At 60.6% G+C, this 54,678-nt stretch carries 56 protein-coding genes (2 of these 56 running past the window's edge); 20 read left to right on the top strand and 36 right to left on the bottom strand.

Translation table 11 applies throughout. From position 1 onward, the window contains the following. Together NXC24_RS05560 and NXC24_RS05555 are read right to left on the bottom strand one after the other, a co-directional pair. A protein-coding gene (locus NXC24_RS05560; protein WP_104822397.1) for a metallophosphoesterase crosses the window boundary here: on the bottom strand, positions 1-268 show its 5' portion. The gene continues 578 nt to the left of window position 1, outside the view; 268 of the gene's 846 nt are visible here — the first part of the coding sequence; the start codon lies at positions 266-268; the stop codon falls past the left edge of the window. A 112-nt stretch (positions 269-380) separates the two neighbouring features. Next, positions 381-983: a superoxide dismutase gene (locus NXC24_RS05555; RefSeq protein WP_104822396.1), complete on the bottom strand. Its 603-nt coding sequence runs from the start codon at positions 981-983 to the stop codon at positions 381-383. Positions 984-1,239: 256 nt separating this feature from the next. On the opposite strand from NXC24_RS05555, the gene NXC24_RS05550 reads away from it, so the two are divergent. Continuing rightward, the gene (locus NXC24_RS05550) at positions 1,240-1,890 is read left to right on the top strand and encodes an aspartate/glutamate racemase family protein (RefSeq protein ID WP_104825024.1); all 651 of its coding nucleotides are present in this window, start codon (positions 1,240-1,242) and stop codon (positions 1,888-1,890) included. Between the two features lie 166 nt (positions 1,891-2,056). Further along, the gene (locus NXC24_RS05545) at positions 2,057-2,563 is read left to right on the top strand and encodes a hypothetical protein (RefSeq protein ID WP_104822395.1); all 507 of its coding nucleotides are present in this window, start codon (positions 2,057-2,059) and stop codon (positions 2,561-2,563) included. Between the two features lie 41 nt (positions 2,564-2,604). On the opposite strand, the gene NXC24_RS05540 is transcribed toward NXC24_RS05545, so the two are convergent. After that, positions 2,605-2,949, bottom strand: coding sequence for a nuclear transport factor 2 family protein (locus tag NXC24_RS05540; protein ID WP_104822394.1), 345 nt, complete (start codon positions 2,947-2,949; stop codon positions 2,605-2,607). Beyond that, positions 2,936-3,238 (bottom strand): hypothetical protein, encoded by a 303-nt coding sequence (locus NXC24_RS35030; RefSeq protein WP_158704426.1) that lies wholly within the window; start codon positions 3,236-3,238, stop codon positions 2,936-2,938. The genes NXC24_RS05540 and NXC24_RS35030 overlap by 14 nt, the downstream gene beginning before the upstream one ends. 56 nt (positions 3,239-3,294) lie before the next feature. Between NXC24_RS35030 and NXC24_RS05530 the strand changes: the two genes are divergently transcribed. Continuing rightward, the gene (locus NXC24_RS05530) at positions 3,295-4,536 is read left to right on the top strand and encodes an MFS transporter (protein ID WP_104822393.1); all 1,242 of its coding nucleotides are present in this window, start codon (positions 3,295-3,297) and stop codon (positions 4,534-4,536) included. Here NXC24_RS05530 and NXC24_RS05525 read toward each other — a convergent pair. The 3 genes from NXC24_RS05525 to NXC24_RS05520 all read right to left on the bottom strand — a co-directional run bounded on the left by NXC24_RS05525 (position 4,533) and on the right by NXC24_RS05520 (position 6,034). Next, on the bottom strand, positions 4,533-4,784 hold the full coding sequence (locus tag NXC24_RS05525) for a DUF1488 domain-containing protein (protein ID WP_104822392.1): 252 nt from the start codon (positions 4,782-4,784) through the stop codon (positions 4,533-4,535). The genes NXC24_RS05530 and NXC24_RS05525 overlap by 4 nt on opposite strands. 71 nt (positions 4,785-4,855) lie before the next feature. Next, the gene (locus NXC24_RS36160; RefSeq protein ID WP_260303411.1) at positions 4,856-4,978 is read right to left on the bottom strand and encodes a hypothetical protein; all 123 of its coding nucleotides are present in this window, start codon (positions 4,976-4,978) and stop codon (positions 4,856-4,858) included. Between the two features lie 168 nt (positions 4,979-5,146). Further along, positions 5,147-6,034 carry a branched-chain amino acid aminotransferase gene (locus NXC24_RS05520; protein ID WP_104825023.1) on the bottom strand — a complete coding sequence of 296 codons (888 nt, stop codon included), beginning with the start codon at positions 6,032-6,034 and terminating at the stop codon, positions 5,147-5,149. Between the two features lie 208 nt (positions 6,035-6,242). Here NXC24_RS05520 and NXC24_RS05515 point away from each other — a divergent pair, with 208 nt between their 5' ends. The 4 genes from NXC24_RS05515 to zwf all read left to right on the top strand — a co-directional run bounded on the left by NXC24_RS05515 (position 6,243) and on the right by zwf (position 11,094). After that, positions 6,243-7,283: a zinc-dependent alcohol dehydrogenase family protein gene (locus NXC24_RS05515; protein WP_104825022.1), complete on the top strand. Its 1,041-nt coding sequence runs from the start codon at positions 6,243-6,245 to the stop codon at positions 7,281-7,283. 106 nt (positions 7,284-7,389) lie between these two features. Continuing rightward, positions 7,390-8,454: a patatin-like phospholipase family protein gene (locus tag NXC24_RS05510; protein ID WP_104822391.1), complete on the top strand. Its 1,065-nt coding sequence runs from the start codon at positions 7,390-7,392 to the stop codon at positions 8,452-8,454. A 187-nt stretch (positions 8,455-8,641) separates the two neighbouring features. Beyond that, the gene (gene tam, locus NXC24_RS05505; protein ID WP_104822390.1) at positions 8,642-9,412 is read left to right on the top strand and encodes a trans-aconitate 2-methyltransferase; all 771 of its coding nucleotides are present in this window, start codon (positions 8,642-8,644) and stop codon (positions 9,410-9,412) included. A gap of 182 nt (positions 9,413-9,594) precedes the next feature. Continuing rightward, positions 9,595-11,094: a glucose-6-phosphate dehydrogenase gene (gene zwf / locus NXC24_RS05500; RefSeq protein ID WP_104822389.1), complete on the top strand. Its 1,500-nt coding sequence runs from the start codon at positions 9,595-9,597 to the stop codon at positions 11,092-11,094. 27 nt (positions 11,095-11,121) lie between these two features. Here zwf and NXC24_RS05495 read toward each other — a convergent pair whose 3' ends face one another. Together NXC24_RS05495 and NXC24_RS05490 are read right to left on the bottom strand one after the other, a co-directional pair. Continuing rightward, positions 11,122-12,480 carry a metallophosphoesterase gene (locus tag NXC24_RS05495; protein WP_104822388.1) on the bottom strand — a complete coding sequence of 453 codons (1,359 nt, stop codon included), beginning with the start codon at positions 12,478-12,480 and terminating at the stop codon, positions 11,122-11,124. A gap of 83 nt (positions 12,481-12,563) precedes the next feature. Further along, positions 12,564-12,956 carry a hypothetical protein gene (locus NXC24_RS05490; protein ID WP_104822387.1) on the bottom strand — a complete coding sequence of 131 codons (393 nt, stop codon included), beginning with the start codon at positions 12,954-12,956 and terminating at the stop codon, positions 12,564-12,566. Positions 12,957-13,199: 243 nt separating this feature from the next. Here NXC24_RS05490 and NXC24_RS05485 point away from each other — a divergent pair, with 243 nt between their 5' ends. Next, positions 13,200-14,729 carry a helicase HerA-like C-terminal domain-containing protein gene (locus NXC24_RS05485; RefSeq protein WP_104822386.1) on the top strand — a complete coding sequence of 510 codons (1,530 nt, stop codon included), beginning with the start codon at positions 13,200-13,202 and terminating at the stop codon, positions 14,727-14,729. A gap of 164 nt (positions 14,730-14,893) precedes the next feature. Here NXC24_RS05485 and NXC24_RS05480 read toward each other — a convergent pair whose 3' ends face one another. Both NXC24_RS05480 and NXC24_RS05475 read right to left on the bottom strand, forming a co-directional pair. Further along, positions 14,894-15,670 (bottom strand): VOC family protein, encoded by a 777-nt coding sequence (locus NXC24_RS05480; RefSeq protein WP_104822385.1) that lies wholly within the window; start codon positions 15,668-15,670, stop codon positions 14,894-14,896. A gap of 381 nt (positions 15,671-16,051) precedes the next feature. Further along, complete coding sequence (locus tag NXC24_RS05475) at positions 16,052-16,777, bottom strand: thioredoxin family protein (protein WP_104822384.1); 726 nt, start codon at positions 16,775-16,777, stop codon at positions 16,052-16,054. A gap of 71 nt (positions 16,778-16,848) precedes the next feature. Here NXC24_RS05475 and NXC24_RS05470 point away from each other — a divergent pair, with 71 nt between their 5' ends. Then, a complete protein-coding gene (locus NXC24_RS05470; RefSeq protein WP_104822383.1) occupies positions 16,849-17,295 on the top strand; it encodes a MarR family transcriptional regulator in 447 nt (148 codons plus the stop codon). On the opposite strand, the gene NXC24_RS05465 is transcribed toward NXC24_RS05470, so the two are convergent. From NXC24_RS05465 to NXC24_RS05455, 3 genes are all read right to left on the bottom strand, one after another. Beyond that, positions 17,292-18,050, bottom strand: a complete 759-nt coding sequence (locus NXC24_RS05465) for an RES family NAD+ phosphorylase (protein ID WP_104822382.1) — start codon at positions 18,048-18,050, stop codon at positions 17,292-17,294. The genes NXC24_RS05470 and NXC24_RS05465 overlap by 4 nt on opposite strands. After that, entirely contained in the window at positions 18,010-18,393 is a 384-nt protein-coding gene (locus NXC24_RS05460; protein ID WP_104822381.1) for an MbcA/ParS/Xre antitoxin family protein, read from the bottom strand. The genes NXC24_RS05465 and NXC24_RS05460 overlap by 41 nt, the downstream gene beginning before the upstream one ends. 132 nt (positions 18,394-18,525) lie before the next feature. Continuing rightward, positions 18,526-18,948 carry an organic hydroperoxide resistance protein gene (locus tag NXC24_RS05455; RefSeq protein ID WP_104822380.1) on the bottom strand — a complete coding sequence of 141 codons (423 nt, stop codon included), beginning with the start codon at positions 18,946-18,948 and terminating at the stop codon, positions 18,526-18,528. A gap of 132 nt (positions 18,949-19,080) precedes the next feature. On the opposite strand from NXC24_RS05455, the gene NXC24_RS05450 reads away from it, so the two are divergent. Then, a complete protein-coding gene (locus NXC24_RS05450; RefSeq protein WP_104822379.1) occupies positions 19,081-19,542 on the top strand; it encodes a MarR family transcriptional regulator in 462 nt (153 codons plus the stop codon). Positions 19,543-19,580: 38 nt separating this feature from the next. Here the strand turns inward: NXC24_RS05450 and NXC24_RS05445 are convergent, their stop codons facing one another. Further along, positions 19,581-20,318 carry a L,D-transpeptidase family protein gene (locus NXC24_RS05445; protein ID WP_104822378.1) on the bottom strand — a complete coding sequence of 246 codons (738 nt, stop codon included), beginning with the start codon at positions 20,316-20,318 and terminating at the stop codon, positions 19,581-19,583. Positions 20,319-20,476: 158 nt separating this feature from the next. Further along, the gene (locus NXC24_RS05440) at positions 20,477-21,280 is read right to left on the bottom strand and encodes a L,D-transpeptidase (protein ID WP_104825021.1); all 804 of its coding nucleotides are present in this window, start codon (positions 21,278-21,280) and stop codon (positions 20,477-20,479) included. A gap of 157 nt (positions 21,281-21,437) precedes the next feature. Here NXC24_RS05440 and NXC24_RS05435 point away from each other — a divergent pair, with 157 nt between their 5' ends. Next, entirely contained in the window at positions 21,438-22,790 is a 1,353-nt protein-coding gene (locus NXC24_RS05435; RefSeq protein ID WP_104822377.1) for a methylmalonyl-CoA mutase family protein, read from the top strand. 34 nt (positions 22,791-22,824) lie between these two features. Continuing rightward, positions 22,825-24,957 (top strand): methylmalonyl-CoA mutase, encoded by a 2,133-nt coding sequence (gene scpA, locus NXC24_RS05430; RefSeq protein ID WP_104825020.1) that lies wholly within the window; start codon positions 22,825-22,827, stop codon positions 24,955-24,957. Positions 24,958-24,961: 4 nt separating this feature from the next. Here the strand turns inward: scpA and NXC24_RS05425 are convergent, their stop codons facing one another. The 6 genes from NXC24_RS05425 to NXC24_RS05400 all read right to left on the bottom strand — a co-directional run bounded on the left by NXC24_RS05425 (position 24,962) and on the right by NXC24_RS05400 (position 32,529). Next, on the bottom strand, positions 24,962-25,957 hold the full coding sequence (locus tag NXC24_RS05425) for an alpha/beta fold hydrolase (RefSeq protein ID WP_104822376.1): 996 nt from the start codon (positions 25,955-25,957) through the stop codon (positions 24,962-24,964). Between the two features lie 90 nt (positions 25,958-26,047). Continuing rightward, the gene (locus NXC24_RS05420) at positions 26,048-27,685 is read right to left on the bottom strand and encodes a cisplatin damage response ATP-dependent DNA ligase (RefSeq protein WP_104822375.1); all 1,638 of its coding nucleotides are present in this window, start codon (positions 27,683-27,685) and stop codon (positions 26,048-26,050) included. Then, the gene (locus tag NXC24_RS05415; RefSeq protein WP_104822374.1) at positions 27,685-28,695 is read right to left on the bottom strand and encodes a ligase-associated DNA damage response exonuclease; all 1,011 of its coding nucleotides are present in this window, start codon (positions 28,693-28,695) and stop codon (positions 27,685-27,687) included. Before NXC24_RS05415 ends, NXC24_RS05420 begins: the two co-directional genes overlap by 1 nt. A gap of 28 nt (positions 28,696-28,723) precedes the next feature. Beyond that, positions 28,724-29,464 (bottom strand): carbon-nitrogen hydrolase family protein, encoded by a 741-nt coding sequence (locus tag NXC24_RS05410; RefSeq protein ID WP_245463936.1) that lies wholly within the window; start codon positions 29,462-29,464, stop codon positions 28,724-28,726. Positions 29,465-29,545: 81 nt separating this feature from the next. Beyond that, positions 29,546-30,118: a TMEM175 family protein gene (locus tag NXC24_RS05405; protein WP_104822372.1), complete on the bottom strand. Its 573-nt coding sequence runs from the start codon at positions 30,116-30,118 to the stop codon at positions 29,546-29,548. A 92-nt stretch (positions 30,119-30,210) separates the two neighbouring features. Further along, positions 30,211-32,529: an EAL domain-containing protein gene (locus NXC24_RS05400; RefSeq protein WP_104822371.1), complete on the bottom strand. Its 2,319-nt coding sequence runs from the start codon at positions 32,527-32,529 to the stop codon at positions 30,211-30,213. Between the two features lie 245 nt (positions 32,530-32,774). On the opposite strand from NXC24_RS05400, the gene NXC24_RS05395 reads away from it, so the two are divergent. Continuing rightward, positions 32,775-34,148 carry a TIGR03808 family TAT-translocated repetitive protein gene (locus NXC24_RS05395; protein ID WP_104822370.1) on the top strand — a complete coding sequence of 458 codons (1,374 nt, stop codon included), beginning with the start codon at positions 32,775-32,777 and terminating at the stop codon, positions 34,146-34,148. A gap of 5 nt (positions 34,149-34,153) precedes the next feature. Here NXC24_RS05395 and NXC24_RS05390 read toward each other — a convergent pair whose 3' ends face one another. The 7 genes from NXC24_RS05390 to NXC24_RS05360 all read right to left on the bottom strand — a co-directional run bounded on the left by NXC24_RS05390 (position 34,154) and on the right by NXC24_RS05360 (position 44,563). Beyond that, positions 34,154-34,936 carry a crotonase/enoyl-CoA hydratase family protein gene (locus tag NXC24_RS05390; protein ID WP_104822369.1) on the bottom strand — a complete coding sequence of 261 codons (783 nt, stop codon included), beginning with the start codon at positions 34,934-34,936 and terminating at the stop codon, positions 34,154-34,156. Continuing rightward, positions 34,933-35,802, bottom strand: coding sequence for a hydroxymethylglutaryl-CoA lyase (locus NXC24_RS05385; protein WP_104822368.1), 870 nt, complete (start codon positions 35,800-35,802; stop codon positions 34,933-34,935). The genes NXC24_RS05390 and NXC24_RS05385 overlap by 4 nt, the downstream gene beginning before the upstream one ends. Further along, positions 35,799-37,787: an acetyl/propionyl/methylcrotonyl-CoA carboxylase subunit alpha gene (locus NXC24_RS05380; RefSeq protein WP_104822367.1), complete on the bottom strand. Its 1,989-nt coding sequence runs from the start codon at positions 37,785-37,787 to the stop codon at positions 35,799-35,801. The genes NXC24_RS05385 and NXC24_RS05380 overlap by 4 nt, the downstream gene beginning before the upstream one ends. A 9-nt stretch (positions 37,788-37,796) precedes the next feature. After that, entirely contained in the window at positions 37,797-38,180 is a 384-nt protein-coding gene (locus tag NXC24_RS05375) for a RidA family protein (protein WP_104822366.1), read from the bottom strand. A gap of 10 nt (positions 38,181-38,190) precedes the next feature. Continuing rightward, the gene (locus NXC24_RS05370; RefSeq protein WP_104822365.1) at positions 38,191-39,798 is read right to left on the bottom strand and encodes a carboxyl transferase domain-containing protein; all 1,608 of its coding nucleotides are present in this window, start codon (positions 39,796-39,798) and stop codon (positions 38,191-38,193) included. A gap of 35 nt (positions 39,799-39,833) precedes the next feature. Beyond that, positions 39,834-40,997, bottom strand: coding sequence for an isovaleryl-CoA dehydrogenase (locus NXC24_RS05365; protein ID WP_104825019.1), 1,164 nt, complete (start codon positions 40,995-40,997; stop codon positions 39,834-39,836). A gap of 92 nt (positions 40,998-41,089) precedes the next feature. Then, a complete protein-coding gene (locus tag NXC24_RS05360) occupies positions 41,090-44,563 on the bottom strand; it encodes an indolepyruvate ferredoxin oxidoreductase family protein (protein ID WP_104822364.1) in 3,474 nt (1,157 codons plus the stop codon). 292 nt (positions 44,564-44,855) lie between these two features. Here NXC24_RS05360 and NXC24_RS05355 point away from each other — a divergent pair, with 292 nt between their 5' ends. Further along, positions 44,856-45,515, top strand: coding sequence for a glutathione S-transferase family protein (locus NXC24_RS05355; RefSeq protein ID WP_104822363.1), 660 nt, complete (start codon positions 44,856-44,858; stop codon positions 45,513-45,515). Between the two features lie 6 nt (positions 45,516-45,521). Here NXC24_RS05355 and NXC24_RS05350 read toward each other — a convergent pair whose 3' ends face one another. Continuing rightward, positions 45,522-46,418, bottom strand: coding sequence for a LysR substrate-binding domain-containing protein (locus NXC24_RS05350; RefSeq protein ID WP_104822362.1), 897 nt, complete (start codon positions 46,416-46,418; stop codon positions 45,522-45,524). A 147-nt stretch (positions 46,419-46,565) separates the two neighbouring features. Here NXC24_RS05350 and NXC24_RS05345 point away from each other — a divergent pair, with 147 nt between their 5' ends. Together NXC24_RS05345 and NXC24_RS05340 are read left to right on the top strand one after the other, a co-directional pair. Beyond that, positions 46,566-46,751 (top strand): hypothetical protein, encoded by a 186-nt coding sequence (locus tag NXC24_RS05345; RefSeq protein ID WP_104822361.1) that lies wholly within the window; start codon positions 46,566-46,568, stop codon positions 46,749-46,751. Between the two features lie 118 nt (positions 46,752-46,869). After that, positions 46,870-47,226 (top strand): MmcQ/YjbR family DNA-binding protein, encoded by a 357-nt coding sequence (locus NXC24_RS05340; RefSeq protein ID WP_104825018.1) that lies wholly within the window; start codon positions 46,870-46,872, stop codon positions 47,224-47,226. Here NXC24_RS05340 and NXC24_RS05335 read toward each other — a convergent pair whose 3' ends face one another. Together NXC24_RS05335 and NXC24_RS05330 are read right to left on the bottom strand one after the other, a co-directional pair. Further along, on the bottom strand, positions 47,227-47,847 hold the full coding sequence (locus tag NXC24_RS05335; protein WP_104822360.1) for a glutathione S-transferase N-terminal domain-containing protein: 621 nt from the start codon (positions 47,845-47,847) through the stop codon (positions 47,227-47,229). A gap of 139 nt (positions 47,848-47,986) precedes the next feature. Continuing rightward, complete coding sequence (locus NXC24_RS05330) at positions 47,987-48,343, bottom strand: DUF4406 domain-containing protein (RefSeq protein ID WP_104822359.1); 357 nt, start codon at positions 48,341-48,343, stop codon at positions 47,987-47,989. A gap of 122 nt (positions 48,344-48,465) precedes the next feature. Here NXC24_RS05330 and NXC24_RS05325 point away from each other — a divergent pair, with 122 nt between their 5' ends. After that, a complete protein-coding gene (locus tag NXC24_RS05325) occupies positions 48,466-49,227 on the top strand; it encodes a DeoR/GlpR family DNA-binding transcription regulator (RefSeq protein ID WP_104825017.1) in 762 nt (253 codons plus the stop codon). Positions 49,228-49,273: 46 nt separating this feature from the next. Here the strand turns inward: NXC24_RS05325 and NXC24_RS05320 are convergent, their stop codons facing one another. After that, entirely contained in the window at positions 49,274-50,281 is a 1,008-nt protein-coding gene (locus NXC24_RS05320) for an asparaginase (RefSeq protein WP_104822358.1), read from the bottom strand. A gap of 179 nt (positions 50,282-50,460) precedes the next feature. Here NXC24_RS05320 and NXC24_RS05315 point away from each other — a divergent pair, with 179 nt between their 5' ends. Then, positions 50,461-50,751, top strand: coding sequence for a type II toxin-antitoxin system RelE/ParE family toxin (locus NXC24_RS05315; RefSeq protein ID WP_104822357.1), 291 nt, complete (start codon positions 50,461-50,463; stop codon positions 50,749-50,751). A 2-nt stretch (positions 50,752-50,753) separates the two neighbouring features. Then, on the top strand, positions 50,754-51,038 hold the full coding sequence (locus tag NXC24_RS05310; RefSeq protein WP_104822356.1) for an addiction module antidote protein: 285 nt from the start codon (positions 50,754-50,756) through the stop codon (positions 51,036-51,038). A 10-nt stretch (positions 51,039-51,048) separates the two neighbouring features. On the opposite strand, the gene NXC24_RS05305 is transcribed toward NXC24_RS05310, so the two are convergent. After that, a complete protein-coding gene (locus NXC24_RS05305; protein WP_104822355.1) occupies positions 51,049-51,672 on the bottom strand; it encodes a MarR family transcriptional regulator in 624 nt (207 codons plus the stop codon). A gap of 101 nt (positions 51,673-51,773) precedes the next feature. Here NXC24_RS05305 and NXC24_RS05300 point away from each other — a divergent pair, with 101 nt between their 5' ends. Then, the gene (locus tag NXC24_RS05300) at positions 51,774-53,201 is read left to right on the top strand and encodes an MFS transporter (protein ID WP_104822354.1); all 1,428 of its coding nucleotides are present in this window, start codon (positions 51,774-51,776) and stop codon (positions 53,199-53,201) included. Here the strand turns inward: NXC24_RS05300 and NXC24_RS05295 are convergent. Together NXC24_RS05295 and NXC24_RS05290 are read right to left on the bottom strand one after the other, a co-directional pair. Further along, complete coding sequence (locus NXC24_RS05295; protein ID WP_104822353.1) at positions 53,182-54,180, bottom strand: NAD(P)H-quinone oxidoreductase; 999 nt, start codon at positions 54,178-54,180, stop codon at positions 53,182-53,184. The genes NXC24_RS05300 and NXC24_RS05295 overlap by 20 nt on opposite strands. Before the next feature lie 79 nt (positions 54,181-54,259). Beyond that, positions 54,260-54,678 carry the final stretch of an EAL domain-containing protein gene (locus tag NXC24_RS05290; protein ID WP_104822352.1) on the bottom strand. The gene runs 1,387 nt beyond the window's last position, so 419 of the gene's 1,806 nt are visible here — the last part of the coding sequence; the start codon falls outside the window, past its right edge; the stop codon is at positions 54,260-54,262.

Below are 54,678 nucleotides of genomic sequence, written 5' to 3'. Positions count from 1 at the left end.
CATGATTGCCGAGCAGAAAATGCCGCGCGTGCCGCAAGGTCTGGTAGACGGGCAAAACCGCGTCGAAACTCTCCCAGCGGCCGTCGATGATATCACCGAGAGTGACGACGAAGGCGAGATCGTGCCGGTTGAATTCCGCAATCGCCTCTTTCAGCTTGGCGAGGCTCTTCGCCGGGTAGCGATCAAGTGCAAGGTTGGGCTCTAAGGCGGCATATTGCGGATCGGCAACGACACCGAAACGAAAGAGTGGAGCGGTGGGAGACGGCATGCGGCCTCGCTGAGAAAGTAGCCGACAGTAACGAGACGCTTGTCAGCGGCAGATACGAAAACACCCGACGCTATGCAGCGCCGGGTGTGAAAGCAAGCCGAGACGGCAAAGCTTATTTCGTGGCGGCTTCGTAGCGTTCCAGGACGTAGTCCCAGTTGATCAGGCTATCGATGAAGGCCTCGAGGTATTTCGGACGCAGATTGCGGTAGTCGATGTAGTAGGAGTGTTCCCATACGTCGACGCCGAGGATCGGCGTGGCGCCATGAACGAGCGGGTTTTCGCCGTTCGGGGTCTTGGAGATTTCGAGCTTGCCGTTCTTGACGGAAACCCAGGCCCAGCCGGAGCCGAACTGGGTGGCGCCGGCAGCGGCGAAATCGGCCTTGAACTTGTCGTAGCCACCGAGATCGGAAGCGAAGGCTGCTTCGAGCTTGCCCGGAAGCTTGTTGCCGCCGCCGCCCTTCTTCATCCACTTCCAGAAATGGATGTGGTTGTAGTGCTGGGCAGCATTGTTGAAGAGACCGGCATTGGTGCCGAAGGACTTCTTCACGACCTCTTCGAGAGAGAGATCGGAAAGACCCGCTTCAGCCGCCAGCTTGTTGCCATTGTCGACATAGGCCTTGTGGTGTTTGTCGTGGTGAAACTCGAGGGTTTCACGCGACATGAAGGGGGAAAGCGCTTCGTAATCATAGGGAAGTTCAGGCAATTCGAAAGCCATGGTCTTATCTCCTCTTGGCAAAAAATTGCGTCGGCAGGTGATCGGGAACATAGGAGGGGACGGTGTGAAGGGCAACCGGCGACATGCCAAAAAATCATGAGGTCGAGGAAAATTTACCCTTGTTTGCGCTGCTATTTTTGCCGCTCCTGGCATGGCAACGCCGATGGCGAAAAAAGCGATCAAATCAAGCCATGGTGAAGCGCAAGCGGAGCCGTTAGGATTTCCCGTCATATCACTCGATTTTCAAAGATTGCCCATGCTCATCGCCTGCCTGCACACCGCCGAAAGCAACATCGCCATCTACGACGAGGCGGCAAAGGAACTTGGCCTACCGGCCGGCGCTCTTCGACACCATGTTCGCGCCGATCTTCTCTTTGCCGCCGAACGGGCGGGCGGACTGACGCCGGAGATCGAGGCGGAAACGGCTGCGGTCCTGCAGCAGCTTGCACAGGACGCTGATGCCGTCGTGCTCAACTGCTCTACCCTCGGCCCTGCGGCACTGCTAGCGGCAAACACGTCGACGGTGCCCATTGTCAGAGCCGATGGCGCGCTCGCGGAAAATGCGGTGAAATCCGGCGGCAAAGTCGCGGTCCTCTGCACCACCGAGACGACCATCGCTCCAACCACCCGCCTCTTCGAAGAGGCAGCGAGAACGACAGGCGCTGAGATTGATCTCCGCCTGATCAAGGGCGCATGGGCGCTATTCCGGGCCGGTGAACAGGACGCTTATCTGACAGGGATCGCCGATGCAGCGGCCGCGGCCTATCGTGAAGGGGCGAAGACGGTGGTCTTCGCGCAGGCATCTATGACCGGTGCGGCGGCACTGTTGGGTAACGAATATGCGCGGCCTATGACCGGTCCGACCGTAGCACTGGAGGCGGCTATGACGGGAATTGCCGTAAGCTAAACATGACAGCGTCCGAACTTGCGGTTCAACATCGGGTGAACAGCCATTGACAGCCTACCAACTAGTAGGTTAAGCATTCGGTCATCTGAGGGCGAAGCTTATAAAAGCGTCCGTAGCTTGCCTCTAAAAACTACCTACTAGTCGATATACAAAAAGGAAATCTACCATGTCCGCTCCTCTTTCCTTGCTCGGCGAACTTCATACCGTCATCAGCTTCGTACCGATCGTTGCAGGGCTCTACAGCTTTGCCAGGCATGGCGGCATCAAGCCTGAGATGCGGTCGGGACAGATCTATCTCGGTGGATTGGCGCTGTCGGTGGTGACCTCCTTCGGACTCTCATCCACAGGCGGGTTCAATCCGGGGCACGCGCTCGGCATCATGGCTCTGCTGGTGGCATCAGTAGCAATTTTGGTGGGAAGAGTGAGCTTTCTCGGTCGGCTGCGAGCTTATCTGAAGGCGTTCGGCCTGTCCTTCACCTATTTCCTGCTCTGGGTTCCCGGCATCAACGAAACACTCTCCCGGCTGCCGCCGTCGCATCCGATCGGCAACGGTCCGGATTCGCCGCCAGTGCAGATGGCTTTGCTCATCTGGCTGATCCTGTTTGCCGCCGGCAGCCTCCTGCAAGCCTGGACGATCCATCGCGGTCATGCGCTATCTCGGGCGAGAGCGTAAGCTGAGTGAAGGGCCGGCTTTTTGAGCTGGCCCGCTATTTCCTAGACATCGCGTCCAAAGTAGACGTTCACCTCTGCGATCCTGTCGCCGGTAAAGCGGATCATCTCCACATTGCGAAAGCTGCCTCCGTCCATCTTTTCGGCGCGATAACCGACGATCACCTCGTCGCGGTCCGGCACGAGATGTTCGATATGAATGGCGCGGAAGACCTTCTCCTTCGGCCAGCAATGTTTAAAATATTGGTCGCGGTCGATGTGATCGTCGCGCGGGCTGGAAAAGGTAAAATCGCTTGTCAGCATCGGGCGGACGACATCGGGATGTTGGGCGACATAGGCGGCATAGAGCCGCCGCACCGTGTCGCAACGGGCATTATCAAGAGTGCTCATGGCGCATCTCCTCTCTCTGGCGGCCGTTTCGGATATCGAGTTGGTCGCCAGCAATCCGATTGCAAAATGCAATCAGTTTTATATCATGAGATGACAGAACCGACAAGGCGCTTTGCGGACTTGGCATAGCCAGCGGCGTGGTCCAGACTATCGTCATAATCGACATCAACAGGAAGCCGTCGCCATGTCGGAGGCTCGTCAAATATTGGAAAAATTGCTCCGCCTTGCGGGGAAGTACCGGCTCGGTCGTTCCGATCTCTTCAGCCGCGGCGACCTGCTTGCCGGGCATATCCTCGCGGCCGGCCGCCGGGAATTATTTTATGCGTTGAATGCAAAGGCCAAGAAATGACTGCTGAGACACGATGGGAAGCGGCCGCGCCGGCCGAGCCGGAAACCGCTTATTGGATGCGGAATCTGATCATCTGCCTCATCGGCTCCTTTACCACCATCGTGGCGATGACACTGCTGCTTCCCTTCCTGCCGCTCTATGTCGAGGAGCTTGGCGTCACCGACAAGGCGGCGATCGTGCAATGGTCCGGCATCGCCTATGGCGCCACCTTCTTTGCCGCCGCCTTCGTCGCGCCTCTCTGGGGTCGGCTCGGCGATATCTATGGCCGCAAGCTGATGTTGGTGCGCGCGAGCCTCGGCATGACGGTGGCGATCTCTCTGATGGGAATGGCGGGCAGCGTCTGGCAGTTGGTGGCGCTGCGCCTGTTTACCGGGTTGGCTGGCGGCTACGCCTCCGGATCGATGGTGCTGGTGGCGACCCAGACGCCGAAAAATCGCTCGGCCTGGGCGCTCGGCGTATTGTCTTCCGGGATCATGGCCGGCAATCTGGTCGGACCGCTGATCGGCGGCGCCCTGCCACCCATCATCGGCATTCGCGGCACCTTCCTGCTGGCGGGCGGCGTGATCTTTTTCACCTTTCTCGCGACCACCTTCCTGATCCGGGAAGAGAAATCGCCAGCGCGAAAGAAGGCAGCGAAGGCAAGTGGCGGCTGGGCTTCCATATCAGACAAACGGCCAGCCATCGCCATGTTGTCGATCGGCCTGCTGCTGATGCTCGCCAATATGTCGATCGAGCCGATCATTACCGTCTATGTCGCCCAGTTCGTCGAGGGCGCTCACGTCACGATGATTTCGGGCGTGGTCATGGCTGCGGCCGCACTTGGCAGTATCCTGTCCGCCTCATGGCTCGGCAAGCTTGCAGATCGCATCGGCCATTGGACTGTGATCATGGCAGCTCTCGCGGTCGCGGCACTGCTGTTGATCCCGCAGGCTTTCGTGACCTCAGCCTGGCAATTGATTGCGCTGCGCTTTCTGATGGGCATCGCGCTTGGCGGGCTGCTGCCTTGCATCACCGCCGTCATCCGCCACAATGTTCCGGACGCGGCGGCCGGCAGCATTCTTGGCCTCTCGATCTCCTCGCAGTATGTCGGTCAGGTGGTCGGCCCTGTTTTGGGCGGCTTCGTCGGCGGCCATATCGGCATGCGCGCCGTGTTTCTCGGCACCTGCGTGCTGCTGGCGATCGGCGCGATCTATTGCTGGTGGGTCAGCCCGAAGAAAGAGCCGAAAGAAATTCGTTAGCGGAAATCATTCGCGGTCAGGATGTATAGGCGTCGGCTACCATAGCCATAGGCCCTTTTGGCGACCTTCTGGATCGCGTCGCGTTCGGCGTCGAAGGCGGCAAGGTAACCTGCTTCGGTATTGGCGTCCGGAAAGACATCCGCTTCGACGAGAAACGGAACCTCAAACATGCCGTCGTATCCGCTAAACCGGATACGACGCGCCGAGGCATCATAACTGCGGCTGCGGTTCGGAAAGCTCAGACTCATCGCCGACCTCCTCTGAAACAAAGCGTCCCCGACGGTCCCGTAGGAACCGGCGGCTTCAATCGCTCCTGACGTCACCAAGTGAACCCGAACAACATTGAATAGATGACGAACCCGGTGGCGGCGATAACACAGAGCTGCAAAAACAGCCTGTAATAGTCGAAGAGATAGACAGAAGGGGGAAGAGATATTTTCATGGCGGCCTCCTCAATAGCTTTGCCGGCCCACCTCATTTTACCACAAATGCTATCTTCACACCGCCCAATTTAACTATGTCCGACCGCAGATGAAATCGACTCCGGAGCGCGCGAGCGCTTCCAACGTTTCGCGCGGCACATTACCCTTCCCTATCTAAGAGAAGGGTTTCACTCTTCGCTGGCGCTGCGCCCGTAAGCCCAGTCCATGTAAAGTTCCAGCGCCTTGCGGGCGATCGGACCCTGCTGGAATTCGCGGTCGTCGAGACGGTTGACCGAAACCACCTTGGAATAGTTGCCGGTGGTAAAGATCTCGTCGGCTGCCATGAATTGCTCAACCGAGAGCGTCTCCTCCCGCACGTCAAACCCTGCCTGGCGCAACAGGCCCATGACACGGGCGCGGGTGATGCCAGCGAGGAAGGTGCGGTTGGCGACCGGCGTGTAGATGATGCCGTCCTTCACCATGAAAACGTTGGACGAGGCAGTCTCGACGACATTACCGTTCATGTCGCGCACCAGCGCATTGTCGAAGCCGCGCTTCTTCGCTTCCACGATCATGCGGCCGCTGTTCGGATAAAGCGAGCCGGCCTTGGCGTCGGTCATGGCGGTTTCCGGCGACGGGCGGCGGAAGGGCGAGACAGTCAACGTCACGCCGCCATGGCCGCCCAGCGGCGCTTCGAACAGGCAAAGCGCGAAACAGGTCGATTCTGCATCGACGGCGACGACACTTCCCGCCGAGCCGTGTTCACCCCAATACATCGGCTTGATGTAGATCGGCGTCTTGCCGTCGAACTTCTCCACGCCTTCCCAGGCGAGCGCTTCGATTTCCTCAGCGGACTTGAGCGGCTTCAGGCCCATGGCGAGCGCGGAGCGGTTGACGCGCTGGCAGTGGAGGTCGAGATCGGGCGCGATACCGTCGAACCAGCGGGCGCCGTCGAACACGGTCGAGCCCAGCCACATGGCGTGCGATGTCGGGCCGATCAGCGGCGGGTTACCGGTGAGCCATTCTCCATCGACATAGGTCCAGGTTGTGGTGCGGGGGGATGTATCGACGGCCATGATGATTTCCTCCTGAAAGCGGCAAGAAGGAAAAACCCGCACAACCTGGGGGTCAAGCGGAAACTTCCGCTTGAAATCCATTCGCAACAAAGCGCCGGAAGCCGCATTCCCCGCGCAATTTTCATGCGCCGAAACAATAGCTTGACGAATGGATGAATCAGGAAAAATGATGGACGATACCAACTGCGGCAGAATGCGTGAGAGTCCCATGAAAGCGATGTATTACGAGGCCTTCGAGGCCACACCCGATATTCGTACCCTTCCCGACCCCACGCCCAGCGAGGACGGCGTCGTGATCGCCATCGGCGCCACGGGGCTTTGCCGCAGCGATTGGCATGGCTGGATGGGCCATGATCCCGATATCAAGCTGCCGCATGTGCCCGGCCATGAACTTGCCGGCAAGGTGGTAGCGACCGGTCGGGGCGTCGTTCGCTTCAAGGTCGGCGACCGCGTCACCGTGCCCTTCGTTTCCGGCTGCGGCCATTGCGCCGAATGCCATTCCGGCAATCAGCAGGTCTGCCCAAACCAATTCCAGCCCGGCTTCACCCATTGGGGGTCCTTCGCCGAATATGCGGCGATTGATTATGCCGACACCAATCTCGTCCACCTACCGGAGACGATCGACGACGCGACGGCGGCGAGCCTCGGCTGCCGTTTCGCCACGTCTTTCCGCGCCGTCGCCGACCAAGCCAGGACGCGTCCGGGCGAATGGATCGCGGTGCATGGCTGCGGCGGCGTCGGCCTGTCCGCCATCATGATCGCAAGCGCGCTCGGCGCGAATGCCATTGCCATCGATATTTCCGACGAGAAGCTGGCTTTCGCCCGCGAATGCGGCGCGGTAGCGACGATCAATGCGGCTGGTGTGGCCGATGTCACGGAGGCTGTGCGGGAGATCACCAAGGGCGGCGCGCATGTGTCTATCGATGCGCTCGGCCATCCCGTCACCTGCTTCAATTCCATCAAGAATCTCCGCCGCCGCGGCCGGCATGTGCAGGTCGGCCTGATGCTGGGCGAACATGCGGCGCCGCAAATCCCGATGGCGCAGGTGATCGGCCATGAGCTGGAAATCTACGGCAGCCACGGCATGCAGGCCTGGCGTTACGACGCCATGCTGGACATGCTCGCCGCTGGCAAGATCGCCCCACAAAAGCTGATCGGCCGCAAAATCAGCCTGGAAGAGGCCGTGCCGGCGCTGATGGCGCTGGACAAGGCGGAAGGTACGGGCATCAGCGTGATTACACGTTTTTAGGCATTCTCTCCCCTCCACAAGAGGTAGGCGAGAACGCTCCGCTTTCATTGATCGATGCAATGCCGCTGCTATCTTTGCCGACGGGCAGATATAGGAGGGGAATTCCATGACAATGCGGTTCATCCTATCCATCGACGGCGGCGGTATTCGCGGGCTCATTCCGGCGCTCATCGTGGCCGAACTCGCGAAGCGGCTGAACGGCTTGCCGATGTACAAAGCCTTCGATCTGATCGCCGGCACGTCGACCGGCGGGATCATCGCAGCCGGGCTCACCTGCCCGCACCCTTCCGGCAACGGCGATGCCGCCTGCACGCCGGATGATCTCGTCAAGCTCTATGCCAAAGAGGGGCAGGATATTTTCGGCACGACACTGGTGTCGAAAATCATCAATCTCGGCGGACTGGCGGAGGAGCGTTACGATGCAGCGCCATTGGAAGCGAAGCTGCAGGTCCGGCTGGGAACCGCCGAGATTGCCGCCGGGCTGACCAAGGTGCTGATCACGGCTTACGACATCAAGGCACGCCAGGCGCTGATCATGTCCAATTCCGACGATGAAAACAGCCATTTCCGCTATTGGGAGGCTTGCCGCGCCACCTCCGCCGCGCCGAGCTATTTCGAGCCGGCGCTGATCGAAAATTTCGCCAAACCCGTCGATGATCCGAACCGCTCCGTCCCCTTGATCGACGGCGGCGTCTTCGCCAACGATCCTATCCTCGCCGCCTATGTCGAAGCCCGTAAGATGGGCTGGGAGAAAGGCGGCAACTCTGTCGTGGTTCTGTCGCTCGGCACCGGCCAGCAGAACCGTCCTATTCCCTATCAACAGGCAAAAAGCTGGGGCGCACTCGGCTGGATCAACCCCGCCAACGGTACGCCGCTGATTTCAATCCTGATGCAAGGCCAGGTATCGACAGCCTCCTACGAGGCCAATTCGCTGCTCAACCCTGCCAAGACGAAGATGGTTGACGGGTCGACGCAGGTCACACCGGCCAATGTGGGCAAGCTTGCCTATTTTCGCATCGACGGCGCGCTCGTCGGCGCCAACGACGAACTGGATGATGCCTCTGACGGCAACATCGACGCGCTGACGAACGTCGCGCAACAACTCATCGCCCGCAATACGGCAGCGCTGGATGAGGTGGCAAAGCGCATCCTGGCGGTGAAGGGAAAATAGAAGGCGTCGCACAATAGCTCTCGGCACCTATCCCCGATCAGCGATCTCCTGGGCCATTTGCCGCACGAGGGTCGAAATTTCACCCCTGGCGATCTCGCCCATGAAATGATCAAACTCCACAGGCCCAATATCGACAAGGTCCGGGTCCACTCGTATCGGGCATACAAGCTGATGAAGAGGATAAGTCATGGCATGGTCTGCCGGCCAATATGTGAAGTTCGAGGATGAACGCACGCGCCCGGCGCGTGACCTACTCGCGCAGGTGCCGTTGGAGCGCGTAGATCGCGCTATCGATCTCGGCTGCGGGCCTGGCAACTCGACGGAGCTGATCGTCGAACGCTACGGTGCCGCCGGCGTTTCCGGGCTCGACAGCGACGAGAACATGCTGGAGGCGGCCCGCAAGCGCATGCCCGGCACGGAGTTTCTCAGGGCCGATCTTGCCACTTGGCAGCCGGAAGAACCTGTCGATCTGCTTTTTGCCAACGCCGTTTTCCAATGGCTGCCTGATCACATCGACATTTTCGAACGGCTGATGGACGGGTTGAGGCCAGGCGGCGTGCTCGCCATCCAGATGCCAGACAATCTGACCGAACTCAGCCATTTGATGATGGAGGAGACAGGAAAAGACGGCCCCTGGAGTGAGGCCTTTGCCAGAAAGAGCGTGCGTCGCAATCCCCTTCCCTCGCCCTCGGCCTATTACAACCGGCTGATCGGCAAGTCCGCCCGCATCGACCTCTGGCACACCAACTACAATCATCCGCTGGAAAATGCCGCCGCCATCGTCGAATGGGTCAAGGGCACGGGCCTGCGCCCCTATCTCGATCATGCCGCGCCTGAGCATCGCGATGCTTTTGCGGCCGACTATCTCGCGCGCATCGAAAAGGCCTATCCGCCATTGGTGGACGGCAAAGTCCTGCTGCGGTTTCCGCGGCTGTTTATGGTGGCGGTAAAGAAGTAGGGCGCCATGTAGCATTTATACTGTGGCGACGTGCCTCGGAGCGCAACCCTTTCGAAAAGCGATTCCGGTTTTCTCGATCTTGGGTTAGAACATCCTCGCCCAAGCATCAGCACAACCGGCTGAAGGAGAAGATTCATGTCGTCCAGAAACCTGATCTCCCTATTCCCGACGGAGGTGCGTTCGTGACCGGCTTTACCGTTCCCCCCGCTCCGCCGCTGACGCTCGTCATCTTCGGTGCAACCGGCGACCTGACGCGCCGGTTGCTGATGCCGACGCTGATCAACATGACTAAGGCCGGCATGTTGGGCGACGATCTGCGTGTGCTCGGCGTCAGCATCGAACCTGGTGGCGACGAGTTCCTGGTCGAGCGTCTTGACACCTTCCTCGCCACAAACGGAATGGAGCAAGCGCAGCAGAGCGACGCCTGGCAGAGGTTGAAGACGCGCATCTCATATATTTCCGGAGACTTCACGCAGGGCGCAATCTATCAGGAAATCACCGATCGGCTGCAGCATGCGCCGAGCGCCAATGCCGCTTTCTATTTTGCCGTGCAGCCGCGCTTTTTCGGCGACATCACCAGCCGCTTAGCCGAGCATGGGCTTCTTGACGAAACCGCCGGCGTCTTCCGGCGCATCGCCATCGAGAAGCCGTTCGGTCATGACCTCGCTTCGGCGCAGATGTTGAACGCGACGCTTCTGCACAGCGCGGACGAGAGCCAAATCTATCGCATCGACCATTTCCTCGGCAAGGAAACGGTGCAGAACATCATGACGACGCGCTTTGCCAACATGATGATCGAAGCCCTGTGGAACAACAACTACGTCGACCATGTGCAGATCACTGCCGCGGAATTGGTGGACGTCGGTACGCGCGGCAAGTTCTACGACGCGACAGGCGCTTTGCGCGATATGGTGCCGAACCATCTGTTCCAGCTTCTTGCCATGGTGGCCATGGAACCGCCGAACAGCTTCGACGCAGAATCCGTCCGAAACGAAAAGGGTAAGGTGCTAAAGGCGCTGCGCCACTATTCGCGAGACGAAGCGGCGAAAAACGCCGTGCGCGGCGCCTACACCGCCGGACCACTCGACGGCAAAGATCTGCCGGCCTACACAGAGACGCCGGATATCGCGCCAGACAGCAATACCGAAACCTACGTGGCGCTGAAACTTTTCGTCGACACCTGGCGCTGGGCAGGCGTGCCCTTCTATCTGCGCACGGGCAAGGCCTTGAGGGCCCGTGACACTGAAGTCGTCATCACCTTCCGGCAAGTACCTTTCGCGCAATTTCCCCGCGCGGCCGCGCGACCGGACCTGCCACCGAACAAGCTGATCATTCAGGTGCAGCCGAACGAAGGGCTGCAGATGGGAATCTCCATCAAATCGCCGGGGCTGGTCCTAAAGACCTCGCCGATCGAGCTCGACTTCCGTTATGCCGACCACTTCGACATCGGTCATCAGACGGGCTATGAATCGCTGCTCTACGAACTCTTCGTCGGCGACCAGACTCTGTTCCAGCGTGCCGACAGCATCGAAGCCGGCTGGGCGGCCGTGCAGCCTTTCCTTGATCTCTGGGCCGACGGCAGCAAACCCGATCCTTACGCGCCAGGCAGCATGGGACCGGCCTGCGCAGACGAACTCATCGGACGCGACGGCCGCGTCTGGCATCGGATTGGAGACGATTGAGGCGTAAAGGGGAAGGCCGCGCAGCGCCTATCCCACTGCAAACGCTACCTCCAACCCCTCGCCCATGAAGGCGCGGTCTTCAGTGCCGCGCTGACCATGGCCAACGCTCCATTGCGCCGGCCAGACCAAGCGTTCAAGGCCGGTGGCGGAAGCTCCGTCGAATGAAGTCCATCTGTCATCGCCATGCATGCGATAAAGCATGCCGCCTGGCCCCATGCCGGCATGCAGAGCGATATCGACATCGAAGGACTGACCGGCTGCGAGATCAGGCCCGAACCAGTAATGCGGGCTGCGGCCGGGATCGCGACCAAGAATCAAGGTCAGCGTTTGCCTCGGACCACGCAAGCCGAGCCAGAACGGCGCGATGGCATCGGCGTTGAAGGCAGAGAAGAGTGTTTGGGCTGGCGGATGTGCCGCCTTCGGCATGCGGCCCCTTATCCGCAATTCGATGATGCGATCATTGTTCATCGAGCCGGTAAAGCTGGCTCGATGCATCCCGGGTGACAGGGTTTGCCAGCTCTCGGGATCGGCCGGCTTGAAAGGCCATTGCAATCGTTCGCGAACGATGCCGTCCGTATCCAGCACCTGATAGCGAAGACCGTCCGCATCGAGTGCCGCCTGGATGCAATGAAGATATTCCACGCCCTCCGGCATTCTATGCGCAGTGCCTGCGCCGGAGGTGCAAAGCTGCAGGACGCCGCGGTGAACCTGGACGTCGAAGGCGAGGATATGGCTGCAGACATAGGCCAGAACGTCCGCTTCCACCAGAATATCCCAAAATCGCTTGGTGTAATCCGGGCCGACCTCGCGCTGATAGGATCCGGAAAAACCGTTGATGGGGAAAACCGGGTGATGGCCGAGGACGATCTTATGGCGTGCATCTCCATGCTGTTTCAGCGTTGCCTCCAGCCACTCTGTCTCGACATGACCCTCGCCACCGAGACCGGTCCACAGCGTATGGACGAAAACAAGGAGGAGATCGCCGCGGCGCACCCAGTAAGACAGGCCTTCCTGGCCTGGCGGACCGTTTTGTGGAAGCTGCAGGACCTCGCGAAAGACCTGCTCGCTCATTTCATCATAGGTGGTGTGATTGCCGGTCGTGTGCCAAAGCGGCGTTTTCCGTCGGTCGAGCCAGCCCATTTCATGCTCGAACCAATGCCGCCATTGCGCCCTCAAGGCTTCCGGATCGGCGGTCAGGCCAATGATCTCGTCGCCCGGAAACAGGATGAATTCCGGCGGCGGATCAAGCCGGCGCAGGACGGCGTTGACGGCGACGAAGGTCTCTTCGTGCAGCGCGCCTGGAACTCCGGAACAAGAATCGCCATAGAGCACGAACCGATGGCCAGGCCCGTTCGGTAACAGCGATGGAATGGAATTGGCGGCCATGGGACAATTTGCAACCTGCTGAATGATCAAACAAAAAAGCCCCGCGATCAGACCGCGGGGCCTTCGTCACAAATGACAGCATATTACAGGAACTGGCTCAACCCCGGCACGGAATTGACGACCTCATCGACCACCTCATCGCCGGCATGTTCGCGGGCGGTCGCGATGGTTTCCTTGGCGAGCGAGGAAATTTCGCCCATGTTGAGACCGCTGCTCATCAACGACTGGCCGAGCGCCATGAGACCGCCGCCACCGCCAACGGCGCTCAGAAGGCCGCCGAGCAGACCGCCGGACGTTTCCTCCCCGTTATATTGCGCCACCAGATCGGACGCACCGGGGATGGACTCGATCATCTTGGTGACCGGGCCATCCGGGGCTTCGCGCTGTAGGAAGCCCAGCATCATGCCAACGGCCTTCTCTGCAATATCGGGTGAAATGCCGGCTCTCGTTGCGATCTGATCAATAATCTCGTTCATTCTGGCCTCCTGCTTGTTACTTATGACGTGAACGTCAACGTAATTGAATGCGCCGACCGACTCAAGTCTGTCCGGGTTGTGTGCGACACTACCGGAAGCATCACCATGAAGCGAACGGTTGTCCCCATTCAAGTCTCTTCTTATAACAGCGTCAGGACAAAACAATGAATGGGCCTCTGGCACCTCTCGCCCCTAAAACTTCTCGGGGTTGCAGTGCCGCCGTCCAAAGGGAGACGACGCCTGATGCCGCAACAGGATGAACAGATTTTCGTCGGCGCCAGCCGCAATCCGGACGACAGCATCAATAAGGACGAATATCTGACGCTGAAATTCGGCAATCGCCACGGCCTCGTCACCGGCGCGACAGGCACCGGCAAGACGGTGACCCTGCAGGTGCTGGCGGAGGGTTTTTCCAAAGCCGGCGTGCCCGTCTTCTGCGCCGATATCAAGGGCGATCTCTCCGGTATCGCCGCCAAGGGCGAGCCGAAGGATTTCCTTTTGAAACGGGCCGAGGAAATTGGTCTGAAGCCCTACGAATTCGAACAATTCCCGGCGATCTTCTGGGATCTCTACGGCGAAAAAGGCCATCGCGTGCGCACCACCATCGCCGAGATGGGGCCGCTGCTGCTGGCACGGCTAATGAACGCATCGGAGGCGCAGGAGGGCGTGCTCAACATCGCATTCAAGATTGCCGATGACAATGGGCTGGCGCTGCTCGACCTCAAGGATTTCCAGGCCTTGCTCAACTATATGGGCGACCATGCGAGCGAGCTTTCCAGCCAGTTCGGCCTGATCTCGAAGTCATCCGTCGGCTCGATCCAGCGTGCTTTGCTGGTGCTGGAGCAGCAGGGGGCGGAAAACTTCTTCGGCGAGCCGGCGCTGAAGATTTCCGACATCATGCGCGTCAGCAATGATGGCTATGGGCAGATCTCGGTGCTTGCCGCCGACAAGCTGATGATGAACCCAAGGCTTTACGCCACCTTCCTGCTGTGGCTGCTGTCCGAGCTCTTCGAGGAACTGCCGGAAGTCGGCGATCCTGAAAAGCCGAAGCTGGTCTTCTTCTTCGACGAGGCGCACCTGCTCTTCAACGATGCGCCGAAGGTGCTGATCGAGCGCGTCGAACAGGTGGTGCGCTTGATCCGCTCCAAGGGTGTCGGCGTCTATTTCGTCACGCAGAACCCGCTCGACGTGCCAGAAACCGTGCTCGCCCAGCTTGGCAACCGCGTTCAGCATGCGCTGCGCGCCTATTCGCCGCGCGAACAGAAGGCAGTCCAGACGGCCGCCGAAACCTTCCGGCCTAACCCGGCCTTCAACTGCGCCGAAGTCATCACCACGCTCGGCACCGGCGAAGCGCTGATCTCCATGCTTGAAGGCAAGGGCGCGCCCTCGATCGTCGAACGCACCTTGATCCGCCCGCCGTCGGGTCGCATCGGCCCGGTGACCGATACCGAGCGCCAGGCCGTCATCAACGACAGCCCGGTCGCCGGCCTCTACGACGAGACGGTCGATCGCGAATCCGCCTTCGAAATCCTCGCCGCCCGCGCCGGCAAGGCGGCCGAGCAGGATGCCGCCAAACAGGACGACGGAAGCGCCGGCGGCCGCTGGACGCTCCCCGGCTTCGGGGATGACGATGACAAACCGGCAAGCCGCGGCCGTTCCGGCTACCAGCGCGAAACGATTTTGGAAGCAGCGATGAAGAGCGCCGCACGTACGATCGCGACGCAGGTTGGACGGGCGCTGGTGAGAGGGATTCTGGGTAGCTTGAAGCGGTAGCGGACCCCTTCTCCCCTCGGGGAGCAAGTGCCCGAAGGGCGGATGAGAGAACGAGGAGCACAGCGACGAATATCGTAAGCCGTGCTCCAAAGCCTGCTCCCCAGTAACGCCCCCTCAACCCGCGCTGCGCGCGACCTTCTCCCCCGAGGGGAGAAGGCAAAAGCTTATTTCACTGGCGCAACGAGCGAGAAGAACGCGCCTTGCGGGTCGGTGCACTGGACGATCCAGCTACCGCCGGGGACTTCCATCGGGCCGTTGACGACCTTTCCGCCGGCCTCGTTGACGCGGCCGATAGCGGCATCAATTGCCGGGACATTGAAATAGAAGTTCCAGGCGGCCATCGGCATTTCCGCCGGCTTCGTCATGATGCCGCCGAAGTCGCGGTCGCCGATCTTGAAGATCTTGTAGGTGCCCATCGGACCCATGTCGAAATCGGAACTCGATTCCCAGCCGAACATATCGCGGTAGAAATCAAAGGCTTTCGGGCCGTCGTTGGAATAGAGCTCGTGCCAGCCGATATAGCCGGGAGCATTGGGTTCCGGCGGCTGCCAGTCCTGGCCCGGCAACGGCGTGAAAATGCAGAAGGCGGCGCCATAGGGATCGGAGACGACGGCGAAGCGGCCGACACCCGGAATGTCCCCAGGCTCTCGATAGACCCTGCCGCCCTTTGCGGCGATCGTCTTGGCAGCCTCATCGACATTGGGCACGCTGATATAGCCGGTCCAGCAGGGTGGCGTCCCCATGGCCTTGGCCTCTTCCGGCAGGATCATCATGCCGGCGATCGGGCCGGCGCCGGCGCTGAACAGAGTATAGGCCATTTCGATTTCCGGCATCCCGGCATCCTTGGCGTCCCAGCCGACAACCTTGCGGTAGAAGGCCTCTCCCGCGGCCATGTCGGTGGTCATCAGTTCGTACCAGACAAAATATCCCTTCGCAGCCATTGTAGATCTCCCTATTGCTTGCGGCGGTAATTGGCGATCATGAATTCCTTCCAGCTTCAGTCCGGCTGGCACGAGGAAAAGATGCGTTCATTGTCGTCGATGAGTGTGATGGCTTCACGATAGCTGGCCGGACTGCAGAATGCGTGCTCTTCCGTCAGTTTCGCCTTCATCGCGTCCCTCCTTTGCGATTGGCCGAGCCCTATACCCCGTAGCGCATCGCGATCTTTCAGATCCGCTCCTTGCGCTTTAGGTCCTGATTTTGCGCATGTCGTTATCGCAAAACCGCTGCACACTTTTGCGCGACATGCTTTAAACACGGCACTTCGGATATTTGTTCCCGCGCGACCTTCGACGGAAAATCGCGCGGCTTGGGCTGATGCTTCAGTGACAGGAGGATTGCGCCTTCGGGGCTTCGTCATATTCATCGTGGCGACGCACGAAATCCATGGTGCTGCCTTCGTTGCGTCCCTTCGGCGCATTGTCGAGGATCATCAGCGTGCCGATCATCTCTTCGCCGCCGCGGGCATAGCTGGAATAGGTGTGGAAAATATTGCCGGCCTCATCCTTGTAGAACGCGCTGAGCCCGGGAAGTTCGTCGTGGCCGTTCTTCGCGTCCATGGCAGAGAAATTGTAGAACACCTTTTCGCCGGCGAGCTGCTCTGCCGTAAAGGAGACGTGATAGTCGAAATTGAAGTCGTTGGCGAAAGACGACACCCAGGGGAACTTCCAGCCCATGCGCTTTTTGTAAGCCTCTATCTTCTCGATCGGCGCACGGGCAACGGCAACGAGGGTGACGTCGTGATGATTGAGATGTGGCAGGGCGCCGTCGAAATGATCGACGAGGAACGAACAACCGGGGCATCCGGCCTCCCATTGCGGACCGAGCATGAAGTGATAGACGATGAGCTGACTGCGGCCGTCGAAGAGATCGGCCAGCGATTTCTTCCCCGTGGGCGTGTCGAAAACATAGTCCTTGTCGACCTTGACCCAGGGCAGCGCCAAGCGCTCCTCATTGATACGGTCACGCAAATGCGTCGCTTCTTTCTCCTTGGCAAGCAGTTCGCGGCGAGCCTCCAGCCACACCTCGCGTGAAACGATTTGGTTCATTGTCGCGCCCTCCTCCGGCGTCCACTTCTCACCAAACTTGACAAATGCATTGATATCAATATTAGTAAACCATGTCAAACATGATTGAAATTCCTTTCGAGACAACACTACTCGTGCGCGATACCTGCCTTTGCCTGCATGTGCAGCGCGCCGCTCGGGCCCTGGCGCGCCGTTTCGACGAAGCGCTGAGGCCGCTCGGGCTCACCAATGGCCAGTTTTCCCTGATGATGTCGCTGAACAGGCCAGAGCCTGCGGCCATGGGGCCGGTGGCGACGCTGCTCGCAATAGATCAGACGACGCTGACGGCGGCCTTAAAACCGCTGGAGCGGCGGGGCTGGATAAGCATTCTTCCCAATCCCAGGGATCGCCGTGCCCGGCTACTCAGCCTGACCCCGTCAGGCAAAGCGGTGCTTGCAGCCGCCGTGCCGATCTGGAAAGTGACGCATGCCGAGGTGGAAGCGCGGCTGCCCGACGGCAATGCGGACCGGCTGCGGCGGGATTTGCTCACGTTGGCTTAAGCGCTGTTTCGCATGCGCGGATCAGCGCCGAAATCGCTGCGTGCGAAACCGATGCGACTTTTCGGAAAATCGCAGAGTGCCTGCACACCGGCCGGCGACAGCCGGATGCGCCAGGTCTGCCGTTCGACCGGTTCGCGGGCGGCAAAGGCATGGGCCGTCAGAAGGGCAATATTCTTCCCGCCTTGGGAATCCCTGACGGAGCGGTAGAGGATCGCCTGAATGCCCCCTGCACGCGCCGCGTCGGCGAGCGACTGGCAAGCTTCGTAGCTGACGGGATCGGTCCATGCTTCGCGATCTCGATCCAACGGCGAGCGGGTAAGATCAATCGCCTCTTTGGTGCTGATCGCGGCGGCGAAGGCGGTGTATTCCGCCGCATTGGCAGGCAACGGCGTCTCCGGAGAATCGCTGAAGAAAAGCAGCCGGTAAAAACTCATTTCGGCCAGCGCCGTTTCGACCCGTTCGGAAGCGTAGAAGACGCCGAGGGTGCGTCCCGCACGCCTGAAGCGTGAGCCGTGAGGGTAGATCGCTCCGTAGCGGAAGGGAGTGGCCAACAGATAGTCCAGACCAGCGCATTCCGGCGGCAGCGCCGGCTTGCTCTCCTCCAGCAGATGCTCGAGAAGCGCCTGCTCTTCCAGCGTGTCGACCAGCTTCAAGGTCGAGACCTGATGCTGCGCCTCCACCAGTCGCCAATAGCGGCCTGAAATCGGCCGAGCCTCAGACGATAGCGCGGCGGGCGTCCAGATAGGCAAGGACATCGGTCAATCCGGAAATGGAGGTGATCTTTTCGAGCGGCGTTGCACCGAAGGCGAGATTGACATTGCGCAGCCATTGCCGCGCCACGGCCTCATCGCCGCCGACAATGGCATCGAGCGAGCGAAACAGACGTACGAAAAGAACGGCGAGTTCAAATGGCTTGCTGTGCCGCTCCAGAAGATGATCTTGCCGCTTCATGCGCGACACCGTCGCTTCCGAAACGCCGATGACAGCAGCGAGCATGCGGGCGTTCAAGCCCAGCCGCTCCGCGGCATTAACGACCGCCTTGGTGATGACTAGGGCCTCGCCCGGATTTGCGTGACCGATCGCTTGAGCAGATATCATGGCTATATCCTTTCTCAAGAAAACATATAGCAACTTTCTTGCAAAAGAAAAAGAGCGACATGCACCGAAATGCATATCGCTCCTCTTTTATGTCATCCGTTCCGTCAGTTCGGAAGATGAGAAAGCCCGTTCTCAGGCAACCGTGACCGGCACTTCCGTCGAGGTGCGCATGGCGTGGCTATAGGGGCAGACGATGTGAGCGGCAGCGGCGAGCTTTTCAGCTTCGGCCTTTTCCATGCCGGGAATGTGAACCGACAGCGAGACTTCGATGCCGAAGCCGGTGCCATCCGCGCGCGGGCCGATGCCAACCGTTGCCGTCACCTTGGCGTCTTCCGGAATCTTGACCTTCTGCTGGCCTGCAACAAATTTCAGGGCGCCAAGGAAGCAGGCGGAATAGCCTGCAGCGAAGAGCTGTTCCGGATTGGTGCCGGTAGCGCCGTCGCCGCCGAGTTCCTTCGGCACGGTCAGGGTGACGTCAAGAACGCCATTTTCGGAAACGGCGTGGCCTGCACGGCCGCCGGTAGCGGAAGCCTTGGTGGTGTAGAGGATAGGCATGTCAGATCTCCTTTGCGAGTTGGATGAAGTTTGTATATAACGCGATTTAATCGTGCGCAATATATTTTTGTAATTTGATTTTGAAAAATGAACCTGTGACAATGACGTCAACAAGAAACTGGCGGAGCAGCGATGACGGACAAGGTGCAGGAGCGGGCAATCCCGGATGAGGAAAAGCGGCTGGAACGGCAGCTCTGTTTTGCCGTCTACGCGACCGCGCATGCCTTCAATCGCGCCTACAAGCCGATCCTCGATCGCGTCGGGCTGACCTATCCGCAATATCTGGTGATGCTGGTGCTCTGGGAGAAAGGCTGTTTGTCGGTCAAGACCATCGGTGAGCAGCTTGATCTCGATTCGGGCACGCTGTCGCCGCTGTTGAAACGCCTCGAGCAAGCCGGCCTGATCGGGCGCGTACGAGACCCGAAGGACGAACGCCAGGTAATCGTTTCGTTGACGGAAAAGGGCGCCGGCATGAAATGCCAGGTCAGTATGATCATGGCAGCCATCGGCCAAGCCGTCGGCTGCGATATGAATGAAATGGCCAGTCTGCGCGACCGGCTGCAGCGGCTAAGAGCGAATTTAACGGCCGAATAACAGCCGTTAAATTCCACTCGTCAAAAACATGTCCAAGCTTACGCCTGCGTCACCAAGATTGGCGCGCGTTGCGGCACGCGGTCGTAGAGATCGATGACGTCCTGATTCAGCAGGCGAACGCAGCCCGAGGAAACGGCCTTGCCGATGGAGCGCCAGTCGGGATTGCCGTGCAGACGGTAGAGCGAATCCTGCTTATCCTCGAAAATATAAAGCGCGCGCGCGCCGAGCGGATTCTTCAAGCCAGGCTCCATGCCGCCGTTGGCGATGGAATATTTGACGAGTTCCGGCTGACGGGCGACCATTTCGTCCGGCGGGTTCCAGCGCGGCCATTTCTTGCGCCACTGGATGACACCACGGCCCTGCCAGGCGAAGCCTTCGCGACCGACGCCGATACCATAGCGCATCGCCGTGCCGCCCGGTTCGGTGACATAGAGGAAGCGCTCGCGCGTATTGACGACGACGGTGCCTGGCGGCTCACCCGTCGGATCGACAACGCGCTGACGATAATATCGCGGATCGATCTGCTCATAGGGTATTGCCGGAAGATGAAAGCCGCCATCATCCATAGCTGCATAGATCACAGCCGGGTCCGGCTGCTCGCCATTATAGCTGGAGAGCCAACTGCCTAAGGGGCGATAGGTGGAACCGTTATACTGCACGGGGCTGACAATCGGATTGCTCTCCACCGTGGAAGCGCAGCCGGCGAGCGTCGAAACGGCGCCAATGCCCGCAAGGGCGAGGAAATTTCGTCGGGAAAGAGAAGAAGGCAGGCTCATGTCGACAGCATCATTCCTGTTGGAAGGGAAGCGGGAACTCGAAACGATCCGATTCGGTTCCCCGCAAGATTCGCAGAGACAGGAATAAAACTAAAGAGGGCAGCGAAGCCCGGCTATCGCACTTATGCAACATCACGAAAATTTGTTGCAATCTGCCGTTACAGAACCACGACTTCGGCCCTTGCCGACACACGATTGTAGAGATCGATCACATCTTGGTTCAGCATGCGCACACAGCCGGATGACGCTGCCTTGCCGATCGACTGCCAATCCGGCGTGCCGTGAATGCGATAGAGCGTGTCCTTGCCATTCTGGAAGATATAGAGGGCGCGAGCGCCGAGCGGATTGGTCGGCCCCGGATTCATGCCGCCGCGTTCGGCTGAAACCGGCCTGATCTGCGGTTCGCGGGCCACCATTTCGCTCGGCGGCGTCCAGCGCGGCCATTTCTGCTTCCACTGGATGATGCCCCTGCCATGCCAGGCATAACCTGCCGCGCCGAGGCCGACGCCATAACGCATCGCCCTGCCGCCCGGCTCGACGAAATAGAGATAGTGGCCCCTCGTATCGACGACGATCGTGCCGGGCCTTTCATCGGTCTGATAGTCCACTTCCTGGCGCAAGAAGCGCTGATCTATGCGCTTATAGGGGATGGCCGGCAGGGTGAAATCGTCTTCGCTCTTCTGCGCATACATGGCCTGATGCACCGGATTGGAGGTCGGCAGGCCGTAGGTCTGATTGAATTGCGTGCGGAAGAGATCGCGCGCTTGCGGCACCGGCTGGACCGGCAGGCGTTTTACCTTTTGTGGATCGATACCTTCGGGCTGGTAAAAGACAGGCGCTGTTTCCTGTACGAACCGGTCGGGATCGGTCGCTCCGGTATCGGGAATGATGCTGCAGGCGGACAGCGCGGCAAAAGCGGCTACAGCAAGCAAGCGACGGGAAACAGGCAGGAGATCGGCCATCATCGGGAACCAGTTGAATATGGATCGGTCAGCCACATGATGACCGGCGCGGCTGGCGCGAGGCTGGCGTCGCATGCGAAGATATTGCTCCAATAGGCCAAACTTCTGTTTTCCCTTGCCCTGGCTTGGGTTAGACCATTGGAAGACGGAGGATAGCATGAATATCGACAGTCTGGACCCGAACGTTTTTGCTCCTGTAAGCCGCGAGGCATGGCTCAAGCTGGTGGACCGGGCACTGAAGGGCGCGGATTACCAGGAGGCGCTGGTATCGCGAACGGATGACGGCATCGCGATCGAGCCGCTCTATGCCCGCCGCTCCGATGCCGCGCCATTCACCCGCCGGCAAACCGACAGACCTTGGGTCGTCAGCCAGCGGATGGATGATCCGGATATCGAACGCGCTTTCCTTCAGCTCGGCGAGGATCTCGCCAACGGGAGCAACGGCGTCAGCCTGATCTCGAAAAGCAGCCCCTCGGCCTTTGGTATCGGCCTCAACAACGAGACGGGGGTGCTTGCGGCAAGATTGGCGGCTGCTGTTTCCGGCAATTCCATTTCGCTGCGCTTGGACGGCCTCTCACCGGCCTTTGCCGCGGCATTGGCGGCGGCGCTCGAGAAGAACCAACATCGCCCGACCGTGCATTTCGGCCTCGACGTTTTCGCCTCCAGCACGACGCGGGAGATGACGGGCAGCTTCAAACGTCTCCATGACGCGGGATTTGCCGGAACCGTTTTCAATGCCGATGGCCGCGCCGTGCACAATGCCGGCGGAACGGAGGCGCAGGAACTGGCCGTCATGGCGGCGGCTCTCGTCGCTCATCTGAAACTATTGGATGACGCAGGCGTCGCGCCGGAAGTGACCCTCAATATAGCAAGTCTCTGTCTGTCTGCCGATCAGAACCAATTCGTCACCATGGCGAAAGCTCGCGCCGCACGCATGATCTTTGCCCGCATCGCAGAGGTTTGCGGCATTTCCGACCCGCCGGTCGCCCATCTCTACATGGAAACGAGCTACCGCATGCTGACGCGGCTCGACCCGGAAACCAATATCCTGCGCAACACGATAGCCGTCTTTTCTGCCGGCACCGGAGGCGCCGACGAGATTTCCGTGCTGCCGCACAGCTTGACCCATGGCATTCCCGATCCGCTGGCGCGGCGCCTGGCGCGCAATATGCAGACCGTCCTGATTGCCGAAAGCCATCTCGACCATGTCGTCGACCCGGCCGCCGGAGCTGGCGGCATCGAGGCGCTGACCGAAGCTTTGGCGGAAAAGGCCTGGGAGATTTTTGCGGGCATCGAGCGGGATGGCGGGCTTGCGAAGTTTATCGCCAGTGGCCGATTAGCGGCGATGGTGCAGGAAGCGCGGGCAAATCGTGTGGCAAAGCCGATTGTGGGGACGACATTGTTTGCGATGAAGGCGGAGCGACCGGTTCCGGTTTTGGGGGAGTTGAGTCCGGTCGCAGGCGGGATGGGACTGATGCCGGTGCGATTGGATGAGGGAGCTGGGGCATGAAGGCGGCATTGGAATTCGCGGAGGTATCGGCTCGGTGACCACTATCCCCGACTTCAGCAAAATCGACTGGAAGAGACCGAAAGCGGTTACTTCAAAAACCGACGCCCCGGCCTGGCAAACTCCGGAGGGCATCGCCGTCAAGCGCGTCTATGACGCTGCTGACCTTGCCGGGTTGAACTTCCTCGACACCTATCCTGGCGCAGCTCCCTTCGTCCGCGGCCCCTATCCGACCATGTATGTCCAGCAGCCCTGGACCATCCGCCAATATGCGGGTTTTTCCACCGCCGAGGAATCGAACGCCTTCTACCGCCGCAATCTCGCGGCCGGGCAGAAAGGCCTCTCCGTCGCCTTCGATCTTGCCACCCATCGCGGCTATGACAGCGACCATCCGCGCGTTGCAGGCGATGTCGGCATGGCGGGCGTGGCGATCGATTCCATTCTCGACATGCGCCAGCTCTTCGACGGCATCCCGCTCGGAGAAATGAGCGTATCGATGACCATGAACGGCGCTGTGTTGCCGGTGATGGCGCTTTATATCGTCGCCGCCGAAGAACAGGGCGTTTCCGAGGATAAGCTCTCCGGCACCATCCAGAACGACATCCTCAAGGAGTTCATGGTCCGCAACACCTATATCTACCCGCCGCAGCCCTCGATGCGGATCGTTTCGGACATTTTCAGCTATACCAGCCAGCGCATGCCGAAATTCAATTCGATCTCGATTTCCGGCTACCATATGCAGGAGGCCGGTGCGACGGCGGATCTGGAGCTCGCCTATACGATCGCCGACGGCATCGAATACGCCCGTGCCGGGGTGGCTGCCGGGCTCGATATCGACAGCTTCGCGCCACGCCTCTCCTTCTTCTGGGCGGTCGGCATGAATTTCTTCATGGAAGTCGCCAAGATGCGCGCGGCGCGGCTGATCTGGGCCGCACTGATGCAGAAGAACTTTGCGCCGAAGGACGAGAAGTCGCTGGCGCTGCGCACCCACAGCCAGACGTCCGGATGGTCGCTGACGGCGCAGGATCCGATGAACAACATCATCCGCACCATGGTCGAAGCCATGGCGGCAACGCAGGGCCACACACAGTCCCTGCACACCAATTCCTTCGACGAAGCGCTTGCTCTGCCGACGGATCATTCGGCCCGCATCGCCCGCAATACACAGATCCTGCTGCAGAAGGAATCCGGCACGACCGGTATCATCGATCCCTGGGGCGGCTCGGCCTACGTCGAGCGGCTGACGCATGATCTGGCAGCCCGCGCGCTCACCCATATCGAAGAGGTCGAAGCACTCGGCGGCATGGCAAAAGCCATCGAAAAGGGCATTCCGAAGCTCCGGATCGAAGAGGCGGCCGCCCGCACGCAGGCGCGCATCGACAGCGGCCACCAGACCGTCGTCGGCGTCAACTTCTCGCGACCGGAACGGGATATCGAAGTCGACGTGCTGAAGGTGGACAATTCCGAAGTCCGCGCCCGCCAGCTCTCGAAACTGCAGCAATTGAAGGGCACGCGCGAGACAACGGCGGTTGAGACCGCTCTGGAGGCTCTGACCGATGCCGCGCGCAACGGCACCGGCAATCTCTTGGATTTCGCCGTCAAAGCGGCGCGCGCACGTGCGACGGTCGGCGAAATCTCGCTGGCGCTGGAAAAGGCCTATGGCCGGCACGTTGCGGAAATCAGAACCATATCCGGCGTCTATCGCAAGGAAGTCGGCACCGCCGATCCTCTGTTCAACAAGGCGGTTGCCAAGGTGGAAACTTTCCGCAAGGCAAAGGGCGAGAAGCCCCGCATCCTCGTCGCCAAGATGGGGCAGGACGGACATGACCGCGGGCAAAAGGTCATTGCCACGGCTTTCGCCGATCTCGGTTTCGATGTCGTCGTCGGCGCCATGTTCCAGACGCCGGAGGAAGTGGCCGATCTCGCGGTTCGGGAAGGCGCCGACATCATCGGCGCTTCGTCGCTTGCCGCCGGCCATTTGACGCTGGTGCCGGAACTCAAGGAAGCGCTCAACCGCCGCCACGCCGGTCGTATCCTCATCGCGGTCGGCGGCGTCATTCCGCCTCAGGATTTCGCTGCATTGGAAACCGCCGGCGCAGACGCGATCTTTCCGCCGGGAACGGTGATTGCAGAAGCCGCGGCGGCGCTGGTGGACCGGTTGATGGGCTGACCGTTTAGGCCGCCACACTCCGGAAAAACTGGATGCTCTGTTCGATCGCACCCGGCAGCGCCGAGTTGTGATTGCCCTGAACCGTCGCCAATTCCATTTTTACACCGCCGGCAAGAGCACGCTTCGAAAGCAGCGCCGCCCGGGCCTGCAAATTGGTCTCTTCACTGGCGTGCATGACCTTCAAGGGGCATTTGAAGCTGTGGGCGTAGCAGACGGGCGAGCGCATCTGGAATTCGCGCGGATTTTTCGCGTTGAAGCGGATATCCTCCGGATAACGATGGAAGAAGGCGAAGGCATCCGGATTGCCTGAAATGGGTGTGGCCGCGCGGAAGCGTTTGGCCGACATTGCCGCCAGCATCGCCAGCGTACCACCGACGCTGTGGCCCGCGAGGAACAGACGATGCGGGTCGACGCCCGGCAGGTGGCGCAGACGATCGGATGCAGCGAGAACGTCGGCAACCTCGTCATAGAAACCCGAGAAATTGCCCTTTTGGCCGTTTTCGCCGCGCATCGACGGGATCATGACGACATAGCCGGCATCGACGTAAGGCTTCATTAACAGCCAATGGCCCTGACCGATGGCGTTGCCCCCATGGAGGAAGAGCACAGCCGGTTTGGGCTTCGGCGTGCGCTCATAGCGCGATACCCAGGCAACGAGCTCCAGCTCGCCGCCGAGACCGCTGCGATAAAAAATCTGATCGGCGTCCGATGGTGTGACCAGCGGTTCATATTTGTCGGGTGCCGGGCCTTTGTTCAGAAGGTCGGTGCGGAACTTGTGACGCTCCTTGGCATAATCGCCGGCCAAAAGCGGCGGATCGACCGACGCCTCCGCGGCTTTCGCGGCGATCTTGGGATCGGCAGCCTTGGTCTCGACCGTCTTTGTTTCGAGAACCTTTGTTTCGGCAGCCTTAGCGATGTTGGGAGCAAAAAGTGTTACGGCAAGACCGGCAAGAACGGTGCGGCGACCGGGGCGAAATGCGTTGTCTTCAGACGTTGTCATATGCTCTGTCCAAATATGCCCGGCAGTATCGAAATCTGCACGGGTTGAAAGCCGGGGCCAACTCACATTGTGGTGAGGAATCGACCTGACTTATTCATCAACGGCAGGAGCCTTGGCGTCAATTAGTGCCACCAAATTTTCCAGCCGATCCGCCTCATAGGGCGGCTTGTCGGGTCTCAGACGAGCAATGCGCGGAAAGCGCATGGCGACACCGGATTTATGTCGCGTCGAACGGTTGATCCCTTCGAAGGCGACTTCGAGAACGAAGCCAAAATCGCGATCGGCCCGCACCGCCCTTACCGGGCCGAAACGATCGATCGTATTGTTGCGCACGAACTTGTCGAGCACTTCCAGTTCTGCATCCGTGAAGCCGAAATAGGCCTTGCCTACCGGCACCAGTTGTTCGCCCTCCGGCGTCATCGACCAGACGCCGAAGGTGAAATCGGAATAATAGCTGGAACGTTTGCCATGGCCGCGCTGGGCATACATCAGCACGGCATCGACATTGTAGGGATTGCGTTTCCATTTGAACCACGGCCCCTTGGCACGGCCGGCGAGATAGGCGCTGTCGCGGCGCTTGATCATGACGCCTTCGATAACCGGATCGGGCGGAGACGAACGCAATTGGTCCAACTCCTCCCAGGAGGTAAATTCGACCAGCGGCGAGAGGTCGAAGCGATCGTGGGGTGCTGCCTCGATAATTTCCGTCAGCCGCTCACGCCGATCGAGGAAGCCGCGGGCACGCACGTCCTCTTCGCCATCGAACAGCAGATCATAGGCACGGATGAAGGCCGGATATTCCTCCAGCATCTTCGCCGTCACCGTCTTGCGGTTCAACCGCTGCTGCAGGTCGGAGAAGGTACGCGTCGGGCTGTTGGAGCGCGCCGTGCCGCCGATCAGCAATTCGCCATCGACGACGCCCTCGAAGCTGACGGCATCGACGATGTCCGGAAAGGCGCTGGAGATATCGTCGCCGGAGCGGGAATAGAGCTTGCACGTCATTCCCGCCCGCGAAAGCTGGACGCGGATGCCATCCCATTTCCATTCGGCGGCATAATCCAGGGGATCGAGCCCAGTGAGATCGCCAGGCTCGACGGGATTGGCGAGCATGACGGAATGAAAGATCGCAGGCGTCGCCAGCACCGGCTTGTCGCCCTTGCCCTCCAGCCATTGGAACAGGCTTTCATAGGGCGGCTGCAACCCGTGCCACAGTGTTTCGATCTCGGTCACGTCCTTGCCGCTCAGCTCCGCCAAAGCCTGCTTGGCAAGTCGCGCCGACACACCGATGCGCAGCGCGCCGGTGGCGAGCTTCAGGAAGGCAAAACGGCCTGACGTGTCCAGCCGGTCGAGCAGGTCACGAACGAAGCTGCGCACCTCGGTACGCCCCAGCGCATTCATCCGGCGCACCACCTCGCCGAGCTTCGGCTGTTCGCCCGCCGGGCGGACGATATCGCTTTCCTTGTCCCAGACCAGCGAGATGGTCTCGGCGAGGTCTCCGACATAGTCATAAGAGTAACGAAACAGCACTTCGTCCATGCGTTCCAGCACGAGCTCGCGCAGCATGGCCGGCTTGACGTTGCGCACCTCCAGCGTGCCGGCGATCGCGGCGAGACCGTAGCCGCGATCCGGGTCAGGCGTCTCGCGGAAATAGTCGGTGAGCAGCTTCAGCTTGCCATTGCGGCTCGGCGTCAACACCAGGCGATCGAGGAGGTCGGCAAAGGCTTTCATCAGTCGCCCTCGTCTTCATAGCCGATCAGATGCAATGGCTTGGCCGGGATGCCCTGCAATTCGCACCAACGCACGAGGGCTTCTTCCCGTCCATGGGTGACCCAGACTTCGCCCGGCTTCAGCTCAGCGATGGTCTCGGTCAGCTCCGGCCAGTCGCAATGATCCGAAATGACCAGTGGCAGCTCGACGCCGAGCTGCTTGGCGCGCTGGCGCACCATCATCCAGCCCGACGCGAAGGCAGGGAGAGGCTCATGGAACCGCCTCGCCCAGCGGTCTTGGAAAGCCGAGGGTGGGCCGACGACGACAGCGCCCTTGAAGATCGATTGATCCCTGCTTTCGATCGTTGCCGGCAACAGCTCGCCGAGGACTATGCCCTGCCCGGCATAATAGCCGCACAATGTCTCCAGCGCGCCGTGAATATAGATAGGCTTGTCGTAACCTGCATCGCGCAGCAGCCGGATGACGCGCTGCGCCTTACCGAGCGCATAGGCGCCGATGAGATGGGTGCGCTCCGGAAATTGCCGGAGCGAAGCCAGCAGCTTCGCCGTCTCGTCCAGCGGATCGGGATGATGGAACACCGGCAGTCCGAAGGTCGCCTCGGTAATGAAGACGTCGCAGGCAACGGGCACGTAGGCGGCGCAGGTCGGGTCCGGCCGTCGCTTGTAATCGCCGGAAACGACGATGCGCAGCCCATCCTTCTCCACCGCGATCTGTGCAGACCCAAGCACGTGCCCGGCCGGATGAAACCGCACCCGAACGCCATTGATGATCAGCTCCTCGCCGAAACCGACCGCCTGCTCGGATCCGGAAAAGCCATCGCCATAGCGTATCCGCATGATGTCCAGCGTCTGGCGCGTGGCGAGCACTTGGGCATGTCCGGAGCGGGCGTGGTCGGAATGTCCATGCGTTATCAACGCCCGTTCGACTGGCCGCACCGGATCGACATAGAAGCCACCGATCGGACAGAACAGCCCCTCAGGGGCGGGATACAGCAATTGATCCGGTCTCATAGGGGAGAGGATAGCGTGATTTGTGCAATTATGTAGCGATCATTGGCGCTTTTTGATCGAATCCGCATTCGGGTTGTCGATCAGGCAGGTCGAAGACGAGGACGTCCTCGCTATACGGCTTCGCCTTCGCAACGACGACACCGTTCGGATCGACGATCGCGGTGCTGCCGTAACTTAGCCAGCCATCGTCATTGCCGCCGACAACATCAGCCGACATGACCCAGCATCCCGTATGTTTGGCGCATGTCTGTAGGCCCGATAAGCAGGGCTTATGCCACTTCTCCGCCTTGTGAGGCCGCAGCATCAGGTTGACGGGATTGCAGATGAGGCCGGCTCCCCTTCTGGCGAGCCGAGCCGCCGTGTAGGGATATCGGAGATCGGAACAGATATTGATGCCGAAGCGCCAATCGCGGAGCGTCCAGACCGGAAAATCCGTTCCGGGCACGCAGCCGCTTTCCAGCGGATGCGCCTTGGCATAGACCCCGCATATCTGCCCTGCCTTTACGACAACAGCGCTATTGCAGATCGCCTCCCCGCGCCGCTCGAAAAGGCCGATGATCGCAGTCGTCTTCCCCGATGCACAGCGGTTGATCAGAGACTTCAGAGCGGGATCATCGAGAGACAACGCACGTCGTCTGGCAATTTCCTTGTCGTAGCTGTGTCCCTGAAGATAGCACTCCGGGAAAAGCGCGAGGTCGATGCCTTGCTCCTCCGCCCATGCCAGATCGCGTGCAAGCACATCGCCTGTCTTGTCGACGGCATCAAACATTGCCAAGCGTTGAAAGGCTGCGACACGCATAGCGAAGGACTAACACGCTTCCTGAGTCGCCCACAGCGCGAAGCTGCTCGTCTACTTCATCATCCGCTCGAACCGTCGATCCGGCACCAGCCATATGCAGGCGACGATGAAATAGATGCCGAGGGAGATAAACGGGTTGATGGCGGCAAGTATGATCGCGACGATGTAAAGGCTAACGGAAATTCCGGCTTTACGATCCGAACCGAGCGTGTGGGCAAAATCGGAATCCCTGCCATGCACACGGATCAGCATCTGGCCGAGGATGTAATAGGCAAAACCGCACATTAGCAAGACGAAGCCATAGACCATCACGGGCGTCATGGCGAAGTCGTTTTCGTCCATCCAGCCGGTGGCAAAGGGCATCAATGACAGCCAGAACAGCAGATGCAGATTGGCCCAAAGCACGCCGCCCCCGACGTGTTTCACCGCCTGGAACATATGATGGTGATTGTTCCAGTAGATGCCGACGTAGACGAAGCTCAGAACATAGGAAAGCAGCGTCGGGATCAGCGGTACGAGCGCCTGCACCCCCTCGCCATGCGGCACTTTCAATTCCAGCACCATGATGGTGATGATGATGGCGATCACGCCATCGGAAAAGGCTTCGATACGCCCCTTGCCCATAAATCCACTTCCCCTCTTCGCGCAAAGCCCAATACAGAATCAATTCAAGGGCCGGCTAATAGGAGGCAGAATTACAGCGGACAGGGATGGGTTCAAGCGAGGCGATCGTAGGCGTTCGTCAGAATCCTCGGGATTTCCGCCGCTCCGACCGGCCGCGAGAAATAGAAGCCCTGGGCGTCATGGCACTGACTCTGACGCAGGAACTCGAGTTGCTCGTCCGTTTCCACTCCTTCGGCGACGACCGCCAGACGCAGCAGCCGTGCAAGCGAGATGACGGTGGAGGCGATGGCGACGGTCGTCTCGTCGCGCGGCAACGCCTCAACGAAGGAGCGATCCATTTTGAGACGGTCGAAGGGAAAAGTCTTCAGCGCCGCCAAGCTGGAATAGCCGGTGCCGAAATCGTCGATGGAAAGACGCACGCCAAGCGCCTTCAGTGCCTGCATCACATGCAGGGCGCGCGGCACGTCATGCATCAGCGTGCTCTCCGTCAACTCAAGCTCCAGCCATTGCGCGCCGAGGCCGCTTGCTTCCAGAGCTTCGGTGACGTGCACGGCAAGCGCCGGATCGCTGAATTGCCGAGCCGAAACATTGACGGCGACCGTAACCGGCGGCAGGCCCATTTCCTGCCATTCCTTGGCCTGTCGACAGGCCTCGTTCAGCACGAACAAGCCGAGCGGGATGATCAGCCCGGATTCTTCCGCCAGCGGGATGAACTGACCGGGCGGCAGCATGCCGTGGCGCGGATGACGCCAGCGCACCAACGCCTCCAGGCCGACCACCCGGCCGCTCGCGACATCGACCTGCGGCTGGTATTCCAGAAAGAACTGCTTGGCGCCGATCGCCTTGCGTAATTCTTCCTGCTCGCTCAGCGGCATGACGCCCGCCGCGTCCGATCTCTGAATATGATATTGCAGCCGGTTACGGCCATGCTCCTTGGCCTTGTACATGGCCGCGTCGGCGCAGGCGATCAGCTCCTCCGGCGTCTCCCCATCGGCTGGAAAGGCTGCGACGCCGATACTGCTCGTCACGGCAACCTCGATCTCCCCGATCAGCACCGGCTGCGTGATCGCCTTCTGCAGTTCACGCAGCCGCCGCGTGATGCCAGTGTCGTGGCGCGACTGATGGACGATGACCAGCAGGAATTCGTCGCCGCCGAGGCGCACCACCATATCGGAAGCCCTGAGGCTATCGACCATGCGCGCCGTCAACTCCTTCAACAGCTCATCGCCGGCGCTGTGGCCGCGGCTGTCATTGACCTGCTTGAAATTGTCGAGATCGACATAAGCGACCGTCACCTTGCGGCCGTTTCGGCGCGCCTTGAACAGGATTTTCGCCATGTTCTCCTTGAGAAAGGCGCGGTTCGGCAGACCCGTCAGGTCGTCATGATGGGCCATGAAATAGATGCGGTCTTCGGCGCGCTTGCGCTCGATGGCGATGCCAGCGATGTGGGTCGCCATGGCAACCAGCTCCAGCTCGCGTTCGGTCGGCTCGCGCACGGTGCCGGAATAAAGCGCGAAAGTGCCAAGCACATTGCCCTGCGAGGTCATGATCGGCGTCGACCAGCATGAGCGTAGGCCGAATTGCGCGGCCAGAACACAAAAGTCCTCCCAGAGCGGATCCGTCTGGGTGTCGTTGACGAAGACTGGCTTGCCGCGCCAGGCGGCCGTGCCGCAGGAGCCGACTTTCGGGCCGATGGCGACGCCATCGATCAGACGGCTATAGGCAGCGGGCAGATTGGGTGCCGCTCCATGGGAGAGATGGATGCCTTCCGGATCCAGCAGCAGCACCGATCCTTTGATATCGGTAAGTTGATCCTCGACCATCAACACCACCGCCTCGAGGATCATCTCCAGCGGCTCGCTCTTGGCGATCATCTCCAATAGCTCGGCCTGGCTGCGGCGCAGATGCTCCTGGCGCTTGCGCTCGGTGATATCGCGTGAAATGCAGATCAGGCCGATCACCTCGCCGCGGTCATTGCGCAGCGGTAACTTCGAGGTCAACCGATAGACCGGCTTGCCGCCGGTCGCAGAGGGAATGACGTCCTCCATATCGAGCCGCGGCTTGCCGGTAGCGATGATTTCCTGCTCGATACGGAAATATTTCGTCGCCCGCTCCAGCGGCACCAGATCGAAATCAGTCTTTCCGGTGATCGCGCTCGCTCTTTCCAAGCCGAGACTTTTTGCCGTGGCGGCATTCGCGAAGACAAAGCGGCTTTCCCGATCCTTGACGAAGAGAAAGTCCGGCAGCTCATGCACGATCGCCTTGAGGCGCAATTGCTCGATGCCATCGGCGACGTGGTGCGCGTTCGCCGCCATCAGCGCCTGCGTAGCTGCCAACAGGCGCTCCGTCTCGACATCAAGCGAACGACCACGCTCGCCTGTCCGCGCATGCTGAAAAGCCGGCTTATTCATGAGGCGCATTCTCCCAACCCGGCCGCAACCACGGCCTCCTCAAATGTCACAACCGAAACGCGATCATTATAGTTCGCGCTTCCTTCAAGCCTCTTAAGCAGATGGGTGAACGAAAGAATAAAAGGGCGAAATGGCCGAAAAATAAGGGGCCCATCTTGGCAAGATCAGGCTTCTTTCCGTGCCAAATCGAGACAGATGCGCGTGGCACGCTTTCTGCTTCCGGAAGGCTCAATCCAGGAGTTCACATGGTCCAGCGTCGCGCGTTCCTCGCCTATATCGCCGCCTCGGCTGCAACCGACCTATTTGCTTCGCACGCCTTTGCTGCGCCGCTCGCCAAGATCGCGGGTGCCGAGATGCGTGGACCGATCGATGCCATCGCCTATAGGGCGACGCCGGGCACCAGCGATATCAGAAGCGGCAAGCTCCAGGCGATGATTGATAACGCCGCGCGCAACAACGCGCCGGTCTTCCTGCCGCCAGGCAACTACGATGTCTCGAACCTTTCGCTGCCCGACAATACCCGCATCACCGGCATTCCCGGCGCTTCGCGGCTCGTCTATGGCGGCGAAGGCCATCTGATGAGCGCCGACAAGGCCAGGCGCATCGAACTCTCCGGTCTCGTTGTTGATGGCGGCAATCGCTGGCTTGCCGACTATGCCGGCGGATTGCTGCAATTTACCGGCGTTGATCAGGTGCTGATCGACAATTGCGAAATCGCCGGCAGCCGCAAACATGCGCTGCAACTGGAGCGCTGCGGCGGGCGGATCGAACGCAGCCGCATATCGGGCGCCGCAGAAGCCGGCCTCTATTCCGTCCAGTCGACCGGACTGACGGTCACCGGCAATACTGTCGAGGATTGCGGTAATGGCGGCATTCTCATCCATCGTTGGGACAAGGGCGCAGACGGCAGCATCGTCACCGGCAATCGCATCGCCCGCATCGGCGCCAATGATGGCGGCACCGGCCAGAACGGCAACGGCATCAATATCTTTCGCGCCGACGATGTCCTGGTCTCCGGAAACCACATCGCCGATTGCGCCTTCACTGCTGTCCGCGCCAATTCGGCATCGAACGTGCAAATCACAGGCAATCAATGCCTGCGCTCCGGCGAAACGGCGATCTTCTGCGAATTCGAGTTCGAAGGCGCCGTGGTCAGCAACAATCTCGTCGACGGCGCGGCAAACGGTATCGCGATTGCCAATTTCGACAAGGGCGGGCGGCTCGCTAGTGTCACCGGCAATATCATCCGCAACCTGTCGCTGACCGGACCCTACCCTCAGGAAAGCGGCTTCGGCATCGGAATCTCGGCCGAAGCCGATACGCTAATTGCCTCGAACCTCATCGAAAGCGCCCCGCTCTGGGGCCTGAAACTCGGCTGGGGTCCCTATCTCCGCAACATCGTCGCTAATGGCAATATCATCCGCCAAGCACCCATCGGCTGCGCCGTCTCCGTTGCCGACGGCGCGGGTGCGGCTGTCATTTCCGACAATCTGTTCCAACAAGTGGAAAAAGGCGCTGTCATCGGCTTTCGCTGGGACAAACCGGCTTCCGGTGACTTGACGGTAACAGGGCGCGAAGATTTTCCACAACTGACAATAGAGAAAAACAGGTTGACGTAGACGTCCTATCTCCAGCTTGGCTCCCGCCGCTCGAAGAATGCCGCTACCCCTTCCCTTGCTTCCTCCGTCTCCCACGTGTCGGCCAGTTGCGTGATGACATGGTCGATGAGCTCGTCGGTGATCGGCATGCCGAGGGAACGGGCCAATGCCTTGGCGCGCGCAGCCGCCTGTGGCGAGGCGGCGAGGAGATGACGGATTTCAGATTCGATGGCTTCGTCGAGTGCATCCTCTGGGACGACGCGGGACAAGAGGCCGGCGGCGTGGGCTTGCCAGGCGTCGATGACTTTGCCGGAAAGAAAAAGCGGACGGGCCTTGGCCTCGCCAATGCGGGCAACGACATAGGGGCTGATGGTGGCGGGGATGATGCCGAGGCGAACTTCCGTCAGGCCGAAGCGGGCAGTCGCGGCCGCAACGACCAGATCGCAGATGCTGAGGATGCCGACGCCGCCGCCGAAGGCATTGCCGTGCACACGGGCGATCAGCGGCTTCGGCAATTCGTTCAGGGCCTTGAACATCATCGCGAGCCGCCGGGCTTCAACGATGCGGCCGGCACGAGTGGCTTCGAACTGCGCCCGCATCCAACCGAGATCGCCACCGGCGCAGAAGCTCGCGCCCTCGCCCGTAAGCACCACGACGCGCACGCTCGCATCCCTGCCAAGATCGTAAGCAGCCTCGGTCAGGGCATCGATCATTTCAACCGACAGGGCGTTGTGTTTTTCCGGGCGCGCCAAAGTCAGGCGGGCGACGCCACGTTCCTCGATGGCGATATGGATGGTTTGCGATGTCATGCGGCGCTCCTGAGGCTACGGGCAAAGGCGGCGGCGTTGGCAAGTTTCTCGTCATCGAGGCCAGTCTCGAAGCCATGCAATGCCAGATAGTGGTGAACTGACACGGTATCGACATTCCCTTTGGCGCCGGGCGCGAAAGGACAGCCGCCGAGACCGCCGGCGGCGGCATCGAACACACGCAGGCCCCGATCCAGGGCTACGCCGATATTGTCCAGCGCCCGGCCCGATGTATCGTGAAAATGGCCGGCCAGCATCGCGGCGGGAAGATCGGCAAGCACGGCTTCCAGCATTCTGTCCACTGCCTCCGGTTCGCCCCTGCCGATCGTATCGCCGAGGCTGATCTCGTAGCAGCCGAGCTCCCGCAATTGCCGAGCGACGCTTGCTGCATTCGCCGGCGGCACCGCGCCCTCATAAGGGCATTCAACGACGCAACTGACGTAGCCGCGCAGCGGAATACCGCGGTCGCGGCTTGCGGCCGCCACCGGCCGGAAACGCTCTATGCTTTCGGCGATGGAGCAATTGATATTGCGCATCGAAAAGCTTTCGGAGGCCGATGCGAAGATCGCCACCTCATCGGCGCCGGCGGCAAGCGCCGCCTCGAACCCCTGCATATTCGGCGTCAACACCGCATAGCGGACACCAGGCTTCCGTTTGATGCCTGCCATGACCCCGGCAGCATCGGCGAGCTGCGGCACCCATTTCGGACTGACGAAGCTGGTGACCTCGATACGCTCGAAACCGCAGTCGGAAAGCAGATCCACCAATTCGATCTTGGTGTCCGTGTCGATCAGCCGTTTCTCGTTCTGCAGGCCGTCTCGTGGTGCCATTTCGACGATGGTGACATGGTTGGAAGGACGCTCGGTCATTGCGCATCCTCCGGCCGGAGCGACAGCAGGACGGCGCTTTCGCTGGTCTGATCGCCTTCGCCGACATGCAGGCTTTCCACCACACCGTCGCGCGTCGCCGTCAGCGTCAGCTCCATCTTCATGGCCTCCATGACGATCAGCGCCTCACCCTTCGCCACCATATCGCCTTCCTGAACCCGAACAATCTTGATGAGGCCGGGCATAGGCGCAACCAGCCGGTCGCCACCGGCGGCCTCTTCCTCGGCGCCATCCAAGGGGTCAGGCCGATGGAAATGATGGGTGCGGCCATCGAGGAACAGCGTCATGTCATGCGGCGTTTGGAAAAAGTCGGCACGCAATTGCTGCCCGTCGATCTCCACACGGCAGCCGTCATCATTGCGGTTGATGATGCGAACGGCGACAGCGTTATCATCGAAATGCACCGAGAAGAGATCTTGTCCTTTCGCAATCACGCGGCAGTTCGTATGGCCGCCACTGTGATGCAGCGTAACAGGCCGGCTCACCTCGCCCCAAAGCTGCCAGGCGCCAAGCGCTTGCCAGGGGTCGCGCGCAAAGGACCGCGCCAAGGCTCCCGCCTCGAAGATGGCAGCGATGGCAAGCGCGATATCGTCTGGTATCGGTGCTGCGGTCAGCGTCTCTGCCTCGCGGTCGATCAGGCCCGTATCCGGATGGCCCGCAACGAAATCCGGCTGTTGGCTCAAGCGGACCAAGAAATCGAGATTGCTTGTTGTTCCGGCGATCTGCGTATCCTGCAGCGCTCGCGCCAGCTTGGCGAGGGCGGCTTGGCGAGTTGGGGCGTGGACAGTGAGCTTGGCGATCAAAGGATCGTAATGCGGGGTGATGCTATCGCCCTGGCGCACGCCGGTGTCGATGCGGACATCGCCGTCGGGAAATCTGAGATGGGAGAGCGTGCCGGTCGCCGGCAGAAAACCCCGCAACGGGTCTTCGGCATAAAGCCGCGCCTCGAAAGCCCAGCCCTCGATGGCAAGCTCGGCTTGGCTCTTCGGCAAGGGTTCGCCGCCGGCAATCCGCAATTGCCATTCGACCAGATCGACCCCGGCGATCGCCTCGGTGACGGGATGCTCGACCTGCAGGCGGGTGTTCATTTCCATGAAGAAGAAACGATCCGGCGACAGGCCTTCGGAGACATCGGCAATGAACTCGACCGTGCCGGCGCCGCGATAGTCGATGGCCCGCGCCGCGCGGACGGCAGCTTCGCCCATGGCGCTGCGCATCTCTTCCGTCATGCCGGGCGCAGGCGCCTCCTCGATCACCTTCTGGTGCCGCCGCTGCAGAGAGCAATCGCGCTCGAAGAGATGGACGACGTTGCCATGGCTGTCGCCGAAGACCTGCATCTCGATGTGACGGGGCTGGGTCAGATATTTTTCGATCAGCACCGCATCATCACCGAAGGCCGATTTCGCCTCGCGTCTCGCCGCTTCCAACGCAGACGCGAAATCCTCCGGCCGATCGACACGCCGCATACCCTTGCCGCCGCCGCCGGCCCGTGCCTTGATCAGCACGGGAAAGCCGATCTCCGCTGCCCGCTCCGCGAGGAACACCGCGTCCTGCTTATCACCGTGATAGCCGGGAACGACAGGCACGCCGGCGCGCTCCATCAACGCCTTGGCCGCATCCTTCAGGCCCATGGCGCGGATTGAGGCTGGGAATGGGCCAATGAAAACCAGTCCGGCCGCTTCGACGGCCTCTGCGAAATCGGCATTTTCCGAGAGAAAGCCGTAGCCGGGGTGAACGGCCTCGGCGCCGAATCGCCGTGCGGCAGCGATGATCCGCTCCTTCGAAAGATAGCTTTCGCTCGCCGTTGCCGGGCCGATATGGACCACCTCATCGGCCAGTGCCACATGCAGTGCGGCGATATCGGCGTCGGAATAAACGGCGACCGTGCGAATGCCCATCCGCCTTGCCGTACGGACGATCCGGCAGGCGATTTCTCCGCGATTGGCGATCAATATCTTCGAAAACATCGGCAAACCCTATTGCGCGGCGACGACCTCGACTTCGAGCAGCCATGCGGTGTCGAAAATGCCCGATATCACCACCGTCATCGCCGGGGTGAGCGGGCCCAAATACTCACTGCGGATCTCGCGGTTCTCGATCGTATGGTGGCGGTCGGCGAGATAGGTGGTGACCTTGACGATATCGGCCTTGCTCATGCCGGCCGCCTTGAGCTGAGCGTCAACATTGAGCCAGACCTGACGCGCCTGCGCCGGAAAGCCGTCGGGAAGCGCATCGTCCGCGGTTGTCGGAATCTGGCCGCTGACAAACAGCAATCTCTCGAAATTTTCGAGTTTCACGGCCTGGGCATAGCCGCCACGTGGCTGAGGTGCATTCTTGGCATTGATGATGTCGCGTTTCATCTCAATCTCCTCACATCCTGAACAGGCCGAAGCGAGTGTCTTCGATGGGCGCATTGAGCGCGGCCGAGAGCGACAGCGCCAGCACATCGCGGCTCTTGCGTGGGTCGATGATGCCGTCGTCCCAGAGACGCGCCGAGGCATAGAGCGGGTGGCTCTGGGTCTCGAACATCTTGAGCGTCGGCTGTTTGAAGGCTGCCTCTTCCTCCTTCGTCCAAGGCTTGCCGGCGCGCGCCAGGGCCTCGCCACGTACCGTCGCCAGCACGCCGGCCGCCTGCTCTCCGCCCATGACGGAGATACGGCTGTTGGGCCAGGTCCAGAGAAAGCGCGGAGAATAGGCACGGCCGGCCATGCCGTAGTTGCCGGCGCCGAAAGAACCGCCGATTAGCATGGTGATCTTCGGCACCCTCGTCGTCGCCACAGCCGTCACCAGCTTGGCTCCGTGCTTGGCGATGCCTTCCGTCTCGTATTTCCGGCCGACCATGAAGCCGGTGATATTCTGCAGGAAGACCAGCGGGATTTTCCGCTGCGAGCAAAGTTCAACGAAATGCGCACCCTTCAGCGCCGATTCCGAAAACAGCACGCCGTTGTTGGCGATGATGCCGACGGGAATGCCGTGGATATGGGCAAAGCCGCAGACCAGTGTCGCGCCATAGCGCGCCTTGAATTCGTCAAAGCGCGAGCCGTCGACGATGCGCGCGATGACTTCGCGAACATCGTAGGGCGTGCGCAGATCGGAGGGCACGATGCCGAGCATGTCTTCCGGATCGTAGAGCGGCGGCTCCGGCTCCCGCAGCTCCACAGTTGTCGGTTTGTGGCGATTGAGATTGGCAACGGCCTGCCGCGCCAAGGCCAGCGCATGGGCATCGTCGCGCGCCAGATGATCGGCGACGCCGGAAAGACGCGTATGCACATCGCCGCCGCCAAGATCTTCGGCCGAAACCACCTCACCGGTCGCGGCTTTGACCAGCGGCGGCCCGGCAAGAAAGATCGTCCCCTGCCCCTCGACGATGATGGTCTCGTCGGACATGGCCGGCACATAGGCGCCGCCGGCGGTGCATGAACCCATGACCACAGCGATCTGCGGAATGCCGGCCGCCGACATATTAGCTTGATTGTAGAAGATGCGGCCGAAGTGATCGCGATCGGGAAAGACTTCGTCCTGATTCGGCAGGTTGGCTCCGCCGGAATCGACCAGATAGAGGCAGGGCAGATTATTTTCCGCCGCAATCTCCTGCGCCCGCAAATGCTTCTTCACCGTGATCGGATAGTAGGTGCCGCCCTTTACGGTGGCGTCGTTGCAGACGATCATGCAATCGCGGCCCACCACGCGGCCGATGCCGGCGATCAACCCCGCACCCGGCGCTTCATCGCCATACATGCCATGCGCAGCCGTCGTACCGATTTCGAGAAAGGGCGTCGCCGGATCGATCAATCCTGCCACCCGGTCACGCGGCAGCATCTTGCCGCGGCTGACATGGCGCTCGCGCGCCTGCGCACCGCCGCCCTCCGCCGCCCGCAAGACCGCCGCCTTTGCCACGCCGATCGCCTCCAGCATCGCGGCGCGATTGTCCCTGAAACGGTCCGAATGGGCGGTTATTTCTGACTTCAGGACGGTCATGCTGCATCACCAAAATTGGGGGCGAAATTTCAAAATCAGAGGGTCTCGGCAAAGAGTTCCCGCCCGATCAGCATACGGCGGATTTCGGAGGTGCCGGCGCCGATTTCGTAGAGCTTGGCATCGCGCAGAAGCCGGCCGGCGGGATAGTCGTTGGTATAGCCATTGCCGCCGAGGGCCTGAATGCATTCGAGCGCCATAGCGGTCGCCTTTTCAGCAGCATAGAGAATGCAGCCCGCAGCGTCCTTGCGGTTCGTTTCGCCGCGATCGCAGGCGGCGGCGACCGCATAAACATAGGCGCGGGCGGCATTCATGGTCACATACATGTCGGCAAGCTTGCCCTGCATGAGCTGGAATTCGCCGATCGGCTGGCCGAATTGCCTGCGTTCATGCAGATAGGGCAGCACCACGTCCATGCAGGCGGCCATGATGCCGAGCGGGCCACCCGACAGGACGACGCGCTCGTAGTCGAGGCCGGACATCAGTACCCGGACGCCGCCATCGATCTGACCTAGCACATTTTCCGCCGGCACCTGGCAATCGATAAAAACCAGCTCCGAGGTGCTGGAGCCGCGCATGCCGAGCTTGTCGAGTTTCTGGCCCACGGAGAACCCCTCGAAACCCTTCTCGACCAGGAAAGCGGTGATGCCGCGCGGGCCGGCGTCCGGCGCGGTCTTGGCATAGACGACCAGCACGTCGGCATCCGGACCGTTGGTGATCCACATCTTGCTGCCGTTCAGCACATAGCGGTCGCCGCGCTTTTCGGCGTGAAGCTTCATCGAAACGACATCGGAACCCGAGCCGGGCTCCGACATGGCAAGCGCGCCGATATGTTCGCCGGAGATCAATTTAGGCAAGTAACGCGCCTTCTGCTCGTCGGTGCCGTTGCGGTTGATTTGGTTGACGCAGAGATTGGAATGGGCTCCGTAGCTCAGACCGACGGAGGCCGAGGCGCGGCTGATTTCTTCCATGGCGACCGCATGCGCTACATAGCCGAGGCCGGCGCCGCCATAGGCTTCGTCGGCGGTGATGCCGAGCAGCCCGAGATCCCCCATTTCCCGCCACAGCTCCATCGGAAAACCATTGTTGCGGTCGAACTCGTCAGCGAGCGGTGCGATGCGCTGACCGGCAAAGCGGCGCACGCTATCACGCAGCGCCTCGATCTCCTCCCCGAGCGCAAAGTTCAATCCTCCAGCATACATTGCCTTCTCCTCCCGCTTTTCCCGATGCATGATCCCGGAATGGCTATGCGCCATTGAGGATCATACTCTCCTCGCGCCCCTCTTTGAGACCATCATGCCGCATCGGCAGGAACCTGATGCTTCTCCTCCGCTATTTCATAGGTCTTCAGCTTCTCGGCGATCCGCGCCATGACCTTGCGGGCCGCCGCCTCCTTGACCGGTCCGAAGCCTCTGATTTCATCAAACAACGACAGGATGGCAAGGGCCTCCGTTTCATTACCCGCGCGCAGGCCGTTGAGAACGCGGCCGGCAATCGCCTCGTATTCGCCGATCAACCGACGTTCCAGCCGGCGCTCCCGCATATAGCCGAAGGGATCGAAGACCGTACCGCGCAACCGCTTCATCGGCGCGAGCCTGCGTAGCAGCGGCAATATCCAGGGGCCGAATTCCCGCTTCTTCGGTCGGCCGTTCGGATCCTTGCCGGCCAGCATCGGCGGCGCGAGATTGAAGGCCAGCTTGAAATCGCCTTCCATCTCGTCGCGTAAATGCGCCTCGAAGGCCGGATCGGTCAGCAGCCGCGCCACCTCATATTCGTCCTTATAGGCCAGCACCCGCGCATAGGTCGTGGCGACGGCGAAGGGCACCTTGTCCGAAAGCCGTTCCCTGGCAGCCGCGGCGATTGCACGCTGGACGAACGCGCCATAGCGATCGGCAAGTGCGGCGTTCTGATAGGCAGTCAGATGCCCCTTGCGGTGGGCAATCAACTCGTCGAGGCTCATCTCTGCAAGTGTCTTGTCGGCATCCGGCTCCGTCATCATCTCCTTTACGGCCTGCGGATCATGCGCCAGCAGACGGCCCCAGTGGAAGGCCGAGAGGCTGGCTTTCACGGCGACGCCGTTGAGCTCGATCGCCTTCTCGATGGCTTCCAGCGACAGCGGCAGCAAGCCGCGCTGCCAGGCAAAGCCAGTGAGAAGAATATTGGTCGACATGGCATCACCGGTGACCTCGCTTGCCACATGACCAAAATCGAGGAAGACGGATTTGTCACTGACGGTCTTGGCGATGGTGTGCTGAATCGAGCCGATCTTGAAATCGAAATCGCGGTTGCGAACGAAATCAGCGACCGGCATGAGGCCGGTATTGACGATGGCCGTCGTGCGGTTCGAGGCACACAGCGTAATCGCATCCTTGGACGCGCCGACCACTTCGTCGGCAGCGAGCAGCAGGTCGGCGCCGCCGTTGACGATGCGCGACGAGGTGACGTCGGCTTCGCTATAACCAATGCGCAGATGGCTCATCACCGCGCCGCCCTTCTGCGCGAGACCGGCCATGTCGAGGATCATCGGCACCTTGCCGTCGAGATGAGCCGCCATGCCGAGGATGGCACCGATCGTCAGGATACCGGTACCGCCGACGCCGGCGATCGCGATGTTCCAGGGATGCTCGCCGATCACCGGGACCTCCGGCATCGGCACCTTGGCATCCGCGTGTTCCAGCGCCTTGCGTTTGCGGCGCTTGCCGCCATGGACGGTCACGAAAGACGGGCAGAAGCCTTTGACGCAGGAGAAGTCCTTGTTGCAGCTCGATTGGTTGATCTGCCGTTTGCGGCCGAACTCCGTCTCTAGCGGCTCGACCGAGATGCAGTTGGATTGCACCGAGCAATCGCCGCAGCCTTCGCAGACAGCCGGATTGATGAAGACGCGCTTGGCCGGGTCCTCCATCAGGCCACGGCTCCGGCGGCGGCGTTTTTCCGCCGCGCAGGTCTGGACATAGACGATCGCCGAGCAGCCTTCGGTTTCGCGCAGCGTCAGCATCACCTGATCGATATTATCGCGATGCAGCACCTTGACGCCGGGAGCCAGGTCCGATGCTGCATAGGCCGAAGGATTTTCCGCGAGCAGATAGATCGGCGAAACGCCCTCGCCATGCAACTGACGGGTCAGGAGTTGAGGCGTCAGATAACCGTCGATCGGCTGACCGCCGGTCATGGCAACGGCGTCGTTGTAGAGCAGCTTGTAGGTAACATTGACCTTGGCGGCGACCGATTGGCGGATGGCGAGAATGCCGGAATGGAAATAGGTGCCGTCACCGAGGTTGACGAACATGTGCTTCTCGTCGGTGTAACGGGCAATTGCCGTCCAGGGCACGCCCTCGCCACCCATCTGCGTGAAGGTCTGGGTGTTTCGGTCCATCCAGGTGACCATGTAGTGGCAGCCGATGCCCGCCATGGCGCGACTGCCTTCCGGCACGCGGGTGGATGTGTTGTGCGGGCAGCCGGAACAGAAGAACGGCGTACGCTGCAAGGGCGCGACATGCGTGCGGCTGATCTGGCCGCGTTCGGCAAGATAGGCGAGCTTGGCGGCGATCTGGTCGTGCAGCGAAGGATCGAGATCCAGCTTGACGATGCGCCCGGCAATAGCCCGTGCCACCGCACCAACCGTCAGCGCCGCCGACAGGCTGAGATAGGGCTTGTCGTGCTCATCGAACTTGCCGACGATGCGCGGACGGACATCGGCGCGCCAATTGAAGAGCTGCTGCTTGATCTGATTTTCGATGATCTCGCGCCGCTCCTCGACAACCAGCACCTCGTCCAACCCTTCGGAAAAATGCCGGACCGCTTCCGGCTCCAACGGCCACGGCATACGGACTTTCAAAATACGCAGGCCGATTGCGGCCATTTCCTTCGGGCCGATTTCGAGTTCGCGCAGCGCCTGCAGTACGTCTTCATACGCCTTGCCGGAGGAGATGATGCCGAAGCGGGCATTGGGCACATCATGGGTGATTTCATCGACGCGATTGGCGCGGGCAAAGGCGATAGCGGCATAGGCCTTGTAGGTCTGCAGACGATCGTCCTGCATCAGCGGCGTATCGGGCCAACGCAGGTTCAGGCCGCCGGGCGGCAGATCGAAATCGGTCGGCAGCACGAATTGCCGCTTCTCGCCTGAGAGATCGACCGCGGCTGTCGTCTCAATCGTGTCGGCAATGAATTTCATGCCCACCCAGCAGCCGGAATAGCGCGACATGGCGATGCCGAGCAGGCCATATTCGAGGAATTCGTGGATCGAGGATGGATAGATGACCGGGATGACCGCCGACATGAAATCATGGTCGGTCTGGTGCGGGATCGTGGAGGATTTGGCGGAATGATCGTCGCCCGCGAAACAGAGGACGCCGCCATGTTTCGACGTGCCGGCGGCATTGCCATGTTTCAGCACATCACCGGAGCGGTCGACGCCAGGACCCTTGCCGTACCATATGCCGAGCACGCCATCCTTGCGCACGCCGGGGGACAGACCGACTTGTTGCGTGCCCCAGATGGCGGTGGCCGCAAGGTCTTCGTTGATGCCGGGCTGGAAGGTGACGTCATGCGCGTCGAGATAGGTCTTGGCTTTCAGAAGCTGCTGATCGTAGCCGCCGAGCGGCGACCCGCGATAGCCGGATATGAAGGCTGCGGTGTTGAGGCCGGCGGCGCGGTCGCGGCGCATCTGGGTCATCGGTAGACGCACGAGGGTCTGCAGTCCGGTCATGAAGACGCGGCCTTCATCTGCTGTATATTTGTCGTCAAGCGATACGCTCGTCGCTAGCATCTGCTCTCCTCCCGAGATCGCAGTCACCGATTGCGTAAAATATCCTCGCCGAATGCCTCCTACCGCACTGGCGAAAATCCAGTCTAACAGTAGCATGCGCCATTGCTAATTTCCGAACGAAGGCAGTGCGCGGCCGGCATGATTCGCAAAGATTGAAGGGCTTTACGGATATTTTCGTGCTTGATCCCTGCGCACTCATCAAAAGCTTTCATTGCAGATATAAACCCGCGCCTCTTCCGTTTACCGAACGCCGCCAATAACCTCGCTTCGACTCGATTTTCGGAGACCGACTATGCTGACAATTTACGGCGTCTATCGCTCACGCGCATCGCGCAACTACTGGATGGCGGAGGAGCTTGGCATTCCCTTTCAATCCGTGCCCGTGATCCAGGCCAGCCGGCTCGGTAATCCCTTAAACCCAGAAGCGCCGGTCAATACGATGTCGGCGGAATTCTTGGCCGTCAATCCGATGGGCATGATCCCCGCCATCAAGGACGGCGATCTCGTCATGCATGAATCGCTCGCCATCAATCTCTATCTCGCCCGCAAGTATGGCGGACCGCTGTCGGGGCAGACGGTGGAGGAAGAGGGTCTGCTCGGCATGTGGACCATGTGGGCGGCAACGGAGGTAGAGCCTCATTCCGTGGCCCTCGTGCGCATATATGACCGCGCACAGGAGAACACCGATGCAGGCAAGGCTGGAATCGCGGTTGCCTGCCGGTCGCTGAAGCGGCCACTCGGCGTGCTGGAAAAGCACCTGACGAACCGGGAATACCTCCTGGGCGATCGCTTCACCGTCGCCGATCTCAATCTCGCAGAGGTGCTGCGCTATGCGCAGACCGAACAGGCTTTGTTCGATAGCCATCCGAACGTAAAGATTTGGATCGAGCGCTGCCAGTCGCGAGCCGCCTATAAGGCAATGCAGGCAACACGCGGCAAGGAGCCGATCTGAGGCCGCTCAACGGAAGAGCTGCATGCTCTCATCCATCTCTTCTCTGATCCAGCTCTTGAAGGCGGTGACTTTTTTCGCCTCGCGCACGCCTTCCGCCGTGATGAAATAGTGGCCGATACCGGTTTTGGCGCGGATACCGAAGGGATCCACGAGGCACTTCTGTTGCAACGCATAGGCGGCCAGCGTTTGCCAGGCAAGCATTACGCCCTGGCCCGACATGGCGGCATCGAGGCAGAGCGACGCATCGTTGAAGATATGTCGCTCTTCCATGCATTTGCCGGAGAGGCCTGCCTCCTTGAGCCAGACATCCCAGGTGAACATGGCATGCCCGTCAATGACGGCGGGCACATTTAACAGATCCGCAGGCTGCTTGAGTTTGGCGGCGATCTGCGGTGTGACGACCGGAAAGATTTCCTGCGCCAATAGCAGTTCGGATTTCACGCCCGGCCAGTGCCCATTGCCGACCCGGATGCCGATATCGACATCCGATGTTGCCGGATTGACGAGTTGCGTGGTGGCGTCGATGCGGAGCCTGATATCCGGATGGCGCTTGGCGAAGCGATCAAGCCGATGCACCAGCCAGCGGGCGGCGAGGACCGGCGCAACCGAGATGGTGAGGATATTGTCGTCGCGATGCTGTGCGGCGGTGACCGCCGCCGAGAGCGCCTGAAAGCCTTCGCCGAGCCGCGCCAGAACCGAGATACCCGCCTCCGTCACCGTCATCCCTTTCGGCGTGCGCTCGAAAACCGGTCGCCCCAATTGCGCCTCGGCCTTGATCACCTGCTGGCTGACGGCGCCGATGGTCACGCCAAGCTCATCGGCGGCCGCCTGCAACGACCCGAGCCGTCCCACGGCCTCTAGCGCCCGGAGACCATTCAGATGAACGCTGTTGAGATTCTTCATATAGAATATCTATATCAGCATGCCGGCATTCTCAATTGAAAAGCTGCCCGATGCGCGCGATCATCGCGGCATAAAACCCGAACCGCCACCGTCCCGCCGACTAACCGCCTCAGGGCGCATCATCGCGGAAGAACGAGGAGGCATGGCATGTCGATACTGAAGCTTTTCTTGAATCATCTGCTGCACGACGACAGCGAGCGGCAGGACGACCCGTTGCAGCATCCGGCTCTGGCGGCCATGTCGCTGGAGGAACTGGCCGATCTGCCGTTGACGCCGGAGAATTTGGGGCGGAAGGCGGAGGGGCAAGATCTGAGATTGAAAGAATGCGTATAATGCAGGAACAAGTCATCTCACGGCGCTGAACGATCCCAACCAGCTCTTCGGCGCCCGCCTCCGATCATGTATGTTTCCTCAACGATATCCGATCGGAACGGGATAGCGCAGTATGGCTATAGGCATCGATATTGACGCGATCTTCCAGCGCCTCCAACGCGCTGTAGCGGAAGCCCGCCTACCCGAGGTCGAGATCAGCACCCACTATGGTATGCCGGCGCTGAAGGTGGGCGGCAAGGCTTTCGTTTCCATCAAGAATGACGAGACGATCGTGCTGGCGGTGCCGATCGACCGCAAGGAGCAGCTAATCGAGATGGCGCCGGAGATCTATTTCCAGACGGATCACTATGTCGGCTGGCCGTCGCTGCCATTGCGCATCGCCGCCATCGGCGACGACGAACTGCAACTGCGGCTGATCGAGGCCTGGCGGTTTCGGGCACCAAAGAAATTGCGGGCTGCTTTCGTCGCCGAGTGATCAAACCCGCTCGGCGGCGATGGCCCTTTGCACGGCCGGGCGCTCCAGCATACGCGCGTGATGGGCGCTGACCTTCTCAAAGCTGGCCCGATCGACGCCATCGCCCGGCAACCAACTTGCCAGCGTGAAGAGATAGCCGTCGGCGACGGTGTACTGCTCGCCCATCACCCACGGCCCTTCCAGCATCTTCTCCTCGATCAGCGCGAAACACTCGCCCATGTTTTGCGGCACCTTGGCCTTCATCGCTTCGATTGCCGCGGCATCGTCGGTCCAGCGATAGCCGCGCCCTTTGTGAGCGTGGTTTACATGGACGGTCGAGGCGAGATAGCTGTTGAAGGCCTGCATGCGGGCAAAATCGAAGGGATCGTCGAGTGGCGCCAACCGGGCAGCCGGCGCGATCTGGGCAACATAGGCAAGGATCGCCACGTTTTCCGTGACGACGCCCTTGTCGGTCACCAGAGCCGGAACACGTCCCTTGGGATTGATTGCCAGATAATCCGGCGAACGCTGCTCTCCAACGGCAAAATTGAGGCGCCGCGCCTCGTAGGCGAGGCCCGACTCCTCGAGTGCTATAAGGCTGGCGAGCGCACAACTACCCGGTGAGAAATACAAATTCAGCATATCCGTTTCCTCCTCGATTTCACTCGACGTTAGCTGCGACCGTGGCAATACGGAAGTGGCCAGCACTGATATCGATCATGAAAGCTTTTGATGGATGCCGTCTGCGCATCGCCCTTGTGGGAGGCACGCCGCCAGTCCGTTAGCCGCAGCCCGGCACATCCTCCAGCCGATACCAGACCGGGATACCGCGTTCGCCGGCGATGCGCACGTCATTGTCGGCTCCCTTGGACTCGCCTGGGAGCCTGAGAACGCCCTCGCACAATTGCAGCAGCCGACCAGCGGTCGGGTGGAATATTTCTTCATAGAGATCGTCGCCGATACTTTTGCCGCCCGCAGCGTGCCAGACCGGCAAGGCGACCCATTCGCCGATCATAGGCACATGCCCCGCCTTGAACAGTGCATAGGACGGCTCCTCCAGCCGCTTGAGATTCTCGGCCATCTTCCGTGGATCGTCTCCGGTTCCCGAACGATATGGCCCAGCAATCAAGATCAACATGTCATATCTCCTCTTTTCCCGCACCATGCAGGAATTTGCACGAATATGCGCTAAATTTCTTGATTGTCGACTCATTTCTGATAAATTCACGTCATTCCATGAATTATCGTGCGGAATCAGGCATGCTTACAGTCCAGCGAAAGACTCTCATTCTCGATATCCTGCGCCGCGACGGCCAGGTAATTGCCAAGACAATTGCCGATGATTTGGGTCTGTCCGAAGACACGATCCGCAGGGACCTGAGGGAAATGGCGGCGGAAAAGCTGCTGAAGCGCGTGCATGGCGGCGCGTTGCCGCTCACACCGGAATTGCCGGATTTCTCAACGCGACGGGGCGTGTCGCCGGATGCGAAGCGGCAGCTCGGCGCCTATGCGGCGAGGATGGTCCGACCAGGACGGACGGTGTTTCTCGATGGTGGAACGACGACGGCGGAAATCGCCCGCCATCTTCCCCGGAATTTTGCCTTCACCGTCGTCACGCATAGCCCGACGATCGCGGGCGAGCTGGAACATCATCCGACAGCCGACGTGATCCTGATCGGCGGCAAACTCTACAAACACTCAATGGTGGCGACGGGCGCGGCGGCGATTGCGGCAATCTCACTGGTGCGCCCGGACATTTTCTTCCTCGGTGTCACCGCTATTCACCCCGTTCACGGCCTTTCTACCGGCGATTTCGAGGAGGCCGCCATCAAACGGCATATCGCGCAATGCTCGGCGGAAACCTATGTGATGGTGACCCAGGAGAAATTGGATGCCGCCTCTCCCTGCCATATCCTGCCCATCACGGCGGTTTCGGGCATGGTCGTGCCGTCAGATATCAGTGAGGCGAGCCTGGCGCCCTATCGCAGCGCACAGGTTCCGATTTTCACCGTCGGCGACTGACGCAGATGCGCTATGCACATCCAAGTTGGAGTCTTCTACCGGCGTTTTATGCCGCCAGTGCGGCCGCGGCTCTGATGTCGCCGACATGGATGCCGTTCCAGTTGCTGAGCGCCCTATTGGCCATTCCCATCAGACCGGCATGGACGTCACTGTCTTTTTCAAAGAAGCGGGCGAGCGCGGCTGCAACCATGGTTTCTGCTGCGCGGGCACTGCCATCATCGCATTTGACCGCAATCGCGACGCCCTGTTCAGGAATTGCTGCACAGAATACGCCTTCGGCGCCGGTCTTGGCGAAGATGCGGCTGGGGGCGACCTGCATCAGCTTGGTGCAGGCGCGGCCGGTGCCGGCAACATAGAAGGGTTCAGCCATGCAGGCTTCGAACAGGCGGCGCGAGGCCTTGGCGCGCAGCGGCTCCAGGCCGTTGCCCGTCGCCATCTTGGCGAAGCCATGCGCCAAGCTTCTGAGCGGCACGGCGTAGTTCGGGATCGAGCAGCCGTCGGTGCCGCAATTGTCGTAACCAAGCGGCGTTCCCGTCAGGCTTTGCATCGTCTCGCGGATCTGCCGCTGCAGCGGATGGTCGTAGCCGACATAGCCTTTGGGATCGATATGTTGATGGCAGCAGGCGCAGATGAAGCCGGAGTGTTTACCCGAGCAGTTGTTGTGCAGCGCCGACGGCTTTCCGACCGTGCGCGCCTGGTGGATGATCGCCTTCTGCTCGAAAGACCAATGTGCGCCGCATTCCAGCGCGCTGACGTCCCGCCCGGCGCGGGCGAGCATGGAGGCAGCCAGCGCCACATGCGCGTCTTCGCCGCTATGCGAGGAGCAGGCCAGCGCCAATTCCGTGTTGCCAAAGCCATAGGCATCCGCCGCACCGCTTTCTACCAGTGGCAAAGCCTGCATCGCCTTGCAGGCAGAACGCGGAAACACACCACTCTCAATGTCGCCGAGCGACAGCACCAACGTCCCATCGCCATCGACGACGGCAACCGAACCGCGATGACGGCTCTCGACGAGATTTCCACGGGTGATTTCGACGCAGACGGGATTGGACATGATCGGAAGCGCTCTTTGATTTGCGGTATACGCTACTGATAGCCGCTGCGCAGAGGATTGCCAACCGGCTCAGGAATCGATGACCGTTGGCCGCCACCTCCTTCATATCATCTGGGTTCAATACCGATAGCTTTGTGTATTATAATTGACAGTGAAATTCTGTGTATTATAGTACACAAATGATCGAAATCCGTCAGACCGCTGAGTTCGCTGAGTGGCTTGGCAAAATCAAAGATATCAACGCGGTTGCTCGTATCCAGGTGAGGATTCGTCGCCTCTCGCTTGGAAATCCCGGCGATGTAAAGCCTGTCGGCGAAGGCATCAGCGAACTTCGCATCGATTACGGCCCGGGATATCGGCTTTACTATCATAAACGCGGCCAGGAACTCGTTCTGCTCCTATGCGGTGGCGACAAGAGCACTCAGAACGCCGATATTGCAAAGGCTAAAGCACTCGCGAAGGAGGCTTGATCATGGCACTCGAAACCAAACCTTGGGATCCGACGGAACATCTGGACAGTCCTGAAGCCATTGCAGCCTATGTCGAAGCGGCATTCGAGGACGGCGACCCTGCACTTATTGCCGCAGTCATCGGTGACGTCGCCCGTGCCCGCGGCATGACGCAGCTCGCAAAGGAAGCCGGGGTCAGCCGCGAAACGATCTACAAGGCCTTCAGCGAAGGCGGTAATCCGACACTGGAAACGCTATCAGGCGTCATTCGCGCTCTCGGTTTGAAATTGACTGTACGGGCAGCATAGCCGTTTCACTTCAGAGCGCTCGAATCCGGTAGGCACAGCGCCGCGCGCCGAGGAGGATGTGCTCTTCCCGCTCCACGCTTGCCCCAAGTGTCGCACGGAAGGTCTCGAGTTCCGAGCGGCAGAAGCCGACGCATGCGGTCGCGGCAGCGCAGATGGGACAATGGTTCTCCACCAGCACCAGCGAACCGTCCTCTTCCGGCCAATAATCCGCCATATAGCCCTCGCGCGTGCGGATGGCCGCAAGCATCGCGACGCGCGATGGTAGATCGGCGGAGACGTCGATCTCGCTGCGGTAGCGCTTTAAGGTCTCCGCCTCGCGGGCGGAAATGACCGCATCGACCGCACCCTGCCCCAACTGCTTGGCCATGGTCGTCAGCAGTGTCGCGGTCAGATCGGCATGGCCGTCTGGAAACTGGCGGCTGCCGGCGGCCGTCAGGTGCCAGAACTGCCGCGGCCGGCCCCTGCCGGATGCTGATTCCGTCACTGGCTCGACCAAGCCCTCCTCTCCCATCTTCGTCAGTTGCTGGCGTGCCGCTTCCGACGATATGCCGAGCGCATTACCGATCGTCGATGCGAGCTGTGGGCCGTCGGTTTTCAACAGGATCGAGATACGATTGACGGGCGATTGGCGCATTTTTCCAAGTTTTTTCTTGTTTTAATTTCGAGACTGTGTGATTTTCCAATTTATAACTTGGAAAATAATTATTCGCTAGGGAAAATGCCGAGGATCATCCGATGTCGAGCATCCAAAATGCAGATTCATCCCGCTCTACCTCTCTCTTCACCCTCTTCTCACCTGAGTTTCTGGCACCAACCCTGATGCTCGGCGGCGGCGTCGCCCTCTATGCCGTCGAATCCTATATCACTGCGACGATCGCGCCTTCCGTCGTTCGCGATATCGGCGGCCTGGAGCTGTTTTCCTGGATGACGACGCTTTTCGTCGCCGCCGGCGTGCTCGGCTCGATCACCGTTGCGACACGGCCGAGAGGCATAGGCCTGCGCGCGGTCTATGTCGCTGCGGCGCTGATATTCGGAGTGGGAAACCTGATCTGCGCCGCCGCGCCGGCGATGCCTGTCGTGCTGGCCGGACGCGCCGTACAAGGCTTCGGCGTCGGCATGCTCGCGGCCCTCGCCTATGCCTTTGTCCGCTTCGTCTACCCCGAGCCGCTGTGGCGCAAGGCCTCCACACTCTATGCCGCACTATGGGGCGTGGCGACGGTGCTTGGGCCAACGCTCGGCGGATTGTTTTCCGCCGGCAGCGCATGGCGCGAAGCCTTCATTATCCTCGTACCGGTGGCAGGCATCATGGCTTTTTCGGCGCGATGGCTGCTGCCGCGCGTCGAGGACGACCGCGCGGAGGGAAAACCGCCATTGATCCAGATCGCGCTTCTGCTCACCGCGGTCCTGCTGATGAGCCTTGCCGGCACGAGCGATCACGGATCGACGAAGATCCTGCTGATCGGCCTCGCTGTCACCTTCATCGCGGCGATGCTGGTCCTCGAGCGCAAGAGCAAAACGAGGCTCCTGCCGAAGGACGCCGTCATGCTCGCAAGGCCGATCTCCCGGCTTTATCTGATGATGTTCGCGATGATGATGGTACTGACAAGCGACATCTATATCCCTTACTTCCTGCAGAGCATGCACGGTGTCGCGCCGCTGGCGTCAGGCTATCTCGTCGCGCTCGTGGCGCTCGGCTGGACCGCGGCCGCCTTCATCAGCGCCTCGTTTTCGGGGAAGCAAGCCGCCCGTGCCATCATCGTCGGCAGCGTGCTCGAAACCGCCGCCACCGCTTCACTGATCGCCTTTGTAGCCCGAGACAATCCGACTGGAGAGCTCGTTTGGCTTGCTCCCACCGTTGTCGCCATGTTTCTGATGGGTTTCGGCGTCGGTCTTGGCTGGGCGCATCTGATCGCAGGGATCATCCGCCTTGTCGGCGGTGCCGAGCAGGACAAGGCTTCGGCGGCCATTTCGATGGTGCAGTCGCTCGGCGGCGCGTTCGGCGCTTCGCTGGCGGGCGTGATCGTCAACAGCGCCGGACTTGCCGACCCCGGCGGCATCGCCGGTAGCGTGTCTGCCGCCACCTGGCTTTATGCGTCTATGGCGCTGCCGGGCCTCGTTGCCGTCACCGTCTCGTTCACCCTCATCAGGCCAGCTTCAGCATGATCTTGCCGATGTGATTGCTGGTCTCCATCAGCTTGTGCGCCTCGACGACGTCTTCGAAGGCAAAGGTTCGGTAAATGACGGGCGCGACGGTCCCTTCATCAAGCAGCGGCCAGACCTGGGAGTGGAGATCGTCGCGGATGGCGCGCTTTTCTTCCGCCGTGCGCGGGCGCATGGTCGAACCGGTGACCGTCAGGCGCTTGACCATGATTGGCTGCAGATTGGCCTTCTCGACCACCGCGCCGCCAAGGAAGGCGATGATCGACAGGCAGCCATCCTTGGCGAGGCAAGCCAGATTCTTCTCGAAATAGGCAGCGCCGATCATGTCGAGGATGGCATCGACCCCATGGCCGGTTTCCGCCTTGATGACCTCGGCAAAGTCTTCCTCTTTATAGTTGATGGCCCGCTTCGCGCCGAGCTTCTCGCAGGCTTCGCATTTCTCCTTCGAGCCGGCGGTGGCGTAGACCGTGGCGCCGAAAGCGTGCGCGAGCTGGATCGCCGTCGTGCCGATTCCGCTGGAGCCGCCGTGGATCAGGACGCTTTCGCCTTCGGTAAGGCCGACCATCTGGAAAAGATTGGCCCAGACGGTGAAGAACGTCTCGGGCAGCGCCGCCGCGCGAACGGCGTCGTAGCCATTTGGAAAGCGCAACGCCTGGCCGGCCGGGAGAACGCAATATTCGGCATAGGCGCCGCCATTGGCGAGGCCGCATACCTTGTTGCCGATGGCGAATTCCGTGACGCCACGTGCGACATCGACGACTTCGCCGGCGATTTCCAGGCCAAGGATAGGGCTTGCGTCCTTCGGCGGCGGATAAATGCCCTGGCGCTGGGCAACATCCGGCCTGTTGACGCCGGCCGCCTCGACGCGAACGAGGATCTCGCCGTCCTTGAGCACCGGCAGAGGCCTGCGGGCAATCGTCATGACCTCGGGAGCACCGAAGGATGGCAAATCCACAAAACGCATTTCAGACGGCAAGTGCATGGCTCGTTCTCCTCTCCCAGCAAAGCAGTGGAGATAGTTTAGCGCATGCTGCCTGAAAAGAAGCCGGTATGGGAGGGCGTCAATTCGTCTCGCCCAGACTCAAATATGCCACGCCGATTTTGTCTTCCTTCGCCTTTGCCTTGATGCCGGCAATCGAGGTGCTGACGCGGCTGATATCATCGATGACCAGCCCTTCGGGCAATGCCAGGATGCCTATGGAGCAACGCATTAGCGGGAACAACGCCTCCGCGCCGCTGCGGTCGTGCCCGCGGATGCGGCCGGCGGCGCGGTCTTCCGCCGAATAGAATTCCAGGACGTCGGCGTGGAAATCGGTAAGCAGCCGATCCAGAACCTCGCGCAGTTCGTCAACATTCCAACCCGTCACGCCGATGAAGAAATCGTCGCCGCCGACATGGCCCAGGAAATGGCGCTCGGCGAAAAAGTAGCGCCGCATCAGCGCCGCAAACAGCGAAATGGCATGGTCGCCGAGATGGAAGC

This window comes from Rhizobium sp. NXC24, from assembly GCF_002944315.1.
In the GTDB taxonomy this organism is placed as follows: domain Bacteria; phylum Pseudomonadota; class Alphaproteobacteria; order Rhizobiales; family Rhizobiaceae; genus Rhizobium.
This window is presented reverse-complemented; position numbering and strand designations above follow the sequence as displayed.

What these genes read in the sequence shown, in the direction of transcription:
- NXC24_RS05555 (WP_104822396.1), bottom strand. Translation starts at nt 983, where the DNA reads ATGGCTTTCGAATTGCCTGAACTTCCCTATGATTACGAAGCGCTTTCC.
- NXC24_RS05550 (WP_104825024.1), top strand. Translation starts at nt 1,240, where the DNA reads ATGCTCATCGCCTGCCTGCACACCGCCGAAAGCAACATCGCCATCTAC.
- NXC24_RS05545 (WP_104822395.1), top strand. Translation starts at nt 2,057, where the DNA reads ATGTCCGCTCCTCTTTCCTTGCTCGGCGAACTTCATACCGTCATCAGC.
- NXC24_RS05540 (WP_104822394.1), bottom strand. Translation starts at nt 2,949, where the DNA reads ATGAGCACTCTTGATAATGCCCGTTGCGACACGGTGCGGCGGCTCTAT.
- NXC24_RS35030 (WP_158704426.1), bottom strand. Translation starts at nt 3,238, where the DNA reads ATGCCCGGCAAGCAGGTCGCCGCGGCTGAAGAGATCGGAACGACCGAG.
- NXC24_RS05530 (WP_104822393.1), top strand. Translation starts at nt 3,295, where the DNA reads ATGACTGCTGAGACACGATGGGAAGCGGCCGCGCCGGCCGAGCCGGAA.
- NXC24_RS05525 (WP_104822392.1), bottom strand. Translation starts at nt 4,784, where the DNA reads ATGAGTCTGAGCTTTCCGAACCGCAGCCGCAGTTATGATGCCTCGGCG.
- NXC24_RS36160 (WP_260303411.1), bottom strand. Translation starts at nt 4,978, where the DNA reads ATGAAAATATCTCTTCCCCCTTCTGTCTATCTCTTCGACTATTACAGG.
- NXC24_RS05520 (WP_104825023.1), bottom strand. Translation starts at nt 6,034, where the DNA reads ATGGCCGTCGATACATCCCCCCGCACCACAACCTGGACCTATGTCGAT.
- NXC24_RS05515 (WP_104825022.1), top strand. Translation starts at nt 6,243, where the DNA reads ATGAAAGCGATGTATTACGAGGCCTTCGAGGCCACACCCGATATTCGT.
- NXC24_RS05510 (WP_104822391.1), top strand. Translation starts at nt 7,390, where the DNA reads ATGACAATGCGGTTCATCCTATCCATCGACGGCGGCGGTATTCGCGGG.
- tam (WP_104822390.1), top strand. Translation starts at nt 8,642, where the DNA reads ATGGCATGGTCTGCCGGCCAATATGTGAAGTTCGAGGATGAACGCACG.
- NXC24_RS05495 (WP_104822388.1), bottom strand. Translation starts at nt 12,480, where the DNA reads ATGGCCGCCAATTCCATTCCATCGCTGTTACCGAACGGGCCTGGCCAT.
- NXC24_RS05490 (WP_104822387.1), bottom strand. Translation starts at nt 12,956, where the DNA reads ATGAACGAGATTATTGATCAGATCGCAACGAGAGCCGGCATTTCACCC.
- NXC24_RS05485 (WP_104822386.1), top strand. Translation starts at nt 13,200, where the DNA reads ATGCCGCAACAGGATGAACAGATTTTCGTCGGCGCCAGCCGCAATCCG.
- NXC24_RS05480 (WP_104822385.1), bottom strand. Translation starts at nt 15,670, where the DNA reads ATGGCTGCGAAGGGATATTTTGTCTGGTACGAACTGATGACCACCGAC.
- NXC24_RS05475 (WP_104822384.1), bottom strand. Translation starts at nt 16,777, where the DNA reads ATGAACCAAATCGTTTCACGCGAGGTGTGGCTGGAGGCTCGCCGCGAA.
- NXC24_RS05470 (WP_104822383.1), top strand. Translation starts at nt 16,849, where the DNA reads ATGTCAAACATGATTGAAATTCCTTTCGAGACAACACTACTCGTGCGC.
- NXC24_RS05465 (WP_104822382.1), bottom strand. Translation starts at nt 18,050, where the DNA reads ATGTCCTTGCCTATCTGGACGCCCGCCGCGCTATCGTCTGAGGCTCGG.
- NXC24_RS05460 (WP_104822381.1), bottom strand. Translation starts at nt 18,393, where the DNA reads ATGATATCTGCTCAAGCGATCGGTCACGCAAATCCGGGCGAGGCCCTA.
- NXC24_RS05455 (WP_104822380.1), bottom strand. Translation starts at nt 18,948, where the DNA reads ATGCCTATCCTCTACACCACCAAGGCTTCCGCTACCGGCGGCCGTGCA.
- NXC24_RS05450 (WP_104822379.1), top strand. Translation starts at nt 19,081, where the DNA reads ATGACGGACAAGGTGCAGGAGCGGGCAATCCCGGATGAGGAAAAGCGG.
- NXC24_RS05445 (WP_104822378.1), bottom strand. Translation starts at nt 20,318, where the DNA reads ATGAGCCTGCCTTCTTCTCTTTCCCGACGAAATTTCCTCGCCCTTGCG.
- NXC24_RS05440 (WP_104825021.1), bottom strand. Translation starts at nt 21,280, where the DNA reads ATGGCCGATCTCCTGCCTGTTTCCCGTCGCTTGCTTGCTGTAGCCGCT.
- NXC24_RS05435 (WP_104822377.1), top strand. Translation starts at nt 21,438, where the DNA reads ATGAATATCGACAGTCTGGACCCGAACGTTTTTGCTCCTGTAAGCCGC.
- NXC24_RS05425 (WP_104822376.1), bottom strand. Translation starts at nt 25,957, where the DNA reads ATGACAACGTCTGAAGACAACGCATTTCGCCCCGGTCGCCGCACCGTT.
- NXC24_RS05420 (WP_104822375.1), bottom strand. Translation starts at nt 27,685, where the DNA reads ATGAAAGCCTTTGCCGACCTCCTCGATCGCCTGGTGTTGACGCCGAGC.
- NXC24_RS05415 (WP_104822374.1), bottom strand. Translation starts at nt 28,695, where the DNA reads ATGAGACCGGATCAATTGCTGTATCCCGCCCCTGAGGGGCTGTTCTGT.
- NXC24_RS05410 (WP_245463936.1), bottom strand. Translation starts at nt 29,464, where the DNA reads ATGTTTGATGCCGTCGACAAGACAGGCGATGTGCTTGCACGCGATCTG.
- NXC24_RS05405 (WP_104822372.1), bottom strand. Translation starts at nt 30,118, where the DNA reads ATGGGCAAGGGGCGTATCGAAGCCTTTTCCGATGGCGTGATCGCCATC.
- NXC24_RS05400 (WP_104822371.1), bottom strand. Translation starts at nt 32,529, where the DNA reads ATGAATAAGCCGGCTTTTCAGCATGCGCGGACAGGCGAGCGTGGTCGT.
- NXC24_RS05395 (WP_104822370.1), top strand. Translation starts at nt 32,775, where the DNA reads ATGGTCCAGCGTCGCGCGTTCCTCGCCTATATCGCCGCCTCGGCTGCA.
- NXC24_RS05390 (WP_104822369.1), bottom strand. Translation starts at nt 34,936, where the DNA reads ATGACATCGCAAACCATCCATATCGCCATCGAGGAACGTGGCGTCGCC.
- NXC24_RS05385 (WP_104822368.1), bottom strand. Translation starts at nt 35,802, where the DNA reads ATGACCGAGCGTCCTTCCAACCATGTCACCATCGTCGAAATGGCACCA.
- NXC24_RS05380 (WP_104822367.1), bottom strand. Translation starts at nt 37,787, where the DNA reads ATGTTTTCGAAGATATTGATCGCCAATCGCGGAGAAATCGCCTGCCGG.
- NXC24_RS05375 (WP_104822366.1), bottom strand. Translation starts at nt 38,180, where the DNA reads ATGAAACGCGACATCATCAATGCCAAGAATGCACCTCAGCCACGTGGC.
- NXC24_RS05370 (WP_104822365.1), bottom strand. Translation starts at nt 39,798, where the DNA reads ATGACCGTCCTGAAGTCAGAAATAACCGCCCATTCGGACCGTTTCAGG.
- NXC24_RS05365 (WP_104825019.1), bottom strand. Translation starts at nt 40,997, where the DNA reads ATGTATGCTGGAGGATTGAACTTTGCGCTCGGGGAGGAGATCGAGGCG.
- NXC24_RS05360 (WP_104822364.1), bottom strand. Translation starts at nt 44,563, where the DNA reads ATGCTAGCGACGAGCGTATCGCTTGACGACAAATATACAGCAGATGAA.
- NXC24_RS05355 (WP_104822363.1), top strand. Translation starts at nt 44,856, where the DNA reads ATGCTGACAATTTACGGCGTCTATCGCTCACGCGCATCGCGCAACTAC.
- NXC24_RS05350 (WP_104822362.1), bottom strand. Translation starts at nt 46,418, where the DNA reads ATGAAGAATCTCAACAGCGTTCATCTGAATGGTCTCCGGGCGCTAGAG.
- NXC24_RS05345 (WP_104822361.1), top strand. Translation starts at nt 46,566, where the DNA reads ATGTCGATACTGAAGCTTTTCTTGAATCATCTGCTGCACGACGACAGC.
- NXC24_RS05335 (WP_104822360.1), bottom strand. Translation starts at nt 47,847, where the DNA reads ATGCTGAATTTGTATTTCTCACCGGGTAGTTGTGCGCTCGCCAGCCTT.
- NXC24_RS05330 (WP_104822359.1), bottom strand. Translation starts at nt 48,343, where the DNA reads ATGTTGATCTTGATTGCTGGGCCATATCGTTCGGGAACCGGAGACGAT.
- NXC24_RS05325 (WP_104825017.1), top strand. Translation starts at nt 48,466, where the DNA reads ATGCTTACAGTCCAGCGAAAGACTCTCATTCTCGATATCCTGCGCCGC.
- NXC24_RS05320 (WP_104822358.1), bottom strand. Translation starts at nt 50,281, where the DNA reads ATGTCCAATCCCGTCTGCGTCGAAATCACCCGTGGAAATCTCGTCGAG.
- NXC24_RS05315 (WP_104822357.1), top strand. Translation starts at nt 50,461, where the DNA reads ATGATCGAAATCCGTCAGACCGCTGAGTTCGCTGAGTGGCTTGGCAAA.
- NXC24_RS05310 (WP_104822356.1), top strand. Translation starts at nt 50,754, where the DNA reads ATGGCACTCGAAACCAAACCTTGGGATCCGACGGAACATCTGGACAGT.
- NXC24_RS05305 (WP_104822355.1), bottom strand. Translation starts at nt 51,672, where the DNA reads ATGCGCCAATCGCCCGTCAATCGTATCTCGATCCTGTTGAAAACCGAC.
- NXC24_RS05300 (WP_104822354.1), top strand. Translation starts at nt 51,774, where the DNA reads ATGTCGAGCATCCAAAATGCAGATTCATCCCGCTCTACCTCTCTCTTC.
- NXC24_RS05295 (WP_104822353.1), bottom strand. Translation starts at nt 54,180, where the DNA reads ATGCACTTGCCGTCTGAAATGCGTTTTGTGGATTTGCCATCCTTCGGT.